Raw genomic sequence first — 48,936 nt, forward strand, 5'->3', positions numbered from 1 at the left:
GGGCGCATAGCTCAGCTGGGAGAGCACCTGCCTTACAAGCAGGGGGTCACAGGTTCGAGCCCTGTTGTGCCCACCATAAGATGGCTCAGTAGCTCAGTTGGTTAGAGTGCCGGCCTGTCACGCCGGAGGTCGAGGGTTCGAGCCCCTTCTGAGTCGCCATTAAAGAACAAGTTCTTATAAACTAGAGCTTGTTCTTTTTTTGTTTTAAAAATTATAATCAAGTCAGATCTGGGAATAAATTTTGAGAGCATATAAATACAGGTTAGTAAGGCGAATTTATAATATTAATTTGTAGTAAAAATGAAAACTCTAATATGATAGTCATTAAGAGAATAAATATCATATTAGAGTTTAGTTTATTTGAATCAAATTAAAATTATCTATTTTTTTCTAAATTTTTCTTAATCCTTATATCTTCAGAATAAAATTTGCAGAGTTTAAATTCTCCAATTAGTCTAGAAGCGATTCTCTCACTATACTGCTTTGTTATTCCTGGCAAAGTTAAATTGGTTGAGATAAGCATTTTCTTATTAGTAAGAATTCGCTTGTTAATTATATTAAATAATTCAGTTACTGAAAATTCATTAAGGTGTTCTGCGCCTAAATCATCTACAATTAGTAAGTCGCATTCTAGTAATAATGATTCTAAGCCTGAGTCATTATTGAATCTTATTTCTCTTAAATTCTTAATTAACTCATCAGAGGTTTTATAAATTACTAAGAATCCCATATCTAATACGGCTTTAGCAATACAATATGATAAATATGTTTTACCACTACCTGGATTTCCGTAAAATAATAAGTTTGTTGATATTTCTGAAAAACTAGGAAGATAGTCTTTTAATATATATTCTAAATTATTCTCCATGTTTTTTCTAGGAGAATATTTTTCATCTCCAAGTTTATGACTTGAAAACAAATTTAAATCAAAATTATCAAAGTTATTATAGGATGTCGTATTTTCTAATTCTGAGTTTTTATAGTATAACTTAATAAGCTTTTGTTTATAGCAAGTACATTTTATATTGCCTATAAAGCCTGTATCTTTACATTTATTGCATTGATATCGCAAATTCAAATATTCAGGGTCATAACCTCTTTCAACTAACATTTCGCATTTTTTTATTCTTAAATCTGTTATATTCTCCTTATAATCATCTATTGTCTTTTCACTATCTTTAGATTTAAGAATTGATACTGCCATTTTTAAAGATAATCGTTGAATTTTATTATCCAATTCAATAATCTCAGGATATTTCTTTGATATTTCTTCTTTTCTAATCTTCAAATTTCTAGCTTCATCTTCTCTAAGTTTATCATATATTTTTAAAATTTCTGTTTGATAACCTTTAATCATCGCTATCCCATCCTAAAAGTTTTTTTTCTAATGAATCATAGTCATACTCTCGAGCCTCAAAGTTATTAAATTTGAGAGATGATTTATCATTATTATTAGTATTATAAGTTTTTTGATACTTATTATTTTTTGAATTTTTATTATCTTTAAGAGCTATATCTTCTAAAGTTCTAATATTATTTTTATTCCAATTACTTAAGATTCCGTCGATATACTTGAAATCTGCTCTATTCAATCTTTCAAAGCATACATCACAAGCTTTAAATATAATTTCATTTGAATACTTATAAATAAGAAGCCATTTTTCTATTAAATCCTGTTGAGGCTTCATTATGTCCGTATTATTTATACCTAAATAAGTAAGAATTTTTCTTATATTAATCCACTTATCCTCTGCCTTTTTTATTAAGTTTTGAGCTTGCTCAATAGTGGTTATTTTTTGATCATGCCAAGCTATAGCAACTTTTTCTATATATCTAGAATCACTTTTTCCCTTTGATATACAGTATTCCATTAAAATCAGAATTAATTCAGATGAAAAACCGAATTCCTTTTGCCAATTTAAGTAAAGTGACATTTCGTTTGGAGATAGAGGTCTAGCTAGAAGAGTTTCAATATCCTTTAGCATATCTTTAGTATTTGTACTATCCAAAGCTTCTAATAAGTCAACTTGTTTAGTAGGTTTGGATGGTTCTTCAACTAAATCTATGAATTCTACATTAAAGTTGCCCATCTTATCTATCTGAGTTAGCTTTATAACTCCTTGATCATTCCAATAATTAAATGCATTCATAATGTCTGATTCTAACAAATTAAGCGAGGAAGCTAGTATTGATGAGCTAACGCCTAATTCACCAGAAATAGTATACTTTAGCATCAATAAATAAACTTTTACAAATTCGCCTCTAGCCTGCGGCATGTATTTTTCTATAAATACATTGTTAACAGGAGTGAACCCTAGAGATCTATTCTTTAACATAAATGTGCTCATTCCGTTTACTACCTACCTTTCAGAGTTTTTAATATATATTATAAAAACAAAACTTTATTTAATAATATTAGATTAACATAATCGTTTATAATGTAAGTTATATGATAACCTAATGTATGTAAATAATTATAGCATATTATAGCCTTAATAAAGCGAAATATTAATCAACTAATACTTGGGATTAATTACTTTTATATAAGATTTGAGAGAATATAAAGAGCACGCATTTGTCTTTATAAGAAATTAACTAATTTAATAAAACAAATGCATGCTTCTAAATATTGATAATATTCATTAAAATAAATAATCATATGATGAGTTTATTTATATTTACAATACCTTCACCTTGAATTTGATTGGATATCTCATCAATAGGATCACATGCAACCTTTAATAAGGAAATCATATCTTTGAAAGTTATTGATGGATTTTTCTCACATAATAACGCACATAATCCGCTAATATAGGCTGTAGCAATAGATGAGCCTGTAAAAGTTTTATATGGTACTTCAAGTTTATTTGGGTAAACCTTAATTCCGTTTTTTTCTGAAATATAGTTATTATCAGAATTCAAAGATATAATATTAACGCATGCAGCAGATAAATCAGGTTTTAATAATTTCCCATATGGTCCTGCGGAAGAATAAGTATAAGGCTTCATTATGGAGGTAGTTGTATTTAGACCACCTATAGTGATACAGCTTGGGAGCGTAGCAATTCCCATAATAGAAGTTTTTTCACTCAGGTTACTTCCGCTAGGAACTATCGGAATTAATCCTTTCGATATAGCATACTTAAATGTCAGATCAAAGCAAGAGATAATGAATGTATTATGGGTTAAAAGTTCAAAAGGCAAACATAATACCTTTATGTTATTTTCTTTAGATATATTAGATAAACTTTCTATAGAATATAATATATCCGAAGCAAATCCTTTACCGAGTTTATCAAATGCCTTGTAACAGAATAGCTTACTTTTATTACAAATTCCTTTATACATATTATTTGATGAGATACCACTGCTACACAAAATTCCGGCCATGGAGGTACCGTGTCCATTATCATCATAAGGATAGCGAAAGTTATTAATTAAATCTTCAAATAACTCTATTTTAGTGCTAGGGGAAGTTAGGTCTTGATGAGGAAATATTCCACTATCTACAAGTCCTATTCCTACTCCTGCACCAGATAAACTATACTTTTCCGAAAAGTGGATTTTATTTGCAGTAGTCACGCTCATTCCGCACAAAAACAGGTATTCATCCAAGTAAATTTTTTTTATTTCAGGATATTCAGAAATTCTATCTATGCCTCTTGAATTTAGTTCGGCACTTATAATATTAGAGGATTCAATAATGTGATGTACAGTACCTTTATATGAACTAATTTTTTTTACTATTGAGGATTGAAAGTCTTTATATTGTATAAGTATTCTATAACTTTTATAAGCATTTTTTGATATATAATCTTTTAGATTATGGTCTAGCTTACTTTTAGATGAAAACATATATTTCTCCAAAATATTATTACTTCAATATATTATATGAAAAAGAATTTTATTGTTAATAAAAAATGAAGGATTAAAAAAATTTTTGTTATACAATATTGATTCAATAGATGAAGAAATTGTACAAAAAATTAAATAGTAGATTGATTATTAAAAATAAATACAAGTATGAAACTTGAATAAAAATAATAATCAATCTACTATTTAAAAACTGTAGGTCTCCCCTATGTCTATAATTTTTATAGCTTTATCATTTAAATTTAATAATGATTCTTCAGTTTCCTGAAAATTCTCTAATGAAATTTTAAAAGTTTTATAATGAATTGGTATCATTGTAGGGCAAGACATCATTTTAAACATTTCATAACTCTGTTCTGGCGTACAATGCATATACGAAAATCTATCAGGTTTATAACACCCTACAGGCATTAATGCAACATCACAGGATATATTCTTAAAATTATCAGTGAGCGCTGTATCTCCTGCGAAGAACACGCTTTTATTTTCTCTTTCAATTAAATATGAAATACTTTCATCATCATGTCCAAAATAGAAGCGTCTCCCATCATGATTAGCTTCGTAAGCAGTAATTTTTATAAAGTCATCTTCATATACATCTCCAGGATGTAATAAAAATACATTTTTAAAACCAAGCAGTCTAGCAATACGGGTATATCCTTTTGGAACAATAAAGACAGCATCTTTATTTAATTTTTTTAGAGATGAAAAATTTAAATGATCCATATGTCCATGAGATAGTAGGATATAGTCTACTTTTAAATCATTTATGTATACTGGTTTTTTTGCAAGTCTCTTAAAATATCCTAAGGAATTGGAAAATACAGGGTCAGTTATAATAATTTTATTTGATAGATTAATAATTGTGGTAGCATGACCAAACCAATTAATTGAATTTTCTATAATTTTATCAGATTTTATCTCAGCGCTTTTTTTTACATATTCTTTTATATTGTTAATTGTTAAATGGAATAAAAAATTAATGTTAGAAAAAAGATTCAAGTCTTATCCGTCCTCTCCTAATGATTCCACTTAAATATTACAATACCAGCAATCATAATAGCAATACCTAAAAAATGATTTAATGAAAATCTAAGCCGTTCACTGCCAAATAACCCAAAGGCATCTATAAGTGCGGCAGCAAGTAATTGGGATATCAATATAATACCAATACCGAAAGTAGGTCCCATTGAGCTGACACTTTTTATTACGGTAAAGGTTATAACAACCCCTAGTGCGCCACCTAATAAATAAAGCTTGTTGGAATCCTTCAAATTAGAATAATTACCATCACCTAAAAATAAAAAAATGATAAGGCTTAAGATAAGGGCAATTATCTGAACTAATAATGTAGTTTCCCATACTCCTATTTTCTCACCTAGTCTGGTATTAAATACACCTTGAATACTCATAGCAATTCCAGAAATTATTGCACATATTATTCCAAACATAACATCACCTCAGAATTATTATTCCCCTAAGAATATTAAATATTATAAAAAATAAAAATGGTGTTATGTAATTAGCATGAATACATTAATTAAAGTATAACCAAGTTGTCTAAATCCTTAATAAATTGATTTTGTATTTGAGATTCTGAAAAACCTAATGTCAATCCTAGACTTAATAGGTCTTCAAATAAAGTTAAGTAGTGATCTATAGATGGGAAAGCAATTAAATCATTTATGTCAATATATAGGTTTAGAAACTGATCACTTAAACAATAGTCATTAGGCGTCATAGATACTGCAATTAAATCTGTATATTTATGATCAATACCCAGTGTTAAGACTTGAGAAATACAAGTTATATACTTATCGAATATAGCACTGATGTTAACAGGTCTAGATTTTTTTAGTAAGTAGCTAAAACAATTAGTTTCACTAGCCAATGCACCAAGAGAGATTTCAAATTCTAGGTTTTTGCGTACTCGCAATTTGTGGGAGTCTAGCTCTTCATTTATAGATAAACTATCATTGTATTTTTTTTGTACTTTAAATAGTGGCTGAATATTCATAGTGAATCCTCCTACATTTCTAATAATAATATTATTTTACAAAATCTTTAAAATAAATGAAAGTTCGGAAAACGACTACAAAAAAATATTTTTAGAAAATTCGAAATTAAGAGATTATTTTTAAATTAATTTTACTTTCAAGGAAAATATAACTATAGATTTAGAGTGATTTTAAAAAATATTAAAAAAGACTGTACTAAATATAAAAATTCAATACAGTCTTAAAAACATAAACTAATTGGATTGTTTAACAGGCGATTTATTATGATAGTAAGAACGCTTAAACTAAAAGTCTTTCAAAATATAAGATTTTAAGGGAGTATTCTTTTTTACCGTAGGAAGCTTCCATATTTCAACACTCTTAATTCTTAATTTAACAAGGTTATCAGTATTATATATCTCAGGGAAATTTAGCTTTACATCTTGCTTTTTATAGTCCTTAGGAAGATAACCTAAATTTGCAAGTGAAACAAAACTATCTCCAAAAGACTTAACAGTAAATCCGTTAAGTTCTAATATATCAAAAAGACTACGAGAAAGTCTCCTTATATAACCTTTATCGTCTATTTTTAAATTTATACTTTTGGTAGGCTCAAACAAATAGACTAAATCACTTGCATCAATTCTAAAACTCTTATAAGGTGCTATAATTTTATCAACAACTGGATATAATTTATCCAAATTTGGATTTTCAATAGATGTTAATAAGACAAAAGGCATAGGTGAGTTTCTATTTGCTCTGAATTTTTTTGACATATTCCTTTGTATTGGTGATATTACTTGATAGGTTTCCTCATCAAATAATGCAACTATATAGTACTTCATGATAAACCTCACAATCTCAATATATTGTATTAATAAAAATCTTAGTAAATTATAACACAATAAATAGAATAAAAGAATAGAAGAATAATTAAATAGTAATGATAAGAACAATTAGGTTTTTAAGGATATTTTTTCAATAAAAGAAATATTTATTCCAGTAATATATGTTTTAAGGGATATAATTACAACAAAACCAAAAGAAAAATTGTGTTGTAACACATATATAGTTAAAAAAGTGTTGATGGACTGAAAAAATGTATTTAAATAAATTTAGTTTATGATATAATAATTAAAGTAGATTTTAATTATAAAATAGGTTAATAATGTAAAATAATATATATGATAATATAGATTTTAATAGATAGGGTGAATTCAATGGAGAGATTAGTTATAAACGGCGGAAACTTGCTAGAAGGTACTGTTGATATCAATGGGGCCAAGAATGCAGCAGTAGCAATATTACCAGCAGCTATAATGGCAAGTGATGGAAAATGCATAATTGATAACATACCAGATATTGAAGATGTACACTGCTTGGAAAGAATACTTAGAAGCTTAGGTTGCGATATTATTAAGATAGATAACAATACTTTAGAAATAGATAGCACTAATGTAAATAATTTTGATGCGTGCACGGATGATGTTAGAAGAATGAGAGCTTCATATTATTTTATTGGAGCTTTATTAGCACGATTTAAGAAAGCAAGAGTAGTTCTTCCAGGAGGATGTTCAATAGGGGTAAGACCAATTGACCAACATATAAAGGGATTTGAAGCTTTAGGAGCTGATGTGTTTATAGAGCACGGAGCAGTTAATGTTAAAGCTGATAAGCTAGTAGGCGCTAATATATTTTTTGATGTAGTTTCAGTAGGAGCAACAATAAATGTTATGATTGCGGCAACATTAGCAGAGGGGGTAACAGTGCTAGAGAATGTAGCAAAGGAACCTCATGTTGTTGATGTTGCGAATTTCTTAAATTCAATGGGAGCTGACATAAGAGGTGCAGGAACAGATGTAATAAGAATTAAAGGAGTAGAAAGCCTAAAAGGCTGCTCTTATAGCGTAATACCAGATCAAATTGAAGCTGGTACATTCATGATAGCAGCTGTTGCTACAGGTGGAGATGTTTATATAAGAAATGTTATACCAAAGCATTTAGAATCAATTACAGCTAAGCTTACAGAGATGGGGGCAGTGATTGAAGAAGGTGATGATTGTATTAGAGTTACCGTGAATTCACCACTTAAGGGTGTGAATATAAAAACCACACCATATCCAGGATTTCCAACGGATATTCAGCAACCAATGTCAACATTGCTAAGTATTGTACCGGGAAGAAGCTTAATTACTGAATCTATTTGGGAGAATAGGCATAAACACATAGATGAATTGAAAAAGATGGGAGCCAATATTAAAGTTGAAGGCAGAGTTGCGATTATAGATGGAGCGCAAAAATTGACAGGTGCAGTGGTAAAGGCAACAGATTTAAGAGCAGGTGCTGCCATGGTTATTGCGGGATTAGTTGCAGAGGGAACAACTGAAATAACTAGTATAGAGCATATTGATAGAGGATATCCTCATATAGAAAATAAGTTTAGAGCTTTAGGGGCAGATATTAAGAGAATAGAAGTTGATGAATAGTATAAATTAAAGGGGAGGAGATTGGAATGATATTTTGTTCTTTATATAGTGGCAGTAGCGGTAATAGTATGTTTATTGCTTCAAATAAAGCTAAGATATTAATTGATGCAGGACTCCCAGGTAAAAAAATTGATTTAGCGTTGCAAGAAATTAATGAAAATCCAAAAGACTTGAACGGAATTTTTATAACTCATGAGCATAGTGATCATATCAAAGGGGTTGGAGTACTGTCTAGAAAGTATGACATTCCTATATATGCAAATGCTGATACTTGGTCTGCTATGGAAAGCTTAATTGGAAATATAAAAGAGCATAACATAAAAGTAATTGATAAAAGATCATTTACTGAAATAGAAGATATGAGCATTAAAGCATTTAATATTCCGCATGATGCAGCCGCGCCAATGGGATATACAGTTAGCTCAGGAGAAAAAAGCATAAGTGTAGCAACTGATTTTGGAACTTTTACAAGAGAAATTTATGATAATATAAAAGATTCAGAAGTTATTCTTCTTGAAAGTAACCACGATGTAAATATGCTTAAGTTTGGACCATATCCATATCCTTTGAAACGTAGGATATTGAGCGAAATAGGACATTTATCTAATGATGATTGTGGGAGTGCCATAGTTGAACTATATAAATGTTCAACTAAGAAAAAGATTATTTTAGGGCATTTGAGTAATACTAATAATCAACCAGATTTAGCATATCAAACTGTTTTAAACGTGCTAAATGAAAATGGAATTAAGCTAAAAGAGGACATAATATTAACTATGGCAAACAGACATAATCCTAGCAGTTATATAGAGATATAGTTTATTTGAGCTTATAATTTATAGAAATATATTATATATAATCAATGAAGATTTAAGGGAGGACTTAAAAATGAGTTTATATACAAATTGGACTGACATGGTTGTTGACTATGTAAAAACTAAGGGAGAAAATGCTTTCTGGGAAGAATATAGTAAATTAGAAAAATCAATATATAAAGATTTATTAGCTAATCATAAAAGTGTTAAAAAGACTACAATAAATGAATTAGCTAAAGATTATGATTCCACAGTAGAATTTGCTATGGGATTTATGGATGGTATTAATGATAGTTTAAAAACTCAATATGATCTTGAGGCTATAGATGCTGATACAGAAATAGTACTTGATATAAATCTAGAAACTTTATATTTGAATATGCTAGATGCAAAAGCAGAATATTTATACACATTACCACAATGGGATGGAATATTCTCAGTGGAAAAAAGAAATGAAATACAAAAACAATACAAGGAATCTAAGATAGTAAGAAATCTAGATAAGGTTGGAAGAAATGATATGTGCCCATGTGGAAGTGGGAAGAAATATAAGAAATGTTGTGGAAAAGATAAATAATATAATTACATATAAGTAAACTCTATGTTTAGAGGAGTTTACTATTCAATGTAGTAAAAAACCCTAGTTTAGATAGGGTTTTTTTCTTTATTAATGGTTTCGTGAAAAATAACAATTCACAAAAAGCAATATAGTTGGTATAATTATGTTATACAAGGAATTGTAGTAAATAAATAGTAATGCTATGAAAGCACAAGTATAGATTTAAAAAGTCTGTATTTAGTGCTTTATTTTTTTATTAAAAGTAAATATAAGAATAATATATGGGGGGACTGCTATGAGTTTAAAGCTTAAATATCTGTTTAATAGAAATCTAAAGGAACATTCAGAAAAAGTATTTGAAGGAATATCAAATGGAAGAAAAAAGGCATTAGATAACTGGTTTAATGACAAGTGGGCACAATTAGAAAATATTAAGAATTCACTTGTGGCATTAGAAGACAATGATAATATAGTATGTAATTATTTAATTGAAACCGTAAAAAAGCATGAGGACTTTTGTGAAATATTTGTTTTAGATGAGAAAGGAATAGTATCAGTTTCTTCGTGCAAAGAGCATATTGGATTAGATATGAGTGATTTACCTAATCTAAAAGCAGGATTAGAAGGTAGGCCTTTAATGTATGGACCATATATTGATAAAAGAACCCTACATACTGATATAAGTAATAAGAAATTTGCTGATGATGTTACATTAATGTTTTCCAGTACATGCAAAAATCACAGTAATCAAATTAGAATATTATGCTGCAGAACACTAAATGATGATATGAGCAACGTAATTCAAGATGAGGATACTCATATATATAAGGATTCTGGAGATAATTACTTATTTATGGTGAAGACTAGCAGAGATATTAAGCCCGGAACAGCAATATCTAGAAGCAGATTTGAGGATAATACATTTACTTTAGGTGAGAATCTTAAAGATGGAGTTAAAACAAAGAGTTGGGGTACAGTTAGAATTAAAGAGCATACCGAATTTGAAATAATTTTTAATGATCCAGCTACAAGTAAATTACATCGAGGAGTTGAAAATACAATTCGAAAAGGTGAAAACCTAGATTGTTGGCCTGGATATCCAGATTACAGACATATAATGGTTGGAGGTAAGGGAACATTAATAAAACCCCCGAATTGTGATGAGGTATGGGGAATGATGTGTGAAGGTGATATAGCTGAGATATATAATTTTCAAAGTATTAATTTAAAGATGCCAATATCTATATCAATAATATCAGCAATTTTAATTGCAGTAAATTTTATAGCAATTAAATTATCACCGAATAATAGTATATTCACATCTATAGCAATGTGGATTATATTATCATTATTTTCGTTATTAATATCTAAAAGAATGATTTCATCCCCTTTAAGTAGAACGATAAATATATTACAAGATATTGCGGAAGGTGAAGGAAATTTAACAAAAAGAGTTGAAAAAATGTCATCAGATGAAATCGGAGAGCTGTCACGATGGTTCAATAAATTCATAAATAATCAGATGAGCATGTTAGATAGAGTGAAAAGATCAGCTAAAACTACAAAAAAATCAGTAAATATAGTTTCTAATATAACAAGCGAAGTTAAAAATGGAATGGGAGTCATTGAAAATACAGTGATAACTTTACTGGAAAATTCTAAAGACCAAAATCTAGTATTCCAAAATACAAAAAACAAATTTTCAGATATTACAGCATCTATTCAAGAAATGGATAGTCTTATATTAGAAGTATCAGGTATAGTTGAAGGAACTAATGAAAGTGCAGCATCGGCGCAAAGCATATCAAAAGAAGTATTGAGTAATATGGAGGATTTAGAAAAGACTATTGATAATACAGTACAATCTGTAAGCACTCTACAGGGATATTCACAGGAGATAAGCGAAGTAATTAATGTCATAAGAAATATAAGTAAGCAGACACAACTTCTAGCTCTTAATGCATCAATTGAGGCTGCAAGAGCAGGAGAGAGTGGAAAAGGATTTTCTGTAGTAGCGGAAGAAATATCTAAATTAGCACTAGAAACAGAAAGTGCTACCAAGTCAATAAGTAATGTTATTAATCAAGTCCAAAAACAGACACAAGCAACATTTGAATATGCAGAAGAGATAAATACTAAGGTAGATATATCTACAGCGAGTGTAAAAGAATCTATTCAATCATTTGATCATATTAATGATGATGTAAATATAATAGCTAATGCGATGCAGTCAATATCACAAATAACTTCGACCCAGAGCCAAAGTGTTGGAGATGTTATGAATAATGTAAGCACTATGGCAGATAAAATAGAACAATCTACCGAAAATAGTTCAAATAAGAGTGAAGAATCATTGTCTATGGTTAAGAAAATATTATTAGAAATAAGGCAACTAAAGCAAGCAACTGATGTACTGGAATATTCGTCAGATAATTTAAACGAGATGGTTGGATCATTTAAATTAAAGTAAATAATAGTATAAAATATAATTAATATCATGCTTTTGTTAATGTTAAAAGAAGCTAATAGTAAGTTTTCATTATTAATGAATTTTTAATCTATCATTTGAAAACATTATTTGCACGTAGTTTTTCCTATAACAGTTTAGTAAAAGCATGATCTAATAATTATAGGATATTTAATTTATACAAGTATCAAGTTAATCTAATTAATTTGATATAAAATTATCTAACTTGGACTAGTTAGTTCTTTAAGATAAATTTTTATGAAGCAAACTTTTTAGAACATATATATTAAAACTGTACAAATAATATAAAGAACTTTATCCATAGAATTAGAATAAAATGTGGATAATTTTTTTTTTGAACTTTAAAATGTGGATTATATTTTTATATTTAGAGAATTATCATACCATTTGTGTAAATAATAAAAATATATTATAATTTCATATAGTTGCATTTGCAACCATATAAGGTGTGATTAGGTTTATGAATGTTTCGATATTGTATATAAACTCTATTTTTACAGCTAGATAAAACATGTATAAACAGAAAGGATAAAACATATGGAAAGTACGGATAAAAAAAGATGGTTAATATTATTTACTACTGTACTACTGACATTTATGTCTACACTTGATAGTAGTATAGTGAATGTAGCACTTCCTGTAATGTCGCAGAGGCTTGCAGTAAGCATGGCATCTATAGAATGGGTAGTAACGAGTTATTTAATAGTTATTGTAGGAACTATTCTTATATTTGGAAGATTAGCCGATATTAAGGGTAAAACTTCAGTTTTTAAATTGGGTATAATTATTTTCACGATTGGTTCACTTTTATGTGGATTATCTAATTCATTAGTAATGTTAGTCTTCTCGAGAATATTGCAAGCAATTGGCGCTGCAGGAACCATGTCTACAAGTCAAGGAATTATAACTCAGGTTTTTCCAAGAAATGAAAGAGGAAGAGCATTAGGGTTAAATGGAACTTTTGTAGCATTAGGTTCAATGATAGGTCCACCAGTGGGAGGAATAATTGTATCGATTTTAAGTTGGCAGTATATTTTTTTAATAAATGTGCCTATAGGAATTTTAGCATTGGCTTTGGCAATGAAGACACTTCCTAAAAGTTCTAATAATTCAAATGAAAAATTAGATATAAAAGGTGCAATTTTATTTGGGTCAACTATGGTACTTTTATTCAGTGCTTTAACTTTTGGTAAGGAAATTGGATATGACAATATAGGAATCATTATATCATTTGTTGTCTCTATTATATTATTTATTTCATTTATAATTGTTGAAAAAAGAATTGATGAACCATTATTGAAGCTAGAGATATTTAGTAATTCATTATTTTCTCTCAGTATTTTTTGTGCATTCATTTCATTTGTGGCAATAAGTTGTTCAAATATTATATTGCCATTTTACCTACAATATGTTATGAAACTAGCTCCTTCAGTTACTGGTGTATTAATGATGGTATCACCAATAATTTTATCAGTTGTTGCTCCAATGAGTGGGTATATATCAGATAGAATAGGATCTGAAGTTTTAACATTTTTAGGGCTTATTGGAACTAGCTTAGGTTTATTTTTAATATCAACTTTAAATGAGTATTCTCACATAGGTGCATTAATTGCATTTATAGCAATAATGACACTAGGAAATGGAATGTTTCAATCACCAAATAATTCATTAGTTATGTCTACAGTAGATACAAAAAATTTAGGGATTGCTGGGAGTATAAATGCGTTAGTTAGAAATTTAGGAATGGTTTTTGGAATATCATTATCAACAACTCTTTTATACAATAGGATGAGTAGTCAAATAGGATATCATGTTACAGGATATATAGAGGGAAGAGATGATATTTTTGTATACGGAATGCAATATGTATATGTTGCTGCAGCTATAATATGTGCATTAGGAGCGGTATTAACAGCATACAGACTATATAAGACGAAATCTAGAGTTAAAGTTGAAGCTCTATAAAGGAATATAATGATATTTCTAATTGTTGTTAGTTTAAAACTTAGTATAAAATATAAATAGTATTGAAGAATAAAAACTGTAGCTGAGTAAAAGAATTTAGCTACAGTTTTTATTTTTAGTTATAATATAAGTATGTATAAAATATTAAAGGAGATAACAATGAATATAACTATAATAACAGTTGGTAAAATAAAGGAAAAATATTTAAGGGATGCTATAGAAGAATATTCAAAAAGATTAGGAAGGTATTGCAAATTAGATATAGTTGAATTGGGAGACGAAAAAACACCAGACAATGCTTCAGAAAAGGAAGAGGAGGTAATTAAAGAGAAAGAGGGGCAAGGAATATTAAATAAAATTAAAGACAATATGTTTGTTATAGCAATGGATCTAGGTGGAAAGCAACTAACATCAGAAGAATTTGCAGGGTACATAGATAATTTGGGGGTAACAGGAAATCCTAATATAGCATTTATAATAGGAGGAAGCCTAGGAATCTCAAAAAGTGTTTTAGCAAGAGCTAATTATAAATTATGCTTTTCAAAGATGACATTTCCACATCAGCTTTTTAGAGTAATGCTATTAGAGCAAATTTATAGAGGATTTAGAATAATTAAAGGTGAACCATATCATAAGTAAATGCGAACTTTACTAAATCTGTATAGTTAGTGGACGTATAAATATCTATAGTAAAATAAAATAATAAATAGTATAAATCAACCTCAATTGACAAAAATTATTATAATAGTATATATTATATATATAATGTTAGAGGTGATTAAATGGGTATTTTGCAAATAAATCAGATAAAAGATGAGTTACATAAAAGGTATGATGGTAAAATAGATATTTCCGATACAGTAAACGCTAATCCAGAGCAAAAAGAGGATTTATTTTTAACAAGAGCATTATGTTGTTTAGCTATAGAAAGTCTGTCAGGAAACAATAGGGATGAAATTGGTAAATCAATAACTGACGGTTCTAAAGACAACGGGATAGATGCAATATATTTTGATCAAGAAGAAGGAAAGCTGTATATAGCACAATCAAAATTCAACAAAAAAGGTGATAGCGAACCAGAACTAGGAGATATTAAAAAGTTCATTGATGGGATAAAAGATCTTATAAGTTGTAGATTTGATAAATTTAATAAAAAAATACAAGATAGAGAAGAAGAAATAACTGAAATACTAGATACAAAGAGGAATATTAAAGTTGTTGTCATTTTAGCTTATACAGCGGTTAATTTTGCAGATATATCTAGAGAAGAGTTTGATAAATTAATAAAGGAGCAAAATGATTCTGGAGATGTATGGTCATTTGAAAAATTTAACCAAACTAAATTCTATGGTGAAATAGTGAAACAGTCTAATGAAAGTATTTATGTACCAGATATAGGACTCTATGAATGGGGAAAAAAGGAACATCCTAAAAGAGCATATTATGGACAAGCGTCTGCATTACAACTCGCAAAGTTATGGGAACAATATGGGAATGCATTATTTTCAAAAAATATAAGAAAGTTATTATCAGAAACAGAAATTAATACTGAAATAAAAAATTCATTAGAATCTGACCCACAGAATTTCTGGTATTATAATAATGGTATAACAATTGTATGTGAAAAAGTTAAAAAGAGTATAAAATATGGTGGCGATAGAAGTTTTGGACTATTTGAATGCTTTGGCATTTCTATAGTAAATGGAGCACAAACGGTTGGAACAATAGGAAAGTATTTTAAAGAAAAGGGATCAGACGAGTGTTTAGAAGGAGTATTTATTCCAGTTAAGCTCGTTAGTGCAAATAAAGATCAGGATGAACAAGCGGGAGATGTTGATGCTAAACTTATTTCTGAAATAACAAGAGCAAATAATAGACAAAATAAAATAGAAAATAGAGATTTTATATCATTAGATGTAGAACAAAAAAGAATATCTCAGGAATTGAAAGCAAAAGGAATAACATACAACATTGCAAGATCATTTGAAAATATAGTTGATGATCAGAATTTTGACTTAGAGGAGGCAACGGTAGCTTTATCTAATTGTTGTGATATTAATGCTTCTACACTTGCTCATAGAGAACCCGGGTTAATTTGGAGTGACACAGGACATTCTAGATATAAGAGAATATTTAATCCATCAGTAAATGGGTATTACGTATGGAATTGTGTTTTGATTCAAAGGAAAATAAAAGCATCTATAGAGGCAATAAGAAAGATTAAAAAAAGAGATGAGAGATCTATTTTAACTAATGGAGATGATGTTATTTCTAGTGTGGTTTTCAATTTTATTAAAGATAAGATTAATAAAAGTGATATTGGAATTCAGAATATTTTTGAAGAAATAGATCAGGATAAGTTTGTTTATAAAATATTTGAACTGTTAAAAGAAGAAGTAAGTAGGATTGGAAAGGGAATTCCTACAATATTCAAGAATTTTACGGATTGTGAGGATATATTTAACAGTTTAATTAAAAAAGTAAGATTAGAAGATATATCTAAATAATATAATGAAAAATATGCTTTGATTTTAAAGTCAGAGCATATTTTTATTTTTGGCATATTCTTTAATATTGTTAGGTTTATATCTTAGAGGTTAAATATAAATTCTTAAACGTATAAATAATTTATAAAGTATGCTAAAATATCGTTAGTAAATAAGAGGTGGTTAAATTGTCGAGTGCGAAAGTATTTCATATAAATAATCTTTTTAAAATTTTAGGTATACATGATACAAATGAATTAACATATGTATCCAGAAAATTAAGAATAAGTAATAAGGAGTTACAATATTACAATGATAAAATGATTTTCCCAACAGGAAAAGTGTTATATAGTATTTTAAAATATACAGGATACACTGAATTTGAATTAAAAGTGAGATTAGGCATTATAGATAATAAAATAATAGAATGGATAGCTGAGAATCCAGAATTTATTTTGAAAAATTACAAAGAGAGAAAAGAGATCAATTCAAATTTAACAAAACCTATTTTTGAGACTTCAAAAGGAAGATTGTATATGGGTGATTGTTTAGATGTGATGAGGTGTATTCCAGATGGGCATGTCAATATGATTTTTGCAGATCCACCATTTAATTTAAATAAAAAGTACGAATCAGGAATAGATGATTATATTTCAGAACAAGAATATATTAATTGGACTGAAAAATGGATACTAGAATGTATTAGGATACTGGCACCAGGTGGATCTATGTTCGTATATAATATACCATATTGGAATACATATACATCATCAATATTAAATAAATATTTAAATTTTAGGCATTGGATAGCAATATCTATGAAAGGATTAATATCAGTAAGAAATAAGTTGCATCCAGAACATTATTCATTATTATATTATATTAAAGGTGATAAGCCATTAGTTTTTAACAAGCAAAGAATTCCAATGGCAACATGCAGACATTGCGGAGGAGAGCTTAGAGATTATGGTGGGAAGAAAAAAGATTTAGATCCTACTGGACTAAGTGTTCCAGATATATTTACGGATATTAATCCAGTACGTCATGAAAAGTATAAGAATAGACAAGCAAATGAACTACCTGTAAAGTTATTATATAGGATAATATCCATGGCATCTAATGAAGGTGATATAATTTTCGATCCATTTGGAGGAAGTGGAACTACGTATATAGTGGCAGAATATTTGAATAGAATGTGGATTGGATCGGAGATTGGTAGTGTTGATGATATTATTACTAGATTTAATAATAAATCAGATGAGGAACTATTAAAAATTATAGAAAAAGATAGTAATGTTTTATTTACTGAAAAACAGATTAAGATAAGAAAAAAAAATGGATTTTGGGGGTATGAAAAGTTAACAAAATACAAAAGGGAAGTTTGTAAAGAAAATTAGGAACTTACTAAAATGATTATTTGTGAGAGTAATAAGTGTCAAAATAAATATATATTATAAAAGTAATAATATAAAAGAAGGATACTTGGAGCAATGAAGGCTTTAAGTATTCCTTTTCTATTCTGAGGAGGAATTAAATATGAAAAAAATGCTCAAACTTGAACAGTTAGAAGAACTAAAAACAAAATACTCAAGGAAGATGCTAAGAGAAGCAGAAGAAATAATGGTACTACTAAATGATAACTATGGTGCTAATAGAGACATAGAAAAAGACATGGGAGGATATATAGCAATATTGGAATCAAAAGAAGATGTTGCAGAAATAAAAGTTAATAGAATAAAAGGACTACTTCCAGAGTATACAGATATTATAAAGAGTGATGATGGTATTGATTACTATTCATCACTTTTTCTATTATCCGATGACTATTCCATTGTAGTGTTTTCAACTAAGGAGCTTCATGAAATTTTAATAGAAAAGGAGTTGTAATTGAAATGGCAAAGCAAACTGAAACTAAAATAATAAAAGAAACGAGCTATTGCAAAATATATAATAAAGTAAGCATAGAAGATGGTGATTACTATAGTTGCATAGAGAGAATTGAGGTAAAGGAAAAGCAAAGAGAGGAAATAAGGTTTGCATTGTACAAAGACACTATGAGAGGAGATAACAGATACATTCCGAGAAGCCTTGATGTAACTGAAATGCAATTGATAGATCTAATAAAAAAGGCTATTAAAAATAAAGTATTTTCAGACGCATTTATTGATATGCTAAAACAAGAGCTAAATAATAAAAATCCTAATTTCTAAATAAATAGTTATTAGGATTTTCTTATGTAGAGATTTATTGATAGGGTAAATTCTACATAGTTTATTTTACTATAAAAAACTATTCAGATGTAATAGCAAGGTTAATAATAAATAATATTTTTTAAAAGTTCACTAAGATAAAAAATTATAATAACCGATGAGTCAAAACACAGTAGGTATTTTTTAGGAACAGAAATATAGTAATTAATTAAATAGAAAGGATAATAGTTTAATGCTGTAGAATAAGGAAATAACTGTTTTTAAAATATATATTATATTAATAGGAAAACGATACATGATTGTTATTTCATTAGGAAAATAGAAAAAGGAACATAAGAAAATAATAGATATTGGAATTTAATAAAAATGAGTAAAACAATTAGTTGTAATTATAAGTATATGGGAGACGATAGAGTTGGGTACATTTGCGGATATCATTTCAGTTGTAATTGATGCTTTGGATAGGAAGGTTCAAAAGACAGATAGAAAGATTAATGAGGGACTAGATAAATTTGTAGATTTTGGTGAAAGAATAGATGCTGCGTTTGGAACTGGAGATTATAACGATAAAAGTAGTGAAGAAAGAATGGAAAGAGTACTTCAATCAGAAATTCCTATGGTATATAGTAAAGAAAATTATGAATATGATAATAAATATAAAACTGAAGCTGAATATGGAGATATAATAGGTGTGTGTAGAACTGGATATGAACATTATGGGGTTTATGTTAATGATGATTGTATAATACATTTTGCGTCTCGAAATAGTGATTTTGGAAATCAAGTAATTCATGAAACTAATTTAAGAGGTTTTCTTAGAGGTGATGAAGATTATTTTGTACTAAATTTCCCCAAAGTATATGGAAAACCCCGAAAGATAGAACGGTCTGAAATTTTCTTGAATATGCCATCTAACTATATTGAAATTATGAAAGAAATGAAATATAGATTATACAGACCTGAAGAAACTGTAGAAAGAGCAAGAAGCAAAATGGGAAGCAAAGGATATAATTTGTTATTTAACAACTGCGAACATTTTGCAATTTGGTGTAAAACGGGTATACATGAATCACATCAGGTAAATGGATTATTGGGAGGCACAAAAAAGATTTATATTTGATGGTAGTACTTAAGAATTATTAAGTATACTGAATTTAAAATAGCGGCTGTTAAATGATGATAGCTGCTTATTTTTTTATCAAACGTAATAAAGGATTATGGTAAATGTATGAAAAAAATAATTTAAATTAATACTAATGTAGTTTAATTAGTATTAAAAGATTATTTGATATCTTAATATTTATAAAAAGAATTGGATAGCCAAAATCCCGATTTTCCTTGAAAATCAATGAATATGTGAAAAAAGTATACCCCAGAAACTGGGATACATTTCATATAAATACACCCCAATTTTTGGGGTATATTTAGAATTAAACCATTGTAGCTAACTGGTTTTGATGTGGAACATGGAAAGAAGAGTTGAATCAATTCTATTACCTTGGTACGCAATTCTTGGATCTAGGTAATAATTCACATTTCTTTTAACTTTAACGGAAGCAAAGACTCCCTTTTTTACTAAGGAAGCCATGTATTTGTCTACTGCATTTTGCCTAATTCCAAGAACTTCTTCTAAATCTTTCTTTATCATAGGAGCACCATCTTCCTTTGTAATAAGATTGTTCTCATAAGTTATATAATAAGATAGAACAGTAATAATCCCTATTTCAGTAATAGAAAGACCGTGTACTTTTTTTATTTGTTGTAAATAAGATTTGAAGTGCTTATTAAAGTATTTTTCAGGCTTCCATGGAATTCTACCATCCCCTTTAACATAAACATTAATAGGGGGAACTTCTATTCCTTCGCTTTCCATTCTTTTTTTCTCTTCTGAAAGAACATTAGCAATTCTTCTATGAATAGCAATGGCGTTTCTTTCTCTTTCCATACCTATTTCAGCATTAGTTTTCTTTTTCATAATCAAAATCATCCTTAGATAAAGCAAAATAAGATCGGAGAAGTTCATTAAGGAAAGAAGAGATATTTTCAATACTACCTTGTTCCTTTAAATCCTTTAGAATCTTACTATTATCTTTTGTAAAATAGCAAGTAATTCTAGTATGTGTATTCTTGTATTTATCAGTATCATTCTTCTTAGGTCGACCTCTTTTATCTGCGTTATAACCAAGGCTTGAAAGTGTTTGGAGTAGTATTTTTCTTTTCTTTACTTGTAAATCTAGTTTTCTCTGATAATGGTGAAGATCTGACCTAGTCATGAAAGAGACATCTTTTTTTCTTAGCTCTTTGATTGAATTTTTACAATGATAAAGCTCTAATAAAAGTCCGTTAATTTTTTTTTCGTTTAATGTTTGAAGATTCTTTATAAAATTCCTTTTAACTTTAGATATTTGATTTGTAGTGTTTATCATTTTTATATCTCCCTATAAATTATTTAATATAATGTTATTTTTGGGTGACCTAAAAATAATAAAAAATAGAATTGATGAAGTACATAAAAAAGTAAGAAGTAGGCGAATTATTGGGTGATTAAAAAATATTATATCCCAATTTTAAATAATGAAGTAAAAATGCTTTAGCATGTTTTAGGGCAGTCCGTATCATAACCTAAATACAAATAACCTATTAATATCAATAGTTACATGGAATTGAGAGAAAAAATAAATGTAAATAAAATACATAATTGGGATATTGCCTTGAGACGTGAATTAAGTAAAGTCTAGATATAATGAGTAATTATAAGAGATTTAGAGATAATGAGATTGAATGTGCATGGAAAGCTTTAAATTGAAAAAAACAATGAGGCAAATGAGCCGCTTTCATCTGCCTCAAAATATGTATAGAAAAATTTCCAGTGCTTTGAGGCAGTTCCTTCTCAGATAGAAAATTTGAGCTAATATGAGAAAATATCAAAGCTGACAATAAAATTTAACTGCTATAGAATAGGCGATACAGAAGGCAGAAAAACCTTTAAGTAATAAATTTATTAAGGAGGACAATTCGATGGATGAATTTGTGAAGGAACAAGCAGGAATTACAGAAGAAGACGTTATGTTAGATGCGGAGAATGAAATGGAGGATTTTGATCTAAGTGAATTAAGCCAGTTTACTACAAGAGTAGTGAGCAGAGCAATAGGTGATCCTGGAATAATGACTATTATAAATTCGAAGAAAAATGGTAAGAGGATTACTTTTGCTAATGATGTGATAGAAAAATTAGGGGACTTTAATCAATTGCAGATAGCTTTTAGTAAACAGGGGATAGTCATAGGGGAGAACATTCCAAATGTTGGACAACATTTTCCATTAAAAAAGAGTGGAGCTAAGTGGATCATTTATTCAGCGGGGTTAGTTACGGAGATTTCAGAGAAATTTGGATTAGATTTTTCAGAGAGGGTTTCAATAACTTTTCAAAAAGTAGAATACAAGCAGATACAGGAATCAAAGCTAGCAATAATTAGCATACAATAAATTAAAAAATTGAGAAACACATAATTTCAAAATTACAGGGAAAAAGGGATTTTAATAATTCAATATAGAAAAGGGTGGGTAAAGATGAAATTAAAAAAGAAAATAAAAAGTAATGAGGATTATAAGACATATACAACTAAGTTAACGATTATCAGTGCAAAAGCATGTGATGAGGAATCTGATATGGATGAGTTATTCATAGATGAATTTTGTGTAGATAAGATTAAAGTAAGTTTTCAAACTGAAAGTGGAGATATTTTTACACAAACTATAAAGGTAGAGTTTGGTGTAAACTCAGTATTTGATGAAATCCGCGAAGCCATTAGCGTAGATAGAACATTTGATTACAGTTATCCTGAATCATTTATAGGTAAAAAATGCAATGCAATTATAGCAACAAAATCAACTTGGGATAAAGCCTTTATAGTAGCGGCATTTTAAAAAGTGTAATGGATTAAGTTAACTTTAATAGCCTAATCCTAATATTAAAATTTAAAAAGGTTGGGAGTATGCTTATGGATTTAGACAGCGTCCCATATCCTCATATATATCCATTAGAGGAGAAGGGAATTGTAGTTAAAAGAATTAAAAATCAAGATGGAACTTTTGAAGTGAGAGTTTGTGATCTTATTAGGATAGAGGAAATTAATGAAGATATTGATGAAAATGGCATTTCTGCAAAAATAGTATTTGACTATTTAGGTGAAGAAAAAAATTTAATAATAGGAAGGGAAGATTATCTCAATGTACAAAATATAGTTAAATATCAAAGACATGGATTAGATGTAATTAATAATAATGTAAAAGATGTTGTGGCACATCTGAGGAACGAGGAAACTAGAGCATATAAAAAATATCATCATTCAAAATTAGGATTTGATACCTATAAGTCAAAAATGGTATATAAGCATTATGAGTGCATAGGATTGAAATCAATTTATAATGGAAATTATTCCATTAAGCCTAAAGGCAGTATAGAAAAATGGTGGGAAATGTTTAATAAAGAAGTAATAGGGCATCCAAGCTTGGAATTAATCTGTGTCATAGGCTTATCATCAGTAATTCTAGGTTTCATAGGTGAGGATATGGGGTTAGATAATATCATATGCCATCTAACTGGAAATTCAACTACAGGTAAAAGTACAGCAATGAAGTTAGCCATATCAATGTTTGGATATCCAGATGTAAAGAAGAATGGATTATTTACTAGTTATAATAGTACAAATAATGCTCTAATAAAATCATTAGCTGGTATTAAGGGGGTACCAGTAGCATTTGATGAGATTTCTATGAGTAATAAGAAAGAACTCTCTAATATTGTATATAAATTAGCTAACGGAGTAGATAAAAACCGTCTAAATAAGAACTCCGAGTTAAGAAGCAAAGAGACATGGTTAACAACTATATTATCCAATGGAGAAGAGCCAATTATACAATCCTCAAGTAATACGGGTTTATTTAATAGGGTATTTGAATTTGATAATGTAGCATGGACTAAAGATGCAACAAATGCAGAAAACATTACAAGAATTATTTTAAAAAATTATGGGCATATAGGTATAGAATTTGCTGAGTATGTTATTAACCAAGGGAGAAAACAAATAATTCAATTATATAAAAAAAATATAAAAAAGTTAGAGAATGAATTTGGTCTTAATAAAATAAAAGATGGTTTCACTGATAGAAGAATAAAACGACATGCAATATTTTTAACTACAGTATCTTTATTTGAAGAAGCTTTTGAAATAACTTTAAGTAATTATGAGATTATGAGATTGTTGATGGAGGTGGAGAAATCTTCTATAGAAAATAGAAATTTTGATAAGACTTCCATAGATTATATATGCAATTTCGTATCCATTAATATTGATAAATTTAATGTTTTTAACAAACCTGCTAAGTCAATGGAACCAAGGTTTGCCAAAAGTGAATCGTGGGGAAATATAACAATTTCTGAAAGCAAAACAGAAATTGAAATAAATCCACTAATACTTGAGGAAACACTCCAAAAGGGTGGATTTAAAAGTCCAAGAGTAGTACTAAGGGAATTAAGGAATAGCGGCTATTTAGACCATGAAAAAGAGAAATTATATAGAAAAAGAAAGAATAATTTAGGCAAAATATCTAAAGTTTATGTTCTAATAATAAAAAATGATGATGAAGATGAGAGGTTTGATAGCATTAATAAATTGTTAGATACATTAACAGATGCCAGAAAAATAAAATTGCTAAAAAAAGAAAAAGATAGAATGAAACGGGAATTCAATAGTTCTAATAAGGAATTATAATATTAAGAAAAATTTTGGAAATGAATTTAAACTAAAGGAGTTCGATTAAATGTGTAATTTAAGTATAAATATAAATAATAATTTTGAAGGTGATAAGGTAAAATCCAGCATTAATTTATTAAAAGGAAAAGATAAGTCTGACACTCAAAATGGAGCTATGTGCTTTGGATTTATAATAAAAATTTCAAAAAAAGTTCTTAAAGATATAAAAATACTAAGATATATTAATAACTTGATGATAAATGAAAAAGTAAATATTTCAGTAAATCTAAATCAAACAGATGTAGAGATTAATGGAGCATATATAAATCATATGCACGTAAATACAATATCAGAGTTAAATTCACGTGTTGAAGACAATATAAAATTAGCAGGAAAAGTATTAAATGTATTTCAAATATATGAGTACGAAGTAATTAGTATATTTTATACAGGTAATACATCTCTGGAAATTGAAGAACTAAGAATATAAATAAGAGAGTTTAGAAGCATTATAGTTTTCGGATGCTAATTAATTAGTAATACTTAAAAAATCGATTATAACTGATTATTAAATATATATTATAAATTTAGATGCTAGAAAGGATGAGCAAGGATGGAATACAAAAAGGAGCAAGCAACAATAAATCAAATAATCGAGGTGATTTCGGAAATCATCCTTAAAGCTAGTATCAGAAAATTTGATAGTAAGGATGTGAATGAAAATGCCGAGGAAAGTAGCAATATATTGTAGAGTTTCTACTACAGAACAGGCAGAAGAGGGGTATAGTATTGGAGAACAAGAACGTCTTCTAAGTGATAATTGTATTAAACATGGGGATACAATATATAAGGTTTATGCAGACAAAGGTATAAGTGGAAAGAATATAAAAAGTAGACCTGCATTAAAAGAATTATTAAAGGATGCACAAGAAGGTAAATTTGATAGTGTTCTAGTATGGAAAATGAACCGTATAAGTAGAAGTCTTAAGGATGTATTAAATATTATAGACTTATTTGAAAAATATAATATAACTTTTAAATCAGCAACAGAACCATTTGATACAACTACACCATCAGGAAAAATGCAATTTCAAATGATGGCTTTAATAGGTGAATTTGAGAGAGGAACAATAGCTCAAAATGTAAAGATGGGAATGATGGCTAGAGCTAGGGAAGGTAGATGGAATGGTGGAATTGTCTTTGGCTATGATGTAAAGGAAAGAGAAAATTCAACTAATAAGAAAAGAAGAGATACAGAGCTTGTAATAAACGAAAAAGAGGCAGAAGTTATTAGAGCTATTTTTACTAAGTATTCAGAAGGTAATGGATATAAAGCAATAACAAACTATATAAATAAGTTTGGGTATACAACTAAAAGAGGAAAAGCATTTTCAGTAGGTTCAATAAAAGACATATTGATGAATCCAATATATATAGGAAAGATTAGATATAATGTACGACCTAATTGGAGCGAAAAAAGAAGGAGAAACAAGAACTCAAATCCACTAATTGTAGATGGAATTCATAAGTCTATAATAGGACAAGAACTTTGGGATAAGGTTCAAAAACAAATTGAAGCTAATAAGGGAAAGCCATCTAGAATATATGATGGAGAATTTCCATTGACTGGAGTACTAAGATGTCCAGTATGTGGAACTGAAATGGTGATTTGTAGAAGTATAGGTACAAGAAAAGATGGGACAAAGCGTAGGAGAGAATACTATTGTTGCGGTGCTTGGAAGAATAAAGGAACTGCAGTTTGCCATAGTAATTCAATCAATGTTGATAAAGCTAATGAATATGTGTTTGGTAAGCTATCAGAACTACTGAATAATGATAAGTTAATTAAAGACATAGTAGAAAATATAAATACAACTAGAAAAGCAATGGTAGACCCATCAAAAGGTGAACTAGAAAAGATTTTGAAGGAGCTGAACAAGCTAGAAGCAAACAAGAAAAAGGCGTTTGAAGCCTATGAAGAAGACATAATAACTAAAAAAGACTTCTCAGATAGAATGTCAGAAATATTATCTAGAGAAGAAATGCTCCAACAGGAGGTAAACAGCATAAAGAGCAATATCTTAGACGATGGTGCGCAAGAGGTTTCCTATGAGTTTGTAAGAGAAATATTATCAAGTTTCAGTAAGATGTTATCAGAGTTGACATCAAGGGAACAACAAAAGAGACTACTGCATATGCTGATTTCAAAAATAACCATAAACAAAACTAGAGATATAGAATCAATAGAGCTTAACATAAATGATAACTTAATAATGTACTTAAGCAATGGAGGCGAACCAAGTCCAGATGATAATGGAGGCGGTTCGTCTTCCTATTTTGTTTCAAGAAGAATGTTGAGGATAAATTCTATGAATATAAAAATTTGTATATGATAAAAAAATATTGACACAAATTTAAAAAAGTGATAATCTGAAAATATCAAGAAAAAAACAAGAAAATTTCAATGATGGAGGTTATTTAAATGGCTGTAGGCAATACTGGTATTAAACAAATAATTCAAGTGGTAGATTTAACTAGGAAAAAGGTGGCTAATGGACAGAGTATTACTGAAGCACGAGTAGAAGCTACACATCAGATAAGCAAAGCTAGAGGTGTAAATTTTAGCACAGTCGAAGATAAGTATATTAGAGGATTAGATAAAGTTATAAATGGCAATTTAGGATTAAAGGGTGCAAAAAATTTTGATAAGGCACTAGAAGATGCTATCAAAAATTTAAATACAGATTTAAGAAATATTTTATTAAGTAGAACAAATAATGTTCACTTACAAAATAGTATTAAGAATCTAGTTTAACTAATATAAGTATTGGAAGAAAAAATATGATGATTTATCTTTTCTTCCAATTAATCGCATTTGAATCATAGTTTTGGAGGAAAAACAATGAAAGCTAAAAAAATAAGAACAATAACTATTAGTATATTCGAAGATGGTTCATCAGATGTTCAAGTAGAAGAATATGGAGAAAATTCATCGATAAAAACTGATAATATAGATAGAGAAAATATAATAATAGAGAGTACACGCCCAAGTTCTTCATGGCTAAATTATGGGCTTATAACTTACTCAAGAAACTCAGAATTATTTAACGAATTAGTGAATAGAGAGGGGGATAAAATCACAGTTAGTATATATGGAAGAGAATTTGTTGGAAAAATTGACAAAAAGCAAGCTAGAATTTATTCGCTTCAAGGATTAATGAAGTTTGCAAAACAAGAAAATTACAATATTATAGATGCAAAAGCTGTAAAGTTACTATATAGAAAAGATACTAATGTGTTAGAAATTAATTTAGTTCAATGATTAGCATTAATACAAATTAACATTAATGAAACTTATTTATATATCTAAATAACGGAGGAGAACTAAGTTCATATGTAAGAGGTTCTCTTTCTTTTTGTTTTTTAAAAGAATTTTGATGAAAAGTTATGTGAAAAACGTACTACATAGATTTTGTTACTATACAATGCTATAGAAAATATATATTGACATACAAGTCTAACCAGTGATATAATAAATACAAATAAAGGAAAAATTGGAATAGTGGAGATGAAGAAAATGTTACAGAGCAGGTTTGGTGAGTACAAGCGGTATATAAGTGATAAGGTACTAAATGAAATTGAACCCCCAAAAAAGAATAAATATATTGCAGTACTAAAATTAAAGTATCCAAAAGAAGGAACAGATATTAGTAACAAAAAAGAAGATGTAACTGAACTATTAGAAAGTCATAATAAATCTAATAAGGATGATTCCTATATTGAAATGCTAGATATAAAAAGTATTTTCTTGGTTCTAGGATTAGAATTACCAGATATATATGATATTGATGATAAGAATAAGAAACAAGTTTCAAGATATATAGGGAATTTTGTGAGTAGAAAATTATATCATAGATACAATTGGGGAGAAGCTTTTTCTAATGTAAATAATGCATTATTTAGTATTATTGAAATACAAAAAATAGAAGACTAAAAGTTTTAGTAGGAGGGAATTATTATGAGCGATTGGAAGAACTATAATTTAGAAGATAAGTTAAGAGGAATTTTATCGCGGGAAAAGGTTAGGCACCCACATTTAGGACAATCATTCTTGTCGGTGTATCAATTAGCAATAAAATATGATAAGGAATTTCACAATGATGTTGAAGCAATGGGGTATAAAGTAGGTGGAAAAGGCTCCAATGTATATACCTCATTGGCTCAATACATTGGAAGGGAATTATCAAAAAGAATAAAAAGAGGAGATATAACAGATATAGAAGGAGCCGTTTTATCAGATACTGAACTAAGCGGAATTATTTTTGATAATGATAGTATTGTGTCTTCAGTAACTGGAAACGAAAATGGATTATCTTTGTTTAGAATAAAAGATAAATAAATATAAAACAGTAGCTTTAAAATCAATAAAAATGTGATTAAAAAATGAAATCAATGCATTTAGAAGCATTATAAAAAACCAAGCCTGGTAATTAGTGGGATATATAAGATAATAGGTATCCTATTTGAATATAAAAAAACTATATCACTTACTACTGATACGGTGAACCATATCATAAGTAGACATAAAAGAAAAATAAATTAAATCAATAAAAAATAGTAGTTACGTAATTGGTATCTGCTTTTTTTTATTATAGTTTATATTAATGTTAATAATAGTATTGTAAATAGCATAATTATAAGTGTTGATATAAATATAGAAACTTTAAATATATCTTAAATTAAATAAGGGGGAATACAAATAAAGAAAAACCTTACAAGTAAAAATAATTGCTTTTATAAGATAATGGAAGGAAAAGTTATATTATCTTTAAAAGAAGAGGAGTTTTAAGCTTTAATTGTCTATTATGGAATAAAATAGATAAAATAACAGTTGAAAAGTATACCTTAGAGGTATACAATGAATGTATACGGTTTAGGTATACATTTAAGGAATATGATTGGGAATATGGTTTTACAGATTTCATAGAATTACATTAGTGAAACCGTATAATTAAAGGGAGGTGTATTTATGTTTTTCAAAACTACAGAACAACATGAAAATTTGAGAACAAAAATAAGAGAATTTGCTGAAGAGGAAGTTAAACCTATTGCATTTATGTTGGATCAAGAAAATAAATTCCCTTCGGAAGTAGTTCAAAAGCTAGCTGATATGGGAGTGATGGGTATTCCGTATTCAAAGGAGTATGGAGGAGCTGGCTTAGACGTGATTAGCTATGCGATAGCTGTCGAGGAATTATCAAGAGTTGATGGCGGGACAGGAGTAATCTTATCTGCACATACATCATTAGGAACATATCCAATTGCAGCTTTTGGAAATGAGGAGCAAAAACAAAAATATTTAGTACCATTAGCAAAGGGTGAAAAGCTTGGAGCATTTGGTTTGACTGAGGAAAATGCAGGTAGTGATGCAGGAGGAACAGAAACAACTGCTGTACTAGAAGGAGATTATTATATCTTAAATGGTGAGAAAATATTTATCACTAATGGTGGCGAAGCAGATATTTATATTGTTTTTGCAGTAACTACACCAAATATTGGTACACGAGGTATTAGTGCATTTATCGTTGAAAAGGGATCAGAAGGTTTTAGTTTTGGTAAGCATTATGATAAGATGGGAATTCGTTCATCAGCTACTGCAGAGCTTATTTTTAATGATGTAAAAGTTCCTAAGGAAAATTTATTAGGTAAAGAAGGCGATGGTTTCAAAATTGCTATGTCTACATTAGATGGTGGACGTATCGGTATTGCTGCCCAAGCTCTAGGAATAGCGCAAGGTGCTTATGAGAATGCACTAGAGTATTCAAAAGAAAGAGTTCAATTTGGTAAACCTATTTGTCAGCAACAAATAATTGCATTTAAATTAGCTGATATGGCTACAAAACTTAGAGCAGCAAGATTCCTTATTTACAGTGCAGCAGAGCTTAAAGAAAATCATGAGCATTACAGCATGGAAGCAGCAATGGCTAAACAATATGCTTCTGATGTTTGTCTTGAGATTGTCAACGATGCTCTTCAAATCTTTGGGGGAAGCGGATACCTTAAAGGTATGGAAGTTGAGCGTGCCTATAGAGATGCTAAAATCTGCACTATATATGAAGGAACTAATGAAATCCAGCGTGTTGTTATAGCCGCTAATATCATAGGAAAAATGCCAAAAACAGAGAGTGTAGCAAAAACTTCAAGGGAACCTGCAACAGGATATCGTAAGAAAGTAATTTATAAAGATGGTACACCTGAAGAGAGAGTAAATTCTCTTGTAGAAGCTCTTAAGAAGGATGGATATGATTTCTCTGTGGGAATTCCTATAGATACTCCAATAAGCAAGGCGGAGAGAGTAGTTAGTGTAGGCCAAGGTATAGGAGAAAAGGAAAATATGCATCTTATAGAAAAGCTTGCAGTTCAGGCTGGTGCAGCAATAGGTTCTTCTAGACCAGTAGCTGAAACTTTAAAATATGTTCCAATTGATCGTTACGTTGGTATGTCAGGGCAAAAATTTAAAGGAAACCTTTATATTGCATGTGGTATTTCAGGTGCAGGTCAACATTTAAAAGGTATAAAGGATGCTTCTACAATTGTTGCAATTAATATAAACCCTAATGCAAAGATTTTCAAAAACTCAGATTATGGTATAGTTGGTGATTTGATGGAAATATTACCTCTACTTATTGAAGCTTTAGACAATGGTGAAGCAAAGAAAGAGGCTCCACCAATGAAAAAGATGAAGAGAGCTATTCCAAAGAAAGTCACTCCAACTTGGAAACATTATGTATGTAACGGATGTGGTTATGAATATGATCCTGGAGTAGGTGATCTAGAAGGTGAAGTAAACCCAGGAACACTTTTTGAAAATTTACCTGAAGAGTGGACTTGCCCAGCTTGTGGTGAAGAAAAAGATATGTTTATAGAAGTTTAAAGCAGGTAATAAATAAATTTTTTGTTTAAAGGAGGATTAGCTATGTATTGTGTTAGAGAGGTAACTGAAGATCTTTATTGGATAGGAGGAAATGATCGTCGCCTAGCTCTTTTTGAAAATGTTCATCCTATTCCAAGAGGTGTTTCTTATAATTCTTATTTACTTTTAGATGAAAAGACAGTGCTATTTGATACTGTAGATTGGTCAATTTGCAGACAATTTCTTGAGAATATTAAGGGAGTTTTAGGAGATAGAGACTTAGATTACATGGTCATTAACCATATGGAACCTGATCATGCAGCGTGTATTGAAGAAATTGTTATCCGCTATCCTAATGTAAAGATAATATGTACTGAGAAGGCATTTTTATTTATGCATCAGTTTGGTTTCCAGATAGAAGACAAGGTAGAACAAGTTAAAGAAGGAGATACTATGTCATTTGGAAAGCATAATGTTGTATTTGTTTCTGCCCCTATGGTACATTGGCCAGAAGCTATGGTAACATATGATACTACAAATGGAGTATTATTCTCAGCTGATGCTTTTGGTTCATTTGGCGCATTAGATGGAAAGCTATTTAACGATGAAGTAAATTTTGATCGTGATTGGATTGATGATGCTAGAAGGTATTACACAAATATTGTAGGTAAATATGGCCCTCATGTTCAGGCTCTTTTAAAAAAGGCAGGCACTATAGATATTAAGATTATCTGTCCGTTACATGGACCAGTATGGCGTAATGATTTTGGATACTTACTTGATAAGTACGATAAATGGAGTAGCTACACACCTGAGGAAAAGGGCGTGATGATTGTTTATGGAACAATGTATGGTAATACAGAGGCAGCAGCAAATGAGTTAGCAACAAGATTGGTTAAAAAAGGGATTACCAATGTAGTTATGTATGATGTTTCCAAAACTCATGTTTCATATCTGATTTCTGAAACATTTAAATATAGTCACGTTGTGTTAGCATCAGTTACTTATAATTTAAAGATTTATCCACCAATGCTTGACTATATAATGGATATGAAGGCATTAAACCTTCAAAAACGTACTTTTGCTATTATTGAAAATGGATCATGGGCGCCTCAATCAGGTAAATTAATGCGTGAATTATTAGAAGAAATGAAAGATATGACTATTTTGGATAATGAAATTTCAATTAATTCTAGCATGAAAGAAAGCGATGAGGATTTAATGGAATCTATTGCTGATAGCATTATTGAATCAATGAAATAACACAGAAGAGATATAAATTTTAATCAACTCGTAAATTATAATAACGAGTTGATTAAAATTATGATAAAGATAATAGCACTTAATATTAGCTTAAAGGTTCATAATGTTGAGACATATTATTCAAAGAATCAATTATATAGGATAAAGAAATTAATTCATAATATGTATTTCAATGAAAAATTGAATCTGAATATGTTACCATCCAGATTCATTATATATATTAAAAATGTAGTTTTTTATTTCCTATATTTAATGGGTTCTTATATGTTTAATCCTATTCTTCTGTTTTCGATAATCTCCTCTAACTCATCAGCAGCTTTAATTACATCTTCTTGAATAATAAGCTTACCGCCTGTTATATTCACTAAATCTTCTTTTAAAACTTTAGTGACAACTTCACTTCCATCTATAAAAGGAGATATTGCAACATGCAGTGGCAGACCTAATGATAGTCCAAATGCAGCATCGGCTAATGCTTGCTCTTCAAGCCATTGTGGTGCCGATAATACAAGTGGAAGTTGAGGTATATCTATACCCAAGTTTTCAGCAAGTTCAGTTGCTACCATTTCTAGTCTTCCAATAGCTAGACATGGACCAAAGTTTAATACTGGTGGAATGCCTAGGGATTTGCACACATCTCTTAGATTATCGCCTGCAAGATCAGCTGCCCCAGGAGACATAAGACCAACATTTTCAAGGCCTCCAGAAGAACATCCAGCTGAAAGAACTAAAATATCTCTTTTTATTAATTCTTTAGTTAGCTCAACAGTAAATACATCATGGCCTTTAGCTGTTAAGTTCGAACAGCCTACAACACCAGCTATCCCTTTGATTTTTCCTTTTGCTATTAAGTCAATAAGACCGTTCCAATTTCCACCTAGGAACTCTTTTAAAGATCCTTCACTAACACCAGTCACAACATCATCATGCCCATGATCTTTAGGAATGTCTATTGTGACGTTATTTCTTCTGTTCTTATAGCTTTCTAATGCTTCGCCAATAATCTTTTCACTAATTTCTTCAGCGTTTCTCATATCAAAATTTATATATTCAGCATTTTTCTTCTTAGCAACATCATCTATACAGATAGTTTTTACATTAAATTTCTCAGCTACAGGTTCAAGTCCTGGTATTGTACAGTTAAATTCTGAGACAATTAAATCTATAGCACCAGTTGCGAGTACGGCTTCACTTGTATAATTATTTCCAGCATGGCCTGAAAAAACTTCAGTATAATGCTCTCCTCTTAACTGTAGATCTTGGCCTACGCATGTACAGCCAACTAATCTAAAGCCCTTTGCACCTAATTCCATTGCTCTTTTTGTGACATTCTCATCAATTAATTTATCTTGAAGATGTGCAATATCAGAATGCTGATGACCTGTAATCATTATGTTGATATAATCCTCATCTATTACTCTAAAGCCAACTTTAGCTTGTCTGATTTTTGGAGCACCTAGCATAACATCATTTAGAAGGTTAGTTAACACTAGACCATATATTCCAGTAGCAATTCCAAGTTGAAGTGAATTAAGCAGCATATCTACAGGATCACTATTTAGATTTGTTGAAGTTTTTACTAGAGCATCAAAAACTTCAGATTTTGCACCGCCAGGTAAAATATTTAATTCCTTCCACTTATGATATCTTGGAGCATAAGCTAATTTCTCTACCAATTCCATTTTCTCAAATCTTGGTTTATATAAATCCCTAAGAACTTCATCAGCTACTTTAATTGCTTTGGCATTTATATCTGATTCAACAATATCAAATATTTCAGCAAGCTTATCCAATGTTTCAGGGCTTTTTATTTTTAAATTGCCTTTTCCTTCACCAATATCTTTAAGGTTTCTTGCTGTAGTTTCCACTACGTGAAGGTAACATGCGGAACCTGCTGCTATCGCTCTTAAAAAGTTTCTTGATACGATAGTATCAGCATCCGCACCACATACACCTTTAGGTGATTTAGGTGTTATCTTACATGGACCATTTGAGCAGAGTTTGCAACAGACTCCTTCTTTTCCGAATTTACATTTTGCTTTTTGTGTTTCAACTCTGTTGAATGATGTTTCTAGATCTTCTTTTGATGATAAAAATTCACATAATTTACAATCTGCTGATGTGCACATTGACATATTGATCATCTCCTTTAATTTTATATTTAATATTCAACCCAAAAGTATACTAAAGAGGTATAGTTTTAAGTAAATATAAAAGGCTTTCGCCTCTTATATTTACATGTATAAAGTTACCATGGATCATTCTTTAGTTTATCAAAGTTAACCTTTTCTAGTTCATTTATCATTGTATTTTGAATATTGTATAAAGCCTTGTGTATAGAACAGTGACCAGCTTTATTTGCACTACAAGCCTTGCCATCGTAAACACATCTGGTCACAATAATTGGACCTTGTATAGCTTCAACCACATCTTTTAAGGTTATATCTTTAGGCTCCCGAGTTATAGCATAACCACCATTAACACCTCTATAAGACTTTAATATTCCTGCTTGAGTTAACTTTCTAGTTAGTTTTAATAAAAATCTAAGAGGAATATTTCCTTTTTCAGATAGAGATTTTGCATCAAGTTTGTTATCTAAACCTTCTTTGGATAGCATAAGTATTATTCTAAATGCGTAATCAGATTCTTGATTAATATTCATAAAATTTACTCCTTAAAGTATACCCGTTTGGTATAATTTATCATAGTACAATTTTTTGTAATTGTCAATGTTTAGGTTATGGCGATATCGCAATTAAATAGAATAAATAATAATATACATTAAATAAAATTCATGAGTGTCTTTTAACATAATGATTATAGAGGGAATACTATATAAGTAAAGCAATTTATTTGAGGTGAGGCTTATGTTTGGATCTTTTATAACAATGCTTACTGGAATCCGTATACTGAAAAATATGAATAAAAGTTTATTGGGAATTATTAAATCTGAAAAGCCAATAGATAAAGGAATAGAGATTGCTGGTTATGATTATGATTCAGTACAAGATATATTTTATAGTAATATGAATGCATGGCAAAGAAATATGGGATATAGTAGATTGTATGATGAAGCATCAGCACCTTTTGGAATGATAGTAGATTGTGAACCAATCTACTTTGAATATAATAATAGAATATGGTTAATTGAATTATGGAAAGGTCAATACGATTTGAATACTGGATGTGAAGTCGGTATTTATACAGCTGAAAAGCCTATATTAAACTTACCAGAAGTATATAAGTATATGTTTTATAATTGCGCTAGCGATGAAGATAGATTAACAATCTCTCTTTTGCTAAAAAAGAATGGAAAAACACTTTTCGCGTTAGATGATAAGCATTGGTGGTTAGCAGGCTTTAAACTTGGTGAATATTCAGAGCCTTCTGAACTAGTCATGTATTTGAATATTACTTTAAAGGATGAAGAAATGTGCAGTTCCTTTGTACAAGCAATAAAAAAGATAGGATATGAAGAAAATAAAGAGTTTATTGTAAATGGAAATACTGTAGGTTTAACATTTGATAAACCGCATACTCCTCAACCTATTACTAGGACAGAGCAGACTGATAAGATCATACAAATGAAAAATAAACTGTTATGCGATAAATATAATGATATTACTAGAATATATAATAATTTAACAGATAAAATAAATGCAATTCAGAAACAGGCACCAGAAATCTATTCAGAAATAGTAGATAAAGCAGTATTGAGAAAATATTTGAGAAGCATGAAAAATACTGAAACTGAGTAACGTAATATTAGGAAGGCAGAATATATATCCTGCCTTTACGTTTATATTGAGTCATAGCAGTTATAACTGCCATTGGCTCTTTTTTTCTCAGCATTCTTACTTATATAAGAACCTTCTATAACTTTATTATATCCTTTTTTGGATACAATAGATTTAATATAATCTAGATGAGGACATTTATCATAATGATAATTATCATTTGTCATGCAAGATGATAGATGTATCACAACATCTTCTTTATTTATGTTATTTTTTAACTTAAGTTTTTTCGAGAGATGTTCTAATTTAGTAGCAATACTTTTTCCACAGCATCCTCCACAGGTGAAGGAAATATATCTGGTTGATTCGTTGTAATTTTTAAAAACTTCATCTCTGTTGTAAAAGGCATTAGTACAGGCAAATCCACTACAACGGTTATGAGCAATGTCGCACTGGATAATAACTACATATTTTTCATCCATTAAATTTTAGCCCCCTTTTTAAATAAGTGATTAGTAACTGTATACATAAGTTGTATATAGAACAATTATATAATTAATTATATCTCAATAAAAGTATATAAGGTATTAAATATAATTTAGTATAAGTGACAAAATAAAAGCATTATAGATTAGTAAAAAAATTAGAGGAACTTATAAAAAAAGGATATGCAGTGTTAAATTATATACTACAGATCCTCTTTATAAATAAATAATATTAATTTATGCGAATAATGCGACAAATACTAAAGTTAAAGTACTTACGAGTTTTATAAGTACATGGAGTGATGGGCCGGCGGTATCTTTAAATGGATCGCCAACTGTATCTCCAACGACACTAGCTCTATGTGCTTCGGAATTTTTACCACCGTGCTCTCCTAATTCTATAAGCTTCTTTGCATTGTCCCATGCACCACCGCCATTATTTAAGAAGAGAGCCATTATAACACCAGAAATGGTGGTTATCATTAAAAATCCAGCTGCAGCTTCTTTCCCTAGAAGGATTCCAACGATTATAGGAGCAGAAATCACTATGATTCCAGGAAGAACCATTTCTTTTAGAGCACCTTTTGTAACTATATCAACACAACGAGCATAATCAGGTTTTGATTTTCCTTCCATTATTCCTGGTATTTCTTTAAATTGTTGTCTAACTTCAAGTATTACATATTGAGCAGCCTTGCCAACAGCACGGATAGCTGTAGAGCTAAATAGAAATACTATCATAGCACCTATAAAACCACCTATAAATACTTCAGGCTTACCTATATCAACCGAAAACCATGAATCTAAAGGTTTTCCAAGAAGTTTTTTTACTTCATCTAGATATGCAGAAAATAATAGAAAAGTAGCAAGTGCAGCTGAACCAACGGCATAACCCTTGGTTAATGCTTTTGTAGTATTGCCGCATGCGTCTAATCTATCAGTTACATTTCTAATTTCTTCGGGAGCTCCAGACATTTCTGTAATTCCACCGGCATTATCAGTAATTGGACCAAAGGTATCCATGGCAAGAATATATGTGCAGGTTGAAAGCATTCCCATGGTTGCAATTGCTGTACCATACAAACCTGCATTTGCAACATTAGGTAATGCCATTTCGCTTAATCTATAAGATATAAATATACAAATAGATATGCAAACAACAGGAAGTGCAGTTGATTCCATGCCAACTGATAATCCAGTTATTATATTAGTTCCAGCTCCAGTTTTAGAAGCATTAGCTATCTCTTTAACAGGCTTATGGGTTATTGAAGTATAATAATCAGTTAAAACTACAAATACATAGCTAAGAAGTATTCCAGCAACTGCACATCCATATAGATATATATAGTTTACTTGTCCACCAGTTGCAAGTGAACCACTTAACATATCTTTAACTACGAAAAATAATATTACTAAATTAATTATTGAAGTGATAACAAATCCACCTTTTAAAGCTTTCATAGGATCATCATTATCATTTTTAACTTTAACAGCAAGGATACCTATTATTGAAGCGATGATACCAAGGGCACGAGCAACAAGCGGAAATAGTATTCCTTTCCATCCAAATATAGGGTAAAGCCCAACGCCTAGAATCATAGCACCTATATTCTCAGCGGCTGTAGATTCGAATAAGTCCGCACCTCTACCAGCACAATCACCTACATTATCACCAACAAGATCAGCAATAACAGCAGGATTTCTAGGATCATCTTCAGGGATACCAGCTTCAACCTTTCCGACGAGATCAGCACCAACATCGGCAGCCTTTGTATATATACCTCCACCAAGTTGAGCAAATAACGCGACGAAGGAAGCACCAAACCCAAATCCAACTATAAGAGAGGGGGCTTCTTTAATTAAAGTATCGTTTCCAGAAATACCTCCATAGATAAGAAATAGAGACGCTACACCTAAAAGAGATAGGGAAGTAACCGCTAGTCCAGTAACAGCACCACCTTTAAGAGCTATTTGAAGAGCATTGTTTAACCCCTTTTTTGCGCCAGCAGCAGCTCTTACATTAGAATTAACAGCCATATACATACCAATATAGCCAGATAAAGCTGAGCAGAATGCGCCTGTTATAAAAGCTATACCTGTATGTAAAGATATAGATATGGCAGAGCTTGGACCTTTTGATGCATTGCCGAAATAGTTAGAAAGTATGATTAAAAATAAAGCAACAATGGATAAAACAAAGATGGTTTTATATTGTCTTTTAATGAATGCCATAGCACCTTCCTTAATGTAAGTTGATATTTCTTGCATTTGGCTAGTGCCTTTGTCTTGAGAAAATGTATACCTGACCAAATAAATGATTGCTATAAGTGAAATAATTATAACACTATAAATAAGCATAAAATATGGTACCATTTAAAACATCCCCTTTATTTTTTATATAAATTTGTTATACATATATATTATACAACAAAATATTCAGAAAATTCAAAAATTTTCAACTTTTTCTATAATATATATTATGCTTAAGCAAAATAAAATAAGCAAAGTAAATATATACTTATAGAAAGTTTGGAGAAACCTCTAAATATATTACTTTGCTTAGTAATTTAGTAATAAAATCATAGTATTTTAATTTATAGCAGTATCTATAATTGTTAGATGTAATTAATTTGAAGTTTAGAACTTAGGATTTATTTCATCCCTTTGAATTCTTCGTAAATCTTTTAGTCTTAGATGAGTTTTTTCTCTAATTGCACTCCAATGTTCTCCATCAATCATCATTTTTTTTGCCTCATTCTTTAGAGATTCTTTTTCTTTGTAACTCATAAACTTAACCTCCTTTTATTTCATTTATACAAATTTAGTTTATCATTAATAAAATTATCTATTCGTTGTTTATAAAATTTAATATAATATGAAATTCAATTGAATTTTACATTATGGTATTTATGGAATGTTGAGGCCTACTATTGCTATCGTTATAAACTAGTGTAATAATTTACCTATAATGTATATTAATTAACTGAATGTATAAGTCGAGGAGAATAATTTATAATGTTGAAAATAAAAAATTTATATAAAAAACAAGCTAATAGTTTCATAAATCATATAAACCTTATGGTTGAAAAGGGAAGTTTGGTAAGCATTGAAGCAGATAGGGAGTTTAGTAATACATTAATAGATCTTATATTAGATAAAGAAGTAATAGGTAGTGGTGAAATATATATAGACTAAATAAAACATAGTGATTATAAGAACTTGGAGCGGTAATAGGAATTTTAGCAGAAAATCAGGCTAGTGCAGGAACCATAGGAATGCCGTTTTTCATGGTTATATTTTTAGCGGGCGCTTTAGCAAAAATGAATAATATAGCCGGAATGGCAGCTAATTTTTTACCTAACTATAACATGCAAATATTGCTAGGCAGAATTTTTACTAATGAACATTTAAATATAAATTTTGCTTATAATATATTAGTAATTCTATTGTGGATTATAATTGGTGCTGGAATTTTTGTTTATGCCTATAAGAAAAAGAGATTAGATTAAGTCACTATAAAAAAAGACTGATTTGGGTATCAGTCTTTTTTTATAGTAACTTAATTTAACTATTTATTCACCAAGATATGCACTCTTAATACTTTCATCATTAAGAAGAACTTGTGCATCACCGGATTTTACTATATTACCAGTTTCAAGAACATAAGCTCTATGTGCAATGGCAAGGGCCATATTCGCATTTTGCTCAACTAAAAGTATAGTTGTTCCTGATTTATTAATTTCAACAATTGTATCAAAAATATCTTTAACAACAAGAGGCGCAAGCCCCATTGAAGGCTCATCTAATATAAGCATTTCAGGTCTGTTCATAAGAGCCCTTCCGATTGCAAGCATTTGCTGTTCACCACCAGAAAGAGTACCAGCTTGTTGCTTTATTCTTTCTTTAAGTCTTGGAAATTTAGCAAATACCATTTCCATGTCTTTTTTAATTTCTGCTTTATCGTTTCTTAAATAAGCACCTAGTTCTAGATTTTCTAAGACCGATAGCTGAGGAAAAACTCTTCTTCCTTCTGGTACATGGGAAAGACCTAGAGAAACTATTTTATTAGCTGCAACCTTGTTTAATTCAGAGCCCTTAAAAGTGACCGTACCAGATTTTATTGGTTCAAGGCCTGATATAGCTCTAAGAGTAGAAGTTTTACCAGCACCATTAGCACCTATTAATGTCACTATTTCACCCTGTTTTACTTCAAGGGAAATGTCCCTTAGTGCATGAATTACACCATAATATAGATTAATATTTTCTACCTTTAGCATTTTTAAGCCCCCTCTCCTAGATAAGCTTCAATTACCTTAGGATTATTTTTTATTTCTTCTGGAGTGCCTTCAGCAATTTTTTTTCCGTAATCAAGAACTGCTATTTTATCACAGATTCCCATAACAAGCTTCATATCGTGCTCAATTAAAAGAATTGATATATTAAACTTATCTTTAATCCAATCTATAAGCTTGGTAAGTTCTACAGTCTCCTGAGGATTCATACCAGCAGCAGGTTCATCTAATAATAGAAGAGATGGCTTTGCAGCTAAGGCTCTTACTATCTCAAGTTTTCTTTGTTCGCCATAAGGGAGATTGCTAGCTAACTCATCTTTTTTTCCATCGAGAGAAAAGACTTTTAATAGTTCAATACTTTTATCTATAATTTCAGCTTCTGTTTTCCTAAATTTAGGAGTTCTAAAGATGGAATCAAATATAGAATAATTTATTCTATAGTTAAAACTTACTTTAACATTATCAAGAACAGAAAGATGAGAAAATAGACGTATATTTTGAAAAGTTCTGGCTATTTTCTTTTGTGTAATATTATAGGGTTTAAGACCTTGAATCTTTTCTCCAAGATAAGATATAGTACCTTCAGTTGGAGTATAAACACCAGTTAACATGTTAAATACAGTAGTCTTACCAGCGCCATTAGGTCCAATAAGCCCGACAATTTCTTTTTCATTTATTGTTAGATTAAAATCTGACACTGCCTTTAATCCACCGAATACAATTGATAAATTTTGAACTTCTAGCATTGAATTAAGCCTCCTCTCTATCATCTGATTTTTTGCTTGGTATTAATTTACCAAAGATTTTAAGAGAAATTTCTTTATCTCCGAATAATCCTTCAGGTCTGAATATCATAAGTAGTATTAAAGCTAATGGATATATAACCATTCTGAAATCGCCCATACTTCTCAAAAGCTCTGGTAAAAAAGTCAGCATTATAGCTGAAATAATTGACCCAGACAAAGATCCCATACCACCAAATACAACAAAAGTTAGATAGTCAATTGATTTGTTAAAATCGAAAAGATCTGGTTTTATATATCCAGAATAGTGAGCATAAAGTCCACCAGCAAGCCCAGCAAAAAAGGCAGCTATAACAAATGCCATCATTTTGTATTTTAATGCATTAATTCCCATAGATTCAGCGGCTATTTCATTTTCACGAATAGAAAGCATTGCTCTACCCTGGGACGAGTTAATTATATTTTTTATTATGACTATACTAGCTATCATGAATATGAAAGCAACTGTAAAAGTTGTTTTTGTTGGGATACCGGTAAGCCCACGTGCGCCACCAACTGTATCAATATTCATAATTACTATTTGGATAATTTGGCAAAAGGCTAAGGTTGTTATTGCAAAATAGTCACCTGTCAGCTTCAGTGTAGGATATCCAACTAGTGCCGCTAATATACATGCAACCACAGCACCAATAAGTATTGAAGCAACAAATGGCATATGCGCTTTTTGTGTTATTATAGCTGATACATATGCACCTATGGACATAAATCCAGCATGTCCTAAACATAATTGACCAGTAAATCCAACAATTAAATTTAGGGATACGGCTAAAATAACATTTATTAAAGCGAAAGTAATGATTCCTTTGTAATATGAATTAATAACATTTGCACTTATTAAGCCAAATAGCACTCCATATGTTATTAAAACTCCAACAATTATACAAATATTTTTTTTATTAAATAAATTCTTCATAATTAACACCTACACTTTCACATTGGTCTTTTTACCTAATAGACCAGAAGGCTTAATTAAAAGTATTATAATTAAAATTGCAAATACTATTGCATCTGAGAAGTTAGTTGAAATATAAGCTTTAGCAAAAGTTTCAAGTAATCCTATAGCAATTCCACCAACAAGGGCTCCAGGGATACTTCCAATTCCACCAAGTACTGCAGCAACAAAAGCTTTAAGTCCAGGCATAGCTCCCATATAAGGAGTGATGCTAGGGTAAGATATTGCAACTAAAACTCCAGCTATACCAGCTAAGGCTGAACCTATTGCAAAAGTAAGGGAAATAGTATTATTAACATTTATCCCCATAAGAGAAGCTGCTTCCATATCTTGAGAAGAGGCTCTCATGGCTTTTCCAACTTTAGTTTTATAAACAATAAATTGTAGTAAAACAACTAGAAAAGCAGAAACTCCAAACATTAATATTGTCTTTATATCAATTTGAATAGTTCCTATATTAATACTCCCAGCATTAATTAAATCCGGAAATGGTTTTGGATTAGATCCAACTAATAATCTCATAGCATTCTGTAGGAATAAAGAAACACCAATAGCTGTAATAAGCAAAGCAATTCTTGGAGAATTTCTTAAAGGCTTATAAGCAATTTTCTCTATAATTATTCCAGATAATGCTGAAACTGCCATAGCAACTAATAATGTTGGAATTAATGGCAATTTTAATGTTGAAGCACAATAGAAGCCTGAAAAGGCTCCTATCATATAAATCTCACCATGAGCAAAATTTATTAACTGTATTATTCCATATACCATTGTATATCCTAATGCTAGGAGGGCATATACGCTACCTAACGCTAAACCGTTAATGATTTGTTGTAAAAATTCCATTGTATATTCCTCCCTTTTTAATGATTAAGGATTAACTTTATCAGCTAAAACTTTTTTATCTCCATCAACTTTAATAATAGCAGCACTCTTTATAGCGCTTCTATCACTACCAAATTTGATGTTTCCAGTAACACTGTTCATTTCCATTGAAGCCAAAGCATCTTTAATAGCAGCACCGTCTGTCTTTCCGGCCTTTTCTATTGCTTTAACTAATATTTTAGATGTGTCATATGAAAGAGCAGCGAAAGAATCTGGTTCTTTGTTATATTCCTTTTTATATGATTCAACAAATTTCTTTACATTTTCATCTGAGTCTCCAGAGTAGTAGTGATTGATATATAATGCACCATCTACAGCTTTTCCACCGATTTTAGTTAATTCTTCTGACTCCCATCCGTCTCCACCAAGGAATTGAGAAGTTATTCCCATATCTCTAGCTTGTTTAGCAATAAGACCAACAACATTATAGTAATCAGGTAATACGATTATATCTGGATTTAAGCTCTTAATTTTTGTTAATTGAGCCTTAAAGTCAGTATCTTTATCATTATAAGTTAAGAATTCACCAACTTGTCCACCAGCACCTTCAAATTTTGATTTAAAGCTATCGGCTATTCCTTTTGAATAATCTGATCCAGCGTTATATAAAACTGCAGCTGTTTTCTTTCCTAATTTTTCACTAGCATATTTTGCAAGAACCTCTCCTTGGAATGAATCTACAAAACAGCCTCTAAACATATAATCTCCACCAACTTTAGTTATTGTTGGTTCTGTAGCTGTTGGAGTAATCATTGGAATTTGTTTTGATGTAGAATTTGGAGCTACTGCAAGTGTTGCACCTGATGTAACAGGTCCTAAAATTGCGCTTACCTTTTCATCATCAACAAGTTTATTGAAAGCTTGCATTGATGAATTAGGATCAGCTTGGTCATCTTCAAAAACAAATTTGATTTTTTTTCCATTGATTCCGCCTGCATCGTTAACTTCTTTTTCTAATAATTGAGCACCTTCTTTTACTGAAACTCCATAAGTAGATGCGGCACCAGATAATGGACCAATAGCACCGATTTTGATGGTATCTCCGTTATTTCCACCTCCAGCTGAATTTCCGCTACAACCAGCAAGAAGAGTAATAGCCATAGCAGAGGCTAAGATTCCTGATAGTAAACTTTTTTTCATATATTTATCCCCCTTTTAACTTTAAAAAATAATATTAAAATAATAATTAATTTTATAATACTTTGATAAAATGCTATAAAGTTATCGTATATATTGTTGATATAATAACATATAGGAGTGATTATTACAAGATTGATATTTAATATTTTATATAAAAAATAATAAAATAATTATAAAAACGTTATCATGATTTATAAATTAATCAAAAATAATGTTATGTTGAGTAAAGTTATAGGTTGAAAAGTGTGAGTGTTTTCAAAAATGTTCTCGATTTAAGGATGATTCTAATTTTTGAATAATAGCAGACTAAGATTGTGATTTATAAATAATATTAATAAGTAAGAAGGTTGATTTATTGATATGTATAGACAGTTATTGTTGAAAAGAATAATATTAATACTTAGATTATATTTAAAGTGAAGATGGTGAATTGGTTGAATAAAAAAATAATAAAATTAGATTGCAATAATTATAAAAAGTATTTTTACTATATTAAGTATCCTGTATTTGAAGAAGATTTATGTAAGTTAGAGATGAAATGTCTTTTTGGTAAAACACCAAGTGAGAAGTATTTGTTTTCAGATTTTTATATTAGTGCATCAAGGAGTCCGTTTATAAAAGAAATGATTTCAGTAGTATATGAAGAAGATTCTTTAGAACAAATAATACACAACATCATAAAAGATAAGCTAGCTTATGACGAGTTTAAGGTCTGTTACTTAAGAACAGAATATAGTGATATAGATTATGAAGAACGTCTTAGAAGTCTTAGCCAGATAGGATTTGTAATAACAGGAGAGCCTGAAATTCACAATCCTAAAGTTATCCTTGGAGTTACACAAATTTGTGGAAAATGGATATTTGGAATGTACGAGAAAAACGATTATAAGTGGCATATTCATGATAATAAGCCGTATTCGTATTCAAATTCTTTAAGTGTTAGGGTAGCTAGAGCACTAGTTAATATAGCAGTTAAAAACAATCTAGAATGCAAATTAATAGACCCATGTTGTGGAGTAGGAACAGTTATTCTTGAAGCGCTTTCAATGGGAATTGATGTTGTAGGATGTGAGCTTAATAAAAGCATCGCAGAAAATGCAAAGAAGAACTTGGAGTTTTACGGATATGAGAATGTAGTGACTAACGGAGATATGAATGAGATTGAAGAGAAATATGATACTGCTATCATAGATTTACCATATGGACTGTTTACTCCAACTACCATAGAAGAACAAACATCTCTAATTAGAAGTGCACGCAGAATAAGTACTAGATTAGTCATAGTTACATTTGAAGAGATGAATGATTGTATTACTGATGCAGGTTTTAAAATAGTTGATAAATCATATGTATGCAAAGGTAAGTTTAAGAGATATATAAATATTTGTGAGTAGAAAGTTATAAATTTAATATGAAGAAAATTTTAGATTGATTTCTGAAAATATTCTTATTTTGAAGGTATTTTTAGAAGCTTAGCCCATGTATTTTAGTCATTAATTCTTATTTATTAACAAATTCCGAATTATTGTTTCATCATAATACTATATTCTTATATTTTAAATTATTTAATTAAGCTTAGAGTTATTGTATGGATACATTTGCATTTGTATCCATACATATTTTATTATATGAGTAACTTAGAAAAAAGGGGGATTTATGTATTATGGAAAGAGGGACAATAAATAGAAATCTTGCTCAAATGTTAAAAGGTGGAGTTATTATGGATGTAACTAATAAAGATGAAGCTATAATAGCAGAGAAAGCTGGGGCATGTGCGGTAATGGCGCTTGAAAGAGTTCCTTCCGACATAAGAAAGGAAGGTGGAGTAGCTAGAATGTCGGATCCTAAAATGATAAGGGAAATACAAGAGGCAGTCTCAATTCCTGTCATGGCTAAAGTTAGAATAGGACATTTTGTAGAAGCACAAATTTTGGAAGCATTAAATATTGACTTTATAGATGAAAGTGAAGTGCTTACACCAGCAGATGATAAATATCATATAAATAAAGAAGATTTTAGTGTGCCATTTGTATGTGGTGCAACTAATATTGGTGAGGCATTAAGAAGAATAGGTGAAGGCGCATCCGTGATAAGAACCAAGGGGGAAGCAGGGACTGGTGATGTTGTTCAAGCTGTTAAGCACATGAGAACCATGAATGAAGAAATAAAGAAAATACGATTTTCATCAAAAGAAGAGTTAATGACTGTAGCTAAAAGTTTTGAGGCACCATATGAGTTAGTTAAGTATGTTTGGGAAAATGGAAAATTACCGATTGTTAACTTTGCAGCAGGAGGAATAGCAACGCCAGCAGATGCAGCTCTTATGATGCAGTTAGGAAGCGATGGTATATTTGTAGGATCAGGAATATTCAAATCTGATAATCCAGAAAAAAGAGCAAGAGCTATTGTATTAGCTACTACTTATTATAATGATCCAGAAAGATTAGCAGAAGTTTCTACTGATTTAGGAAGTGCAATGAGTGGAATTTCTGTAGATGAAATAAAAACACAATATGCCGAAAGAGGATGGTAAAATGATAGTCGGAGTTTTGGCTTTACAGGGAGGGGTAATTGAGCATATAAATCAGATAAACTTATTGGGGCATATTGGGATTGAGGTTAAAAGAGAAGAGGAATTAAATAATATTGAGGCTTTGATAATACCTGGTGGAGAAAGTACTACCATAGGAAAACTTCTAAAAATGACTGGATTAATTGAACCACTAAAGCTGAAAATAAGGAGTGGAATACCTACATGGGGAACTTGTGCTGGAATGATATTGCTAGCAAGTGAAATAGAGAATGAGAAATCTAAATACCTTAAGCTAATTGACGTCAAAGTTAGAAGAAATGCATTTGGAAGGCAAATAGACAGTTTTAAAACATTTGAAACAATAGATGAGGTATCTAAAGAGAAAATAGAACTTGTTTTTATCAGAGCTCCTTATATAACAGAAATTAAAGAAAATGTGAAGATTATATGCAAAATAGATAATAAAATAGTAGCAGCTAAGCAAGATAATATTATAGTAACATCTTTTCATCCCGAATTAACAAATGATTTAACATTTCTAAATTATTTTCTAAAGGGTAAATGGATGAAATAATATAAATAAAATGCTAAGGCTGATAGGAAACTGCTAAACAGTATACTTTAGAAAATAATTTCTATGTATCTTTTAGTGGTTTTCTATTTACATTAATTAAACTCATTTATTGAAGTTAGGAGAAGAAAATCTAATAAAAAACATAAGTGAATTTATGTAGCATAAATTTATACATATTTATATAATGTGTTTTTAAATATAAGATCATATACTTATCTACTAAGTAAGAAATAGTTAACTATACCTAGTGTGTCAATAGTAGAAAGTAGAAGTAAAATGGAGGTTAGTGGAGGCTTTTAAGTTTAAGTTATATAAACAATGACTTTTGACGGAATGGCTAAGGGACTATGTGTTAAGATAAAACACGTCGCTAAGAGACATAAACAGAACAACTTAAAACTGAAAAGATTTTAATAAAAAAGAAATTAAAAGTTTTCTACGAAAGTTGTTGACAATGTCGAATGGTGATGATATGATAAAATCCTCGCTAAGAGATGCAGAATTAATAATTTAAAGCTAATAGAACTACTGAAAAATGAGTTCAAAAAGTTTTTTAAAAAGTTGTTGACAAGCTTCAAAAGCGGTGATATACTGAATAAGCTGTCAGAAACGACAGATAACAACAAAACATTACAACAGTATTTGTAAGAAAGAAAAATTGGTCTTTGAAAATTGAACAGAATAAGATAAATACATTTAAGTAAACCAGCAATTTTTATTTGAG

48 protein-coding genes and 2 tRNA genes are annotated in these 48,936 nt (G+C 29.9%); 31 read left to right on the forward strand and 19 right to left on the reverse strand.

Annotated elements, in window-relative coordinates; genetic code table 11:
* Both ACJDTP_RS22770 and ACJDTP_RS22775 read left to right on the forward strand, forming a co-directional pair.
* Positions 1–76: transfer RNA gene (locus ACJDTP_RS22770), tRNA-Val, on the forward strand.
* A gap of 6 nt (positions 77–82) precedes the next feature.
* Positions 83–159, forward strand: a tRNA-Asp gene (locus ACJDTP_RS22775).
* A gap of 217 nt (positions 160–376) precedes the next feature.
* Here ACJDTP_RS22775 and ACJDTP_RS22780 read toward each other — a convergent pair.
* The 7 genes from ACJDTP_RS22780 to ACJDTP_RS22810 all read right to left on the reverse strand — a co-directional run bounded on the left by ACJDTP_RS22780 (position 377) and on the right by ACJDTP_RS22810 (position 6,715).
* Positions 377–1,357, reverse strand: a complete 981-nt coding sequence (locus ACJDTP_RS22780) for an ATP-binding protein (protein ID WP_077839315.1) — start codon at positions 1,355–1,357, stop codon at positions 377–379.
* The gene (locus tag ACJDTP_RS22785; protein ID WP_241395755.1) at positions 1,350–2,348 is read right to left on the reverse strand and encodes a DnaD domain protein; all 999 of its coding nucleotides are present in this window, start codon (positions 2,346–2,348) and stop codon (positions 1,350–1,352) included. The genes ACJDTP_RS22780 and ACJDTP_RS22785 overlap by 8 nt, the downstream gene beginning before the upstream one ends.
* 307 nt (positions 2,349–2,655) lie before the next feature.
* Positions 2,656–3,855, reverse strand: coding sequence for a S8 family serine peptidase (locus tag ACJDTP_RS22790; RefSeq protein ID WP_078117633.1), 1,200 nt, complete (start codon positions 3,853–3,855; stop codon positions 2,656–2,658).
* A gap of 204 nt (positions 3,856–4,059) precedes the next feature.
* Positions 4,060–4,875, reverse strand: coding sequence for an MBL fold metallo-hydrolase (locus ACJDTP_RS22795; protein ID WP_077841273.1), 816 nt, complete (start codon positions 4,873–4,875; stop codon positions 4,060–4,062).
* A gap of 17 nt (positions 4,876–4,892) precedes the next feature.
* Positions 4,893–5,324 carry a DMT family transporter gene (locus ACJDTP_RS22800; RefSeq protein WP_078117634.1) on the reverse strand — a complete coding sequence of 144 codons (432 nt, stop codon included), beginning with the start codon at positions 5,322–5,324 and terminating at the stop codon, positions 4,893–4,895.
* 89 nt (positions 5,325–5,413) lie between these two features.
* Positions 5,414–5,890, reverse strand: coding sequence for a dUTP diphosphatase (locus ACJDTP_RS22805; RefSeq protein WP_077841272.1), 477 nt, complete (start codon positions 5,888–5,890; stop codon positions 5,414–5,416).
* A 285-nt stretch (positions 5,891–6,175) separates the two neighbouring features.
* Positions 6,176–6,715 (reverse strand): hypothetical protein, encoded by a 540-nt coding sequence (locus tag ACJDTP_RS22810; RefSeq protein ID WP_017209946.1) that lies wholly within the window; start codon positions 6,713–6,715, stop codon positions 6,176–6,178.
* Between the two features lie 375 nt (positions 6,716–7,090).
* On the opposite strand from ACJDTP_RS22810, the gene ACJDTP_RS22815 reads away from it, so the two are divergent.
* The 11 genes from ACJDTP_RS22815 to ACJDTP_RS22865 all read left to right on the forward strand — a co-directional run bounded on the left by ACJDTP_RS22815 (position 7,091) and on the right by ACJDTP_RS22865 (position 19,999).
* On the forward strand, positions 7,091–8,356 hold the full coding sequence (locus ACJDTP_RS22815) for a UDP-N-acetylglucosamine 1-carboxyvinyltransferase (protein ID WP_077839320.1): 1,266 nt from the start codon (positions 7,091–7,093) through the stop codon (positions 8,354–8,356).
* A 26-nt stretch (positions 8,357–8,382) separates the two neighbouring features.
* On the forward strand, positions 8,383–9,174 hold the full coding sequence (locus tag ACJDTP_RS22820) for an MBL fold metallo-hydrolase (protein WP_017209944.1): 792 nt from the start codon (positions 8,383–8,385) through the stop codon (positions 9,172–9,174).
* 70 nt (positions 9,175–9,244) lie between these two features.
* Positions 9,245–9,748 carry an SEC-C metal-binding domain-containing protein gene (locus ACJDTP_RS22825; RefSeq protein ID WP_077841270.1) on the forward strand — a complete coding sequence of 168 codons (504 nt, stop codon included), beginning with the start codon at positions 9,245–9,247 and terminating at the stop codon, positions 9,746–9,748.
* 277 nt (positions 9,749–10,025) lie between these two features.
* Positions 10,026–12,200 (forward strand): methyl-accepting chemotaxis protein, encoded by a 2,175-nt coding sequence (locus ACJDTP_RS22830; RefSeq protein WP_406762548.1) that lies wholly within the window; start codon positions 10,026–10,028, stop codon positions 12,198–12,200.
* A gap of 555 nt (positions 12,201–12,755) precedes the next feature.
* Positions 12,756–14,183 (forward strand): MFS transporter, encoded by a 1,428-nt coding sequence (locus ACJDTP_RS22835; RefSeq protein ID WP_077841268.1) that lies wholly within the window; start codon positions 12,756–12,758, stop codon positions 14,181–14,183.
* Positions 14,184–14,342: 159 nt separating this feature from the next.
* On the forward strand, positions 14,343–14,822 hold the full coding sequence (gene rlmH, locus ACJDTP_RS22840; RefSeq protein WP_077839325.1) for a 23S rRNA (pseudouridine(1915)-N(3))-methyltransferase RlmH: 480 nt from the start codon (positions 14,343–14,345) through the stop codon (positions 14,820–14,822).
* 143 nt (positions 14,823–14,965) lie between these two features.
* Positions 14,966–16,690: an AIPR family protein gene (locus tag ACJDTP_RS22845; protein WP_406762549.1), complete on the forward strand. Its 1,725-nt coding sequence runs from the start codon at positions 14,966–14,968 to the stop codon at positions 16,688–16,690.
* Positions 16,691–16,857: 167 nt separating this feature from the next.
* Complete coding sequence (locus tag ACJDTP_RS22850) at positions 16,858–18,066, forward strand: DNA-methyltransferase (RefSeq protein ID WP_406762550.1); 1,209 nt, start codon at positions 16,858–16,860, stop codon at positions 18,064–18,066.
* 139 nt (positions 18,067–18,205) lie between these two features.
* Positions 18,206–18,556, forward strand: a complete 351-nt coding sequence (locus tag ACJDTP_RS22855) for a hypothetical protein (RefSeq protein WP_406762551.1) — start codon at positions 18,206–18,208, stop codon at positions 18,554–18,556.
* A 5-nt stretch (positions 18,557–18,561) separates the two neighbouring features.
* A complete protein-coding gene (locus ACJDTP_RS22860) occupies positions 18,562–18,879 on the forward strand; it encodes a hypothetical protein (protein WP_406762552.1) in 318 nt (105 codons plus the stop codon).
* A 415-nt stretch (positions 18,880–19,294) separates the two neighbouring features.
* A complete protein-coding gene (locus tag ACJDTP_RS22865) occupies positions 19,295–19,999 on the forward strand; it encodes a lecithin retinol acyltransferase family protein (RefSeq protein WP_406762553.1) in 705 nt (234 codons plus the stop codon).
* A gap of 324 nt (positions 20,000–20,323) precedes the next feature.
* Here ACJDTP_RS22865 and ACJDTP_RS22870 read toward each other — a convergent pair whose 3' ends face one another.
* Both ACJDTP_RS22870 and ACJDTP_RS22875 read right to left on the reverse strand, forming a co-directional pair.
* Positions 20,324–20,854 (reverse strand): hypothetical protein, encoded by a 531-nt coding sequence (locus tag ACJDTP_RS22870; protein WP_406762554.1) that lies wholly within the window; start codon positions 20,852–20,854, stop codon positions 20,324–20,326.
* Positions 20,838–21,305, reverse strand: a complete 468-nt coding sequence (locus tag ACJDTP_RS22875) for a hypothetical protein (RefSeq protein WP_406762555.1) — start codon at positions 21,303–21,305, stop codon at positions 20,838–20,840. The genes ACJDTP_RS22870 and ACJDTP_RS22875 overlap by 17 nt, the downstream gene beginning before the upstream one ends.
* Positions 21,306–21,897: 592 nt before the next feature.
* Between ACJDTP_RS22875 and ACJDTP_RS22880 the strand changes: the two genes are divergently transcribed.
* From ACJDTP_RS22880 to ACJDTP_RS22935, 12 genes are all read left to right on the forward strand, one after another.
* A complete protein-coding gene (locus tag ACJDTP_RS22880) occupies positions 21,898–22,365 on the forward strand; it encodes a hypothetical protein (protein ID WP_406762556.1) in 468 nt (155 codons plus the stop codon).
* 84 nt (positions 22,366–22,449) lie between these two features.
* Positions 22,450–22,806 (forward strand): hypothetical protein, encoded by a 357-nt coding sequence (locus tag ACJDTP_RS22885; protein ID WP_406762557.1) that lies wholly within the window; start codon positions 22,450–22,452, stop codon positions 22,804–22,806.
* 74 nt (positions 22,807–22,880) lie between these two features.
* A complete protein-coding gene (locus tag ACJDTP_RS22890) occupies positions 22,881–24,653 on the forward strand; it encodes a DUF927 domain-containing protein (RefSeq protein ID WP_406762558.1) in 1,773 nt (590 codons plus the stop codon).
* Between the two features lie 49 nt (positions 24,654–24,702).
* Complete coding sequence (locus tag ACJDTP_RS22895) at positions 24,703–25,125, forward strand: hypothetical protein (RefSeq protein ID WP_406762559.1); 423 nt, start codon at positions 24,703–24,705, stop codon at positions 25,123–25,125.
* Positions 25,126–25,248: 123 nt separating this feature from the next.
* Positions 25,249–25,386, forward strand: a complete 138-nt coding sequence (locus ACJDTP_RS22900; RefSeq protein WP_406762560.1) for a hypothetical protein — start codon at positions 25,249–25,251, stop codon at positions 25,384–25,386.
* Positions 25,358–27,028, forward strand: a complete 1,671-nt coding sequence (locus ACJDTP_RS22905; RefSeq protein ID WP_406762561.1) for a recombinase family protein — start codon at positions 25,358–25,360, stop codon at positions 27,026–27,028. The genes ACJDTP_RS22900 and ACJDTP_RS22905 overlap by 29 nt, the downstream gene beginning before the upstream one ends.
* 89 nt (positions 27,029–27,117) lie before the next feature.
* Positions 27,118–27,450, forward strand: a complete 333-nt coding sequence (locus ACJDTP_RS22910) for a hypothetical protein (protein WP_406762562.1) — start codon at positions 27,118–27,120, stop codon at positions 27,448–27,450.
* An 87-nt stretch (positions 27,451–27,537) separates the two neighbouring features.
* Entirely contained in the window at positions 27,538–27,957 is a 420-nt protein-coding gene (locus tag ACJDTP_RS22915) for a hypothetical protein (RefSeq protein ID WP_406762563.1), read from the forward strand.
* A 255-nt stretch (positions 27,958–28,212) separates the two neighbouring features.
* Positions 28,213–28,629, forward strand: a complete 417-nt coding sequence (locus ACJDTP_RS22920) for a hypothetical protein (protein ID WP_406762564.1) — start codon at positions 28,213–28,215, stop codon at positions 28,627–28,629.
* Between the two features lie 24 nt (positions 28,630–28,653).
* Positions 28,654–29,034, forward strand: a complete 381-nt coding sequence (locus ACJDTP_RS22925) for a hypothetical protein (protein ID WP_406762565.1) — start codon at positions 28,654–28,656, stop codon at positions 29,032–29,034.
* Positions 29,035–29,664: 630 nt separating this feature from the next.
* Entirely contained in the window at positions 29,665–31,569 is a 1,905-nt protein-coding gene (locus tag ACJDTP_RS22930; protein ID WP_406762566.1) for an acyl-CoA dehydrogenase family protein, read from the forward strand.
* A gap of 42 nt (positions 31,570–31,611) precedes the next feature.
* Positions 31,612–32,811: an FprA family A-type flavoprotein gene (locus ACJDTP_RS22935; RefSeq protein WP_012061204.1), complete on the forward strand. Its 1,200-nt coding sequence runs from the start codon at positions 31,612–31,614 to the stop codon at positions 32,809–32,811.
* A gap of 260 nt (positions 32,812–33,071) precedes the next feature.
* On the opposite strand, the gene cooS is transcribed toward ACJDTP_RS22935, so the two are convergent.
* Entirely contained in the window at positions 33,072–34,946 is a 1,875-nt protein-coding gene (gene cooS, locus ACJDTP_RS22940; protein WP_406762567.1) for an anaerobic carbon-monoxide dehydrogenase catalytic subunit, read from the reverse strand.
* A 113-nt stretch (positions 34,947–35,059) separates the two neighbouring features.
* Complete coding sequence (locus tag ACJDTP_RS22945; protein ID WP_012061202.1) at positions 35,060–35,473, reverse strand: RrF2 family transcriptional regulator; 414 nt, start codon at positions 35,471–35,473, stop codon at positions 35,060–35,062.
* Positions 35,474–35,678: 205 nt separating this feature from the next.
* On the opposite strand from ACJDTP_RS22945, the gene ACJDTP_RS22950 reads away from it, so the two are divergent.
* Positions 35,679–36,569, forward strand: a complete 891-nt coding sequence (locus ACJDTP_RS22950) for a DUF4474 domain-containing protein (RefSeq protein ID WP_077841265.1) — start codon at positions 35,679–35,681, stop codon at positions 36,567–36,569.
* A 41-nt stretch (positions 36,570–36,610) separates the two neighbouring features.
* On the opposite strand, the gene ACJDTP_RS22955 is transcribed toward ACJDTP_RS22950, so the two are convergent.
* The 3 genes from ACJDTP_RS22955 to ACJDTP_RS22965 form a co-directional block, all read right to left on the reverse strand.
* Entirely contained in the window at positions 36,611–37,030 is a 420-nt protein-coding gene (locus ACJDTP_RS22955; protein WP_406762568.1) for a CGGC domain-containing protein, read from the reverse strand.
* A gap of 240 nt (positions 37,031–37,270) precedes the next feature.
* Positions 37,271–39,406, reverse strand: coding sequence for a sodium-translocating pyrophosphatase (locus tag ACJDTP_RS22960; protein WP_406762569.1), 2,136 nt, complete (start codon positions 39,404–39,406; stop codon positions 37,271–37,273).
* A gap of 264 nt (positions 39,407–39,670) precedes the next feature.
* Positions 39,671–39,820, reverse strand: coding sequence for a hypothetical protein (locus ACJDTP_RS22965; protein ID WP_406762570.1), 150 nt, complete (start codon positions 39,818–39,820; stop codon positions 39,671–39,673).
* A 228-nt stretch (positions 39,821–40,048) separates the two neighbouring features.
* On the opposite strand from ACJDTP_RS22965, the gene ACJDTP_RS22970 reads away from it, so the two are divergent.
* Together ACJDTP_RS22970 and ACJDTP_RS22975 are read left to right on the forward strand one after the other, a co-directional pair.
* Complete coding sequence (locus ACJDTP_RS22970; protein WP_406762571.1) at positions 40,049–40,228, forward strand: hypothetical protein; 180 nt, start codon at positions 40,049–40,051, stop codon at positions 40,226–40,228.
* A gap of 80 nt (positions 40,229–40,308) precedes the next feature.
* Positions 40,309–40,542, forward strand: coding sequence for a hypothetical protein (locus ACJDTP_RS22975; RefSeq protein WP_406762572.1), 234 nt, complete (start codon positions 40,309–40,311; stop codon positions 40,540–40,542).
* A gap of 63 nt (positions 40,543–40,605) precedes the next feature.
* Here ACJDTP_RS22975 and ACJDTP_RS22980 read toward each other — a convergent pair whose 3' ends face one another.
* Genes ACJDTP_RS22980 through ACJDTP_RS23000 form a run of 5 tightly spaced genes read right to left on the reverse strand, consistent with a single transcriptional unit; the run spans position 40,606 to position 45,105 of the window.
* Entirely contained in the window at positions 40,606–41,310 is a 705-nt protein-coding gene (locus tag ACJDTP_RS22980) for an ABC transporter ATP-binding protein (protein WP_017209934.1), read from the reverse strand.
* A 2-nt stretch (positions 41,311–41,312) separates the two neighbouring features.
* Positions 41,313–42,071, reverse strand: coding sequence for an ABC transporter ATP-binding protein (locus tag ACJDTP_RS22985; RefSeq protein WP_012061194.1), 759 nt, complete (start codon positions 42,069–42,071; stop codon positions 41,313–41,315).
* 4 nt (positions 42,072–42,075) lie between these two features.
* Entirely contained in the window at positions 42,076–43,041 is a 966-nt protein-coding gene (locus ACJDTP_RS22990; RefSeq protein WP_077309996.1) for a branched-chain amino acid ABC transporter permease, read from the reverse strand.
* Between the two features lie 9 nt (positions 43,042–43,050).
* Positions 43,051–43,926: a branched-chain amino acid ABC transporter permease gene (locus ACJDTP_RS22995; protein ID WP_012061192.1), complete on the reverse strand. Its 876-nt coding sequence runs from the start codon at positions 43,924–43,926 to the stop codon at positions 43,051–43,053.
* Between the two features lie 24 nt (positions 43,927–43,950).
* On the reverse strand, positions 43,951–45,105 hold the full coding sequence (locus ACJDTP_RS23000) for an ABC transporter substrate-binding protein (protein WP_077839336.1): 1,155 nt from the start codon (positions 45,103–45,105) through the stop codon (positions 43,951–43,953).
* Between the two features lie 434 nt (positions 45,106–45,539).
* On the opposite strand from ACJDTP_RS23000, the gene ACJDTP_RS23005 reads away from it, so the two are divergent.
* The 3 genes from ACJDTP_RS23005 (at position 45,540) to pdxT (ending at position 48,212) form a co-directional block, all read left to right on the forward strand.
* Positions 45,540–46,499, forward strand: coding sequence for a TRM11 family SAM-dependent methyltransferase (locus ACJDTP_RS23005; protein WP_406762573.1), 960 nt, complete (start codon positions 45,540–45,542; stop codon positions 46,497–46,499).
* A gap of 269 nt (positions 46,500–46,768) precedes the next feature.
* Entirely contained in the window at positions 46,769–47,638 is an 870-nt protein-coding gene (pdxS, locus tag ACJDTP_RS23010) for a pyridoxal 5'-phosphate synthase lyase subunit PdxS (RefSeq protein WP_406762574.1), read from the forward strand.
* 1 nt (position 47,639) lies between these two features.
* Complete coding sequence (gene pdxT, locus ACJDTP_RS23015; RefSeq protein ID WP_077839339.1) at positions 47,640–48,212, forward strand: pyridoxal 5'-phosphate synthase glutaminase subunit PdxT; 573 nt, start codon at positions 47,640–47,642, stop codon at positions 48,210–48,212.
* Positions 48,213–48,936: the final 724 nt, after the last annotated feature.

The organism is Candidatus Clostridium helianthi, assembly GCF_045310795.1.
In the GTDB taxonomy this organism is placed as follows: domain Bacteria; phylum Bacillota; class Clostridia; order Clostridiales; family Clostridiaceae; genus Clostridium; species Clostridium helianthi.

Coding starts and splice junctions, on each gene's coding strand:
- ACJDTP_RS22920 (WP_406762564.1), top strand. CDS start 28,213: ATGTTACAGAGCAGGTTTGGTGAGTACAAGCGGTATATAAGTGATAAG.
- ACJDTP_RS22860 (WP_406762552.1), top strand. CDS start 18,562: ATGGCAAAGCAAACTGAAACTAAAATAATAAAAGAAACGAGCTATTGC.
- rlmH (WP_077839325.1), top strand. CDS start 14,343: ATGAATATAACTATAATAACAGTTGGTAAAATAAAGGAAAAATATTTA.
- ACJDTP_RS22820 (WP_017209944.1), top strand. CDS start 8,383: ATGATATTTTGTTCTTTATATAGTGGCAGTAGCGGTAATAGTATGTTT.
- pdxS (WP_406762574.1), top strand. CDS start 46,769: ATGGAAAGAGGGACAATAAATAGAAATCTTGCTCAAATGTTAAAAGGT.
- ACJDTP_RS22890 (WP_406762558.1), top strand. CDS start 22,881: ATGGATTTAGACAGCGTCCCATATCCTCATATATATCCATTAGAGGAG.
- cooS (WP_406762567.1), bottom strand. CDS start 34,946: ATGTCAATGTGCACATCAGCAGATTGTAAATTATGTGAATTTTTATCA.
- ACJDTP_RS22915 (WP_406762563.1), top strand. CDS start 27,538: ATGAAAGCTAAAAAAATAAGAACAATAACTATTAGTATATTCGAAGAT.
- ACJDTP_RS23000 (WP_077839336.1), bottom strand. CDS start 45,105: ATGAAAAAAAGTTTACTATCAGGAATCTTAGCCTCTGCTATGGCTATT.
- ACJDTP_RS22935 (WP_012061204.1), top strand. CDS start 31,612: ATGTATTGTGTTAGAGAGGTAACTGAAGATCTTTATTGGATAGGAGGA.
- ACJDTP_RS22805 (WP_077841272.1), bottom strand. CDS start 5,890: ATGAATATTCAGCCACTATTTAAAGTACAAAAAAAATACAATGATAGT.
- ACJDTP_RS22815 (WP_077839320.1), top strand. CDS start 7,091: ATGGAGAGATTAGTTATAAACGGCGGAAACTTGCTAGAAGGTACTGTT.
- ACJDTP_RS22790 (WP_078117633.1), bottom strand. CDS start 3,855: ATGTTTTCATCTAAAAGTAAGCTAGACCATAATCTAAAAGATTATATA.
- ACJDTP_RS22965 (WP_406762570.1), bottom strand. CDS start 39,820: ATGAGTTACAAAGAAAAAGAATCTCTAAAGAATGAGGCAAAAAAAATG.
- ACJDTP_RS22855 (WP_406762551.1), top strand. CDS start 18,206: ATGAAAAAAATGCTCAAACTTGAACAGTTAGAAGAACTAAAAACAAAA.
- ACJDTP_RS22875 (WP_406762555.1), bottom strand. CDS start 21,305: ATGATAAACACTACAAATCAAATATCTAAAGTTAAAAGGAATTTTATA.
- ACJDTP_RS22885 (WP_406762557.1), top strand. CDS start 22,450: ATGAAATTAAAAAAGAAAATAAAAAGTAATGAGGATTATAAGACATAT.
- ACJDTP_RS22825 (WP_077841270.1), top strand. CDS start 9,245: ATGAGTTTATATACAAATTGGACTGACATGGTTGTTGACTATGTAAAA.
- ACJDTP_RS22995 (WP_012061192.1), bottom strand. CDS start 43,926: ATGGAATTTTTACAACAAATCATTAACGGTTTAGCGTTAGGTAGCGTA.
- ACJDTP_RS22880 (WP_406762556.1), top strand. CDS start 21,898: ATGGATGAATTTGTGAAGGAACAAGCAGGAATTACAGAAGAAGACGTT.
- ACJDTP_RS22950 (WP_077841265.1), top strand. CDS start 35,679: ATGTTTGGATCTTTTATAACAATGCTTACTGGAATCCGTATACTGAAA.
- ACJDTP_RS22905 (WP_406762561.1), top strand. CDS start 25,358: ATGCCGAGGAAAGTAGCAATATATTGTAGAGTTTCTACTACAGAACAG.
- ACJDTP_RS22780 (WP_077839315.1), bottom strand. CDS start 1,357: ATGATTAAAGGTTATCAAACAGAAATTTTAAAAATATATGATAAACTT.
- ACJDTP_RS22980 (WP_017209934.1), bottom strand. CDS start 41,310: ATGCTAAAGGTAGAAAATATTAATCTATATTATGGTGTAATTCATGCA.
- ACJDTP_RS22810 (WP_017209946.1), bottom strand. CDS start 6,715: ATGAAGTACTATATAGTTGCATTATTTGATGAGGAAACCTATCAAGTA.
- ACJDTP_RS22970 (WP_406762571.1), top strand. CDS start 40,049: ATGTTGAAAATAAAAAATTTATATAAAAAACAAGCTAATAGTTTCATA.
- ACJDTP_RS22835 (WP_077841268.1), top strand. CDS start 12,756: ATGGAAAGTACGGATAAAAAAAGATGGTTAATATTATTTACTACTGTA.
- ACJDTP_RS22975 (WP_406762572.1), top strand. CDS start 40,309: ATGCCGTTTTTCATGGTTATATTTTTAGCGGGCGCTTTAGCAAAAATG.
- ACJDTP_RS22895 (WP_406762559.1), top strand. CDS start 24,703: ATGTGTAATTTAAGTATAAATATAAATAATAATTTTGAAGGTGATAAG.
- ACJDTP_RS22800 (WP_078117634.1), bottom strand. CDS start 5,324: ATGTTTGGAATAATATGTGCAATAATTTCTGGAATTGCTATGAGTATT.
- ACJDTP_RS22830 (WP_406762548.1), top strand. CDS start 10,026: ATGAGTTTAAAGCTTAAATATCTGTTTAATAGAAATCTAAAGGAACAT.
- ACJDTP_RS22955 (WP_406762568.1), bottom strand. CDS start 37,030: ATGGATGAAAAATATGTAGTTATTATCCAGTGCGACATTGCTCATAAC.
- ACJDTP_RS22870 (WP_406762554.1), bottom strand. CDS start 20,854: ATGAAAAAGAAAACTAATGCTGAAATAGGTATGGAAAGAGAAAGAAAC.
- ACJDTP_RS22900 (WP_406762560.1), top strand. CDS start 25,249: ATGGAATACAAAAAGGAGCAAGCAACAATAAATCAAATAATCGAGGTG.
- ACJDTP_RS22925 (WP_406762565.1), top strand. CDS start 28,654: ATGAGCGATTGGAAGAACTATAATTTAGAAGATAAGTTAAGAGGAATT.
- ACJDTP_RS22945 (WP_012061202.1), bottom strand. CDS start 35,473: ATGAATATTAATCAAGAATCTGATTACGCATTTAGAATAATACTTATG.
- ACJDTP_RS22785 (WP_241395755.1), bottom strand. CDS start 2,348: ATGAGCACATTTATGTTAAAGAATAGATCTCTAGGGTTCACTCCTGTT.
- pdxT (WP_077839339.1), top strand. CDS start 47,640: ATGATAGTCGGAGTTTTGGCTTTACAGGGAGGGGTAATTGAGCATATA.
- ACJDTP_RS22930 (WP_406762566.1), top strand. CDS start 29,665: ATGTTTTTCAAAACTACAGAACAACATGAAAATTTGAGAACAAAAATA.
- ACJDTP_RS22985 (WP_012061194.1), bottom strand. CDS start 42,071: ATGCTAGAAGTTCAAAATTTATCAATTGTATTCGGTGGATTAAAGGCA.
- ACJDTP_RS22845 (WP_406762549.1), top strand. CDS start 14,966: ATGGGTATTTTGCAAATAAATCAGATAAAAGATGAGTTACATAAAAGG.
- ACJDTP_RS22910 (WP_406762562.1), top strand. CDS start 27,118: ATGGCTGTAGGCAATACTGGTATTAAACAAATAATTCAAGTGGTAGAT.
- ACJDTP_RS22960 (WP_406762569.1), bottom strand. CDS start 39,406: ATGGTACCATATTTTATGCTTATTTATAGTGTTATAATTATTTCACTT.
- ACJDTP_RS22990 (WP_077309996.1), bottom strand. CDS start 43,041: ATGAAGAATTTATTTAATAAAAAAAATATTTGTATAATTGTTGGAGTT.